At 75.2% G+C, this 43,069-nt stretch carries 35 protein-coding genes and 1 tRNA gene; 18 read left to right on the top strand and 18 right to left on the bottom strand.

Going from position 1 to position 43,069, the window contains the following annotated elements; translation table 11 throughout:
• Positions 1 to 151: 151 nt before the first annotated feature.
• Positions 152 to 224: transfer RNA gene (locus IEY37_RS21245), tRNA-Thr, on the top strand.
• An 82-nt stretch (positions 225 to 306) separates the two neighbouring features.
• Here the strand turns inward: IEY37_RS21245 and IEY37_RS21240 are convergent.
• Positions 307 to 912: a hypothetical protein gene (locus IEY37_RS21240; protein WP_229674745.1), complete on the bottom strand. Its 606-nt coding sequence runs from the start codon at positions 910 to 912 to the stop codon at positions 307 to 309.
• On the opposite strand from IEY37_RS21240, the gene IEY37_RS21235 reads away from it, so the two are divergent.
• Both IEY37_RS21235 and IEY37_RS21230 read left to right on the top strand, forming a co-directional pair.
• A complete protein-coding gene (locus IEY37_RS21235; protein WP_188944935.1) occupies positions 911 to 1,684 on the top strand; it encodes an endonuclease/exonuclease/phosphatase family protein in 774 nt (257 codons plus the stop codon). The genes IEY37_RS21240 and IEY37_RS21235 overlap by 2 nt on opposite strands.
• Positions 1,685 to 1,826: 142 nt before the next feature.
• Positions 1,827 to 2,807 (top strand): aldo/keto reductase, encoded by a 981-nt coding sequence (locus IEY37_RS21230; RefSeq protein ID WP_188944942.1) that lies wholly within the window; start codon positions 1,827 to 1,829, stop codon positions 2,805 to 2,807.
• 399 nt (positions 2,808 to 3,206) lie between these two features.
• Here IEY37_RS21230 and IEY37_RS21225 read toward each other — a convergent pair whose 3' ends face one another.
• Positions 3,207 to 5,696, bottom strand: a complete 2,490-nt coding sequence (locus tag IEY37_RS21225; protein WP_188944934.1) for a bifunctional lysylphosphatidylglycerol flippase/synthetase MprF — start codon at positions 5,694 to 5,696, stop codon at positions 3,207 to 3,209.
• A 550-nt stretch (positions 5,697 to 6,246) separates the two neighbouring features.
• Between IEY37_RS21225 and IEY37_RS21220 the strand changes: the two genes are divergently transcribed.
• Positions 6,247 to 7,710 carry an NAD-dependent succinate-semialdehyde dehydrogenase gene (locus IEY37_RS21220; RefSeq protein WP_188944933.1) on the top strand — a complete coding sequence of 488 codons (1,464 nt, stop codon included), beginning with the start codon at positions 6,247 to 6,249 and terminating at the stop codon, positions 7,708 to 7,710.
• Between the two features lie 112 nt (positions 7,711 to 7,822).
• Here the strand turns inward: IEY37_RS21220 and IEY37_RS21215 are convergent, their stop codons facing one another.
• The 3 genes from IEY37_RS21215 to IEY37_RS21205 form a co-directional block, all read right to left on the bottom strand.
• Positions 7,823 to 8,380 carry an HdeD family acid-resistance protein gene (locus tag IEY37_RS21215; protein ID WP_188944932.1) on the bottom strand — a complete coding sequence of 186 codons (558 nt, stop codon included), beginning with the start codon at positions 8,378 to 8,380 and terminating at the stop codon, positions 7,823 to 7,825.
• A gap of 225 nt (positions 8,381 to 8,605) precedes the next feature.
• On the bottom strand, positions 8,606 to 9,961 hold the full coding sequence (locus IEY37_RS21210; protein ID WP_188944941.1) for a DUF4032 domain-containing protein: 1,356 nt from the start codon (positions 9,959 to 9,961) through the stop codon (positions 8,606 to 8,608).
• Positions 9,962 to 10,121: 160 nt separating this feature from the next.
• Positions 10,122 to 10,829, bottom strand: a complete 708-nt coding sequence (locus tag IEY37_RS21205) for a gamma-glutamyl-gamma-aminobutyrate hydrolase family protein (RefSeq protein WP_188944931.1) — start codon at positions 10,827 to 10,829, stop codon at positions 10,122 to 10,124.
• Positions 10,830 to 10,913: 84 nt separating this feature from the next.
• Here IEY37_RS21205 and IEY37_RS21200 point away from each other — a divergent pair, with 84 nt between their 5' ends.
• The 8 genes from IEY37_RS21200 (at position 10,914) to IEY37_RS21165 (ending at position 18,021) form a co-directional block, all read left to right on the top strand.
• Positions 10,914 to 11,273 carry an HNH endonuclease gene (locus tag IEY37_RS21200; RefSeq protein WP_229674744.1) on the top strand — a complete coding sequence of 120 codons (360 nt, stop codon included), beginning with the start codon at positions 10,914 to 10,916 and terminating at the stop codon, positions 11,271 to 11,273.
• A gap of 135 nt (positions 11,274 to 11,408) precedes the next feature.
• The gene (locus tag IEY37_RS21195) at positions 11,409 to 11,954 is read left to right on the top strand and encodes a MauE/DoxX family redox-associated membrane protein (protein WP_188944929.1); all 546 of its coding nucleotides are present in this window, start codon (positions 11,409 to 11,411) and stop codon (positions 11,952 to 11,954) included.
• The gene (locus tag IEY37_RS21190; protein ID WP_188944928.1) at positions 11,951 to 12,730 is read left to right on the top strand and encodes a TlpA family protein disulfide reductase; all 780 of its coding nucleotides are present in this window, start codon (positions 11,951 to 11,953) and stop codon (positions 12,728 to 12,730) included. The genes IEY37_RS21195 and IEY37_RS21190 overlap by 4 nt, the downstream gene beginning before the upstream one ends.
• Complete coding sequence (locus tag IEY37_RS21185; protein WP_188944927.1) at positions 12,727 to 13,287, top strand: hypothetical protein; 561 nt, start codon at positions 12,727 to 12,729, stop codon at positions 13,285 to 13,287. The genes IEY37_RS21190 and IEY37_RS21185 overlap by 4 nt, the downstream gene beginning before the upstream one ends.
• Positions 13,284 to 14,975, top strand: a complete 1,692-nt coding sequence (locus IEY37_RS21180; RefSeq protein ID WP_188944926.1) for an LGFP repeat-containing protein — start codon at positions 13,284 to 13,286, stop codon at positions 14,973 to 14,975. The genes IEY37_RS21185 and IEY37_RS21180 overlap by 4 nt, the downstream gene beginning before the upstream one ends.
• Before the next feature lie 13 nt (positions 14,976 to 14,988).
• Positions 14,989 to 15,858, top strand: a complete 870-nt coding sequence (locus tag IEY37_RS21175; RefSeq protein WP_188944925.1) for a hypothetical protein — start codon at positions 14,989 to 14,991, stop codon at positions 15,856 to 15,858.
• Between the two features lie 26 nt (positions 15,859 to 15,884).
• A complete protein-coding gene (locus tag IEY37_RS21170) occupies positions 15,885 to 16,643 on the top strand; it encodes an SDR family NAD(P)-dependent oxidoreductase (RefSeq protein WP_229674743.1) in 759 nt (252 codons plus the stop codon).
• Positions 16,644 to 16,824: 181 nt separating this feature from the next.
• Positions 16,825 to 18,021 carry a pepsin/retropepsin-like aspartic protease family protein gene (locus IEY37_RS21165; RefSeq protein ID WP_188944924.1) on the top strand — a complete coding sequence of 399 codons (1,197 nt, stop codon included), beginning with the start codon at positions 16,825 to 16,827 and terminating at the stop codon, positions 18,019 to 18,021.
• Between the two features lie 73 nt (positions 18,022 to 18,094).
• Here the strand turns inward: IEY37_RS21165 and IEY37_RS21160 are convergent, their stop codons facing one another.
• The 4 genes from IEY37_RS21160 to IEY37_RS21145 all read right to left on the bottom strand — a co-directional run bounded on the left by IEY37_RS21160 (position 18,095) and on the right by IEY37_RS21145 (position 23,509).
• On the bottom strand, positions 18,095 to 18,868 hold the full coding sequence (locus IEY37_RS21160) for a 3-oxoacyl-ACP reductase (protein ID WP_188944923.1): 774 nt from the start codon (positions 18,866 to 18,868) through the stop codon (positions 18,095 to 18,097).
• A 104-nt stretch (positions 18,869 to 18,972) separates the two neighbouring features.
• Positions 18,973 to 20,319 (bottom strand): aldehyde dehydrogenase family protein, encoded by a 1,347-nt coding sequence (locus IEY37_RS21155; RefSeq protein WP_373298411.1) that lies wholly within the window; start codon positions 20,317 to 20,319, stop codon positions 18,973 to 18,975.
• 92 nt (positions 20,320 to 20,411) lie between these two features.
• A complete protein-coding gene (locus tag IEY37_RS21150) occupies positions 20,412 to 21,785 on the bottom strand; it encodes a glutamine synthetase family protein (RefSeq protein ID WP_188944922.1) in 1,374 nt (457 codons plus the stop codon).
• Between the two features lie 140 nt (positions 21,786 to 21,925).
• The gene (locus IEY37_RS21145) at positions 21,926 to 23,509 is read right to left on the bottom strand and encodes an amino acid permease (RefSeq protein WP_188944921.1); all 1,584 of its coding nucleotides are present in this window, start codon (positions 23,507 to 23,509) and stop codon (positions 21,926 to 21,928) included.
• A 399-nt stretch (positions 23,510 to 23,908) separates the two neighbouring features.
• Here IEY37_RS21145 and IEY37_RS21140 point away from each other — a divergent pair, with 399 nt between their 5' ends.
• Both IEY37_RS21140 and IEY37_RS21135 read left to right on the top strand, forming a co-directional pair.
• Positions 23,909 to 24,265, top strand: coding sequence for a DUF3263 domain-containing protein (locus IEY37_RS21140; protein ID WP_188944920.1), 357 nt, complete (start codon positions 23,909 to 23,911; stop codon positions 24,263 to 24,265).
• Between the two features lie 103 nt (positions 24,266 to 24,368).
• Entirely contained in the window at positions 24,369 to 25,655 is a 1,287-nt protein-coding gene (locus IEY37_RS21135) for a cytochrome P450 (protein ID WP_188944919.1), read from the top strand.
• A 9-nt stretch (positions 25,656 to 25,664) separates the two neighbouring features.
• Here IEY37_RS21135 and IEY37_RS21130 read toward each other — a convergent pair whose 3' ends face one another.
• From IEY37_RS21130 to IEY37_RS21115, 4 genes are all read right to left on the bottom strand, one after another.
• Positions 25,665 to 26,618, bottom strand: coding sequence for a CDP-alcohol phosphatidyltransferase family protein (locus IEY37_RS21130; protein WP_188944918.1), 954 nt, complete (start codon positions 26,616 to 26,618; stop codon positions 25,665 to 25,667).
• Positions 26,618 to 27,379 (bottom strand): phosphatidylserine decarboxylase, encoded by a 762-nt coding sequence (locus tag IEY37_RS21125; protein WP_188944917.1) that lies wholly within the window; start codon positions 27,377 to 27,379, stop codon positions 26,618 to 26,620. The genes IEY37_RS21130 and IEY37_RS21125 overlap by 1 nt, the downstream gene beginning before the upstream one ends.
• A 649-nt stretch (positions 27,380 to 28,028) precedes the next feature.
• Complete coding sequence (locus IEY37_RS21120) at positions 28,029 to 28,604, bottom strand: TerD family protein (RefSeq protein WP_188944916.1); 576 nt, start codon at positions 28,602 to 28,604, stop codon at positions 28,029 to 28,031.
• A gap of 202 nt (positions 28,605 to 28,806) precedes the next feature.
• The gene (locus tag IEY37_RS21115; protein ID WP_188944915.1) at positions 28,807 to 30,828 is read right to left on the bottom strand and encodes a S53 family peptidase; all 2,022 of its coding nucleotides are present in this window, start codon (positions 30,826 to 30,828) and stop codon (positions 28,807 to 28,809) included.
• A gap of 297 nt (positions 30,829 to 31,125) precedes the next feature.
• Between IEY37_RS21115 and IEY37_RS21110 the strand changes: the two genes are divergently transcribed.
• On the top strand, positions 31,126 to 32,079 hold the full coding sequence (locus IEY37_RS21110) for a cyanophycinase (protein ID WP_229674741.1): 954 nt from the start codon (positions 31,126 to 31,128) through the stop codon (positions 32,077 to 32,079).
• Positions 32,080 to 32,179: 100 nt separating this feature from the next.
• Positions 32,180 to 34,936, top strand: coding sequence for a cyanophycin synthetase (gene cphA, locus IEY37_RS21105; RefSeq protein WP_188944914.1), 2,757 nt, complete (start codon positions 32,180 to 32,182; stop codon positions 34,934 to 34,936).
• A 25-nt stretch (positions 34,937 to 34,961) separates the two neighbouring features.
• Here cphA and IEY37_RS21100 read toward each other — a convergent pair whose 3' ends face one another.
• The 5 genes from IEY37_RS21100 to IEY37_RS21080 are packed head-to-tail and all read right to left on the bottom strand — an operon-like array spanning position 34,962 to position 39,808.
• Positions 34,962 to 35,234, bottom strand: coding sequence for a GlsB/YeaQ/YmgE family stress response membrane protein (locus IEY37_RS21100; protein ID WP_188944913.1), 273 nt, complete (start codon positions 35,232 to 35,234; stop codon positions 34,962 to 34,964).
• Positions 35,231 to 35,653 (bottom strand): DUF6457 domain-containing protein, encoded by a 423-nt coding sequence (locus tag IEY37_RS21095; RefSeq protein ID WP_188944912.1) that lies wholly within the window; start codon positions 35,651 to 35,653, stop codon positions 35,231 to 35,233. Before IEY37_RS21095 ends, IEY37_RS21100 begins: the two co-directional genes overlap by 4 nt.
• Positions 35,654 to 35,704: 51 nt before the next feature.
• Positions 35,705 to 36,958: a molybdopterin molybdotransferase MoeA gene (gene moeA / locus IEY37_RS21090; RefSeq protein WP_229674740.1), complete on the bottom strand. Its 1,254-nt coding sequence runs from the start codon at positions 36,956 to 36,958 to the stop codon at positions 35,705 to 35,707.
• Positions 36,955 to 37,923 carry an NAD(P)H-dependent flavin oxidoreductase gene (locus IEY37_RS21085; protein WP_188944911.1) on the bottom strand — a complete coding sequence of 323 codons (969 nt, stop codon included), beginning with the start codon at positions 37,921 to 37,923 and terminating at the stop codon, positions 36,955 to 36,957. The genes moeA and IEY37_RS21085 overlap by 4 nt, the downstream gene beginning before the upstream one ends.
• A gap of 4 nt (positions 37,924 to 37,927) precedes the next feature.
• Positions 37,928 to 39,808 carry a Mur ligase family protein gene (locus IEY37_RS21080; RefSeq protein WP_188944910.1) on the bottom strand — a complete coding sequence of 627 codons (1,881 nt, stop codon included), beginning with the start codon at positions 39,806 to 39,808 and terminating at the stop codon, positions 37,928 to 37,930.
• A gap of 227 nt (positions 39,809 to 40,035) precedes the next feature.
• Here IEY37_RS21080 and IEY37_RS21075 point away from each other — a divergent pair, with 227 nt between their 5' ends.
• Both IEY37_RS21075 and groL read left to right on the top strand, forming a co-directional pair.
• Positions 40,036 to 41,493, top strand: a complete 1,458-nt coding sequence (locus IEY37_RS21075; protein WP_229674739.1) for a serine/threonine-protein kinase — start codon at positions 40,036 to 40,038, stop codon at positions 41,491 to 41,493.
• 389 nt (positions 41,494 to 41,882) lie between these two features.
• Positions 41,883 to 43,069, top strand: a 1,187-nt coding sequence (gene groL / locus IEY37_RS21070) for a chaperonin GroEL (protein WP_188944909.1), incomplete at its 3' end; no start/stop codon positions are given.

Here is a 43,069-nt window from a genome sequence, read left to right as displayed (position 1 = left end):
CAACCCCGCAGATCACACCGTGTCGCTACACAACCTCAACCAACCTCCCTGGGCAGTACATCTAGCCGGCACGGGCCGCCCCAGGCCGGCACGGGCCGCCCGATCGGGGAGCCCGCCGGCCACTACGCTCGTCGCAGATCCCGCGGGGTCGGCCACCGTGGCGCAATTGGTAGCGCACCCGACTTGTAATCGGGCGGTTGTCGGTTCAAGTCCGACCGGTGGCTCGTTCGGACGGCGGCACGCCGTCCCCGCCGTCCCACTCCGTCTCCGTCGGGCCCCCGGGCCATCCCCTCCGGAAGGGCCCGGTCACCCGGCCGGCGGGCTGATCCCCAACCGGTCGGTCAGCAACAGGAACGACTCCGCGAACGGGCTGTCCGCGGTCGTCCGGCGCAGCCGCTGCCAGTCCAGCTGCTCGCGGACCGCCCGGACCACCGGCAGCAGGGCGCCGAAGTCGCAGTACCGCTCGGTCAACGTCCGCAGCTTGGTCCCGACGATGTGGTCCGCGGGCAGCACCGGGATCCGGATGCCCAGCACCTCGCGGTCCTGCGCCAGCTCCAGCACCGGGGAGTCGACCGGCGCACCGTTGAGCCGGTGCAGCACGTCGACCAGCGCGCCGTCGAGCCAGGCCTTGAACAGCCAGTCCTCCGGCGGCCGCTCGATCGCCATGCCGGCCTCGGCGAGCACGGCCGCCGCCGCCTCGACGTCCTCCTCGGCGACGACGTAGTCGACGTCGTGCTCGGTCTCCGGGGCGCCGTGCACCCACAGCGCGTAGCCGCCGGCCAGTGCGAATGGCAGGCCGGACGCCTTGAGCGCGGAGCCGGCCACCCTCAGCGCGGTGCGCAGGAGGTCGCGCTCGGTCGGGGTCTCGCCGGGCGGAGCGGTCGGTTCGATGGTCGGTACCTTCCTCTGCATGCGGCTGGCGACCTTCAATATCCTGCACGGCCGGTCACCCGCCGACGACCGGGTCGACCTGCACCGGCTGGCCGAAGCGGTCCGCGAGCTGGACGCCGACGTCCTGGCGTTGCAGGAGGTCGACCGGGACCAGCCGCGGTCGCACCTGGCCGACCTCACCGCCGTGGCCGCCGAGGCGATGGGCGCGGTGGCGCACCGCTTCGTCGCCGCGATCTCCGGCACGCCGGGCGCGACCTGGATGGCCGCCACCGGCCGCGAGCAACCGGGCACCGCCGCCTACGGGATCGCGCTGCTGTCCCGGTACCCCGCCGATTCCTGGCAGGTGGTGCGGCTGCCGCGGATCCCGGTGACCGTCCCGGTCTACCTGCGCACCCCGCGCAAGGTCATCCTGGTCAAGGAGGAGCCGCGGTCCGTCGTCGTCGGGCGGCTGCGGACCCCGTTCGGCCCGGTCGTGGTCGCGAACACGCACCTGTCCTTCGTGCCGGGCTGGGGTCGGCTCCAGCTGTCCAGGCTGCGCCGCGACCTGGCGGCGTTCACCGAGCCGGTGGTCCTGATGGGGGACCTGAACATGCCGGCGCCCAGGCCCGCGGCGATCACCGGGTGGACCTCGCTGGGGGCGGCGCCGACCTTCCCGGTCGAGTCGCCCGACCGCCAGCTCGACCACATCCTGCTGCGCGGCAGCCTCGGCGCGGTCACCGGCGTCCGGGCCCCGGCCCTGGCGCTGTCGGACCACCGTGCGCTGGTGGTCGACGTCGCCGGGCCCGCCGGCTGACCGGGGCCGGCGGACCGGTGCGCGCGGCCGCCGGCGCTGCGGGACCGCCGGACCCGTGGTGCGGCGCCGTGGCTATCGTGGCCGCACGTCCGGCGCCGGCCGGCACGGCGCGCGGGCTGCGCGAGCGGAGGGGGCGGTGGCCGTGGAGTACACCAAGGTGGGCAGCACCGGACTGGAGGTGTCGCGGATCTGCCTGGGCTGCATGAGCTTCGGCGAGCCGGACCGCGGCAACCACCCGTGGACGCTGCCGGAGGAGGAGTCCAGGGCGATCATCCGGCAGGCGGTGGACGCCGGGATCACCTTCTTCGACACCGCCAACACCTACTCGGACGGCAGCAGCGAGGAGATCACCGGGCGGGCGCTGCGCGATTTCACCCGCCGCGAGGACGTGGTCATCGCCACCAAGGTCTTCAACAACCGGCGGAGCGGGCCGGACGCCGGCACCGCCGACGGGCTGTCCCGCAAGGCGATCCTGTCCGAGATCGACGGCAGCCTGCGGCGGCTCGGGACCGACTATGTCGACCTCTACCAGATCCACCGCTGGGACCACGGCACGCCGATCGAGGAGACGATGCAGGCGCTGGACGACGTCGTCCGCGCCGGCAAGGTCCGGTACCTGGGCGCCTCGTCGATGTACGCCTGGCAGTTCGCGAAGGCGCAGTACGTCGCGCAGGCCCACGGCTGGACGCCGTTCGTGTCCATGCAGGACCACTACAACCTGCTCTACCGCGAGGAGGAGCGGGAGATGCACCCGCTGTGCGAGGACCTCGGGGTGGGCGTCATCCCGTGGAGCCCGCTGGCCCGCGGGCGGCTGACCCGGGACTGGAAGGCCACCACGGCGCGCAGCGAGACGGACCGGTTCGGTTCGACGCTGTACGACGAGGACGACCGGCAGACCGTCGAGGCGGTGCGGGAGCTGGCCGAGCAGCTCGAGGTCCCGCGGGCGCAGGTGGCACTGGCCTGGATGCTCACCAAGCCGGTGGTCGACGCGCCGATCGTCGGCGCCACCAAGGTCGGCCATCTGGACGACGCCGTGGCGGCGCTGTCCGTGACGCTCTCGCCGGACCAGGTGGCCACCCTGGAGCGGTTCTACCGGCCGCGCCCCATCGTCGGATTCCGGTAGGCGGCCACCGCCGCTGGGACGGGCACAGCCGCTGGGACGGCCCGACGGTAGGCAGCACCGCCGGCCGGACGGCCCCCGCCGGTGGGACGCCAGCGCTGCGCGCCGCGGGTCCCGACGCCGTGGCCGGTGCCGCCGGGTGCAACCGGTCCACCGGGTGCTCCCGTCCCCGCACCGACGCCGGTCGGCACGGGTGGGGTGGTGCCGATCGGCGTCCCCGCCCACCGGACTCCGTGCCGACCGGCAGCGCCCCGGAAGAGGGAGACCGGGACGGGGACGGGGACGCCGCCGCCCCGGTCCCTGCGGGGACCGGGGCGGGTCGGTGCGGGTCGTGCGGGTCGTGCGGGTCGTGCTCGTCGTCGTCCTGGATCCCGCCGGGCGGTCCGGCGGCCGGCCAGCCGATCAGACGGCGGCCAGTTCCTTGGCGCCCTGCGGCGCGCCCGGGGTCGCCGGTGCGGCCGGGGTCGCCGGTGCGGCCGGGGCCGCCGGAGCGGTGGAACCGGCAGCCGCCCCCGGGGCGTGGCTGCGGCGCAGCCCGCGCAGCAGCATCGCGGCCTGCCGGGTGTCCAGGTTCGGCAGGTACGCCCGGCCGATGGCCAGCGAGATGGCCGCCAGGTCCACCGTGCCCGTGTAGACCAGGTAGACCGGCCGGAACTCCGGGTGGAACTTGGCCTTGAAGGCCAGCAGCGAGCGGAACCCGTACGTCGGCTCGAGCAGGCCGGACAGCAGGTCGAGGCTGCGGTCCAGCACCGTCCGGCGGCCCGTGGTCTGGGTCCGGCGGGCCAGCGGCGCGACGGACAGGCTGACCGTCCGGTACCCCTCCGCCTTGAACGCCAGGGCGCTCTCGGCGATCAAGTACTCCATCACCGGGCGGAAGCCGTCCGGGCGCCGGCGCATCAGGTCCAGCGTCCAGCCGACGACCTCGCCGTCCTGGTGCACGGGCAGCCAGGTGGTGACGCCCTGCACCGTGCCGTCCCGGTCGACCGCGAGGTGAGTGCGCATCTCCGGGTCGAGGGCGTGGCCGACGGTGCCGAGCGTGAAGCCCATCTCCGGCAGCGCCTTCTGCGACACCCACTCGGTCGAGATGGCCTCGATCCGGGCGCGCAGCTCGGCGTCGAAGTCGGCGAGCCGGCCCATCTGCATGGTGATGCCCTCGCGGGTCGCCCGGTTGCGGGCGGTCCGCACGTCCTGCCAGGTCTTGCCGACGAACTCCAGCGACGACAGGTCCATGACGGTGTCCTCGCCGATCTGCGTGGACTTCCAGCCCTCGGCCGCGGCGACCAGCGCCGGGGTGGCCGCGAACCACGTCGGGGCCCAGCCGGCCCAGGCGCAGAACTGCCGGAACTGCCGCACGGCGGTCGGGAACTCCGACTCCGGGCCGACCGGGTCGCCGATGGCGATGGCGACGGTGCCCACCACGCAGTAGCTGATGGCGACCTGCCCGTCGCGGGTGGTCCAGGTGGTGAAGGCCGGCCAGGTGCGCATCCAGCCGAGCGAACCGCCGCCGTACCGGCGGAGCAGCGTGCCGACGGTCTCCCGCGGCGCCCGCTCCGGACCGCGGTCCGCGTACAGCCACGGCACCAGCAGCCCGATCAGGGTCAGCGACCAGAGCACGGTGGCGATCCGCATCGAGGTGCGGGCCACCCCGTCGGTCGCCTGCAGCGGGCCGGCGTTGAACGTCATCCGCGCCATGGCCTCGCGGGCCAGGTCGACCAGACCGGCGTGCGGATCCAGGTGGGAGCGGACCGACCAGAGCAGGGCCACCCACACCACGGCGCCGGCCAGCACCGCCAGGGCGACGCGGCGCAGCGAGCGGACGGCGAAACCGTCCGGCGTGCGCCAGCTCCAGGCGTTGCGGTAGCCGAGCAGCAGGGCGAGCACCACCGCGGCGCACAGCGCGTCGCCCAGGTGGACGATGCCGTGCCGGGTGTTCACGACGGAGTTGACCAGGGTGGCGGAGGCCCCGACGGTGGCCAGCCACCACGCCGCGGCCCGGCCGCGGCGCAGCGAGTCGGCCACCAGGAACAGCACGACCAGCTCGCCGAGCAGCAGCGGCAGCGCGTGCATCGGGGCGTGCGTCGGGACGCCGTCACCCAGCACGCCGCCCGGACCGGGATAGACGGCCTCGACCAGGTTCGCCACGGCCGCGGCCATCAGGAACAGCGAGACACCCTGCCGCGCACGGAGGCCGGTCAGCCGCCGGAGGTGCGGCCGGACGTGCGGGCGGCCGGCGAGACGCGGGCCGACGAGGATGCCGGCGGAGAAGGACAGCAGGTGCTCGACGTCCCACAGCAGGCCGGAGCGGAGCACCAGGATCGACAGGTAGAACATGCCGGCGGCGCGGATGCGGGCGCTCCAGACGGGGCTCAGCAGCGCCGTCCCGGCACCGGCCAGTCCGAGCAGGCCGGCGGACATCCCGACGTCGACCCGGTCGGCCAGCGCCGCCGCCCACGGCCAGCTGCGGTTGTCCCACGGCCAGAGGATCAGCGCGGCGCCGACCGTGCCGACCAGCTGGGTCCCCAGCAGCGCGACGGCCGCCCGGACGCCGCCGAGGCGACGCTCGAAGCGGCCCAGCCCCACCAGCAGCAGCAGGGCGACCAGCGGATAGAAGACCGGCCGGGAGAGCACGAACGCGCCGGTGCCGAACGTCCACCACGAGCCGTCCTGGATGCTCGGCACCCCGTAGGCCAGGGACCGCAGCACGCCGGTCCCGGGATCGGCCGCCCGCCACAGCGTGCCGGTGGCGACGCCCGCGCCGAGCAGCAGCCCGACGGTGGTGAGCGTGACGGGGGTGCGGAGGACGGACCGTCCGGCGGAGCCGGCCTGGCGGAGCAGGAACCCTGCGACAGCGCGGCCCCGGTGGGCGGCGGCCGGGAGGGACGGTGCGGACATCGGTACTCCTGGGCACTGGCGTGTGGGTGGTGGACCCGATCGGGAGGCCCGTCCGGGGTGGAGCAGTGCTAGGACGCAGGCAATGCCTGCCGTGATCCGCCTCGAGCACAACTTTTTCCAAGGACTTTCACGACGAGCCCACCGCCACTGCAGAGGGTAGTGCCGACCCGGATGCGCCGCTGGTCGTTCGTCCGGTTCCTACCGGTTGCTCCGTGATTGATCGTGACGGTGCGTGATGCATCGCCCGGGTCGCAGTCGCGTCGGCGACGGGACCGGCTGGCGGTCCGTGACCGATAGCCGAGACTTTCGTCGCTGTCCGTGACGGATGTGCTCACTGTGGCTGCGCGGAGGGCTGGTTCCGCGGCGTGTTCGGGGGATCTTGATCCACGGCGGTCGCGACGGCCCGCGGATCGGGTGTCCGGCCGGTCCGGGCGACCGCTGTCCGCCGCGGTGACCGCCCGGTGGCGGTGGCAGGATCGATGGGGCCGCCGTCGCGCCGGGCCGCCGGGCCCGGTCGCGCCGGACCGGTGTCTGGACGAACGGAGGACGCATGCCTGTGACCGCAGCCCGCATCGACGAGGTGCTCGCGTCGGTGCCGTCGGGACTGTTCATCGGTGGCCGGTGGTCGGCCGGCCGCGGCGACCTCCCGGTCGAGGACCCTGCGACCGGCTCGGTGCTGACCTCCGTCACCGACGCCGGGCCCGAGGACGGGCTCCGGGCGCTGGACGCCGCGGTCGCGGCGCAGCCGGCCTGGGCGGCCACCGAGCCCCGCGCGCGGGCCGAGATGCTGCGCCGCGCCTTCGAGCTGCTCGTCGCGCGGACCGAGGAGTTCGCGTTGCTGATGACCCTGGAGATGGGCAAGCCGCTGGCCGAGGCCCGGGGCGAGGTGGCCTACGGTGCCGAGTTCTTCCGGTGGTTCTCCGAGGAGGCCGTCCGGGTCCGCGGCAGCTGGTCGGTCGCCCCGTCCGGCGGCACCCGGCTGCTGACCATGAAGCAGCCGGTCGGCCCGGTCTACGCCATCACCCCGTGGAACTTCCCGCTGGCCATGGGCACCAGGAAGATCGGTCCCGCGCTGGCGGCCGGCTGCACCGTGGTGATGAAGCCGGCGGCCCAGACGCCGCTGACCATGCTGGCTCTCGCGCAGGTGCTGGCCGAGGCGGGCGTGCCGGACGGGGTGATCAACGTCGTCACCACCACCCGGTCGGGAGAGGTGTCCGCGCCGATCATCGCGGACCCGCGGCTGCGCAAGCTGACCTTCACCGGGTCCACCGCCGTCGGCCGGACGTTGATCGGCCAGTCCGCCCAGCAGGTGCTGCGGACCAGCATGGAACTCGGCGGCAACGCCCCGTTCCTGGTCTTCGCCGACGCCGACCTGGACCGCGCGGTCGACGGCGCGATGCTGGCCAAGATGCGCAACATCGGCGAGGCGTGCACCGCCGCCAACCGCTTCCTGGTGCACGAGTCGCTGGCCCCGGAGTTCTCCCGGCGGTTGGCCGAGCGCATGCAGGCGCTGCACGTCGGCCCCGGCATCGAGGAGGGCGTGCAGGTGGGCCCGCTCGTCGACGCCGGTGCGGTGCGCAAGGTGTCGGAGCTGGTGGACGACGCGGTGCAGTCCGGTGCGCGGGTGGTGACCGGTGGCACGCCGGTCGACGGGTCCGGCCACTTCTACGCACCGACGGTGCTGACCGACGTCCCGCCTACCGCGGACATGTTCGGCGAGGAGATCTTCGGCCCGGTCGCGCCGATCACCACCTTCGCCTCCGACGACGAGGCCGTCCTGCTGGCCAACGACACCGAGTACGGGCTGGTCTCCTACCTGTTCACCAGGGACCTGTCCCGGGCGCTGACCGTGTCCGAGGCCCTGCAGACCGGCATGGTGGGGGTCAACCAGGGCATCGTGTCCAACCCGGCGGCGCCGTTCGGCGGCGTCAAGGCGTCCGGGCTCGGCCGCGAGGGCGGCGCCGAGGGCATCGACGAGTACCTGGAGACCAAGTACGTCGGCATCTCGCTCTGAGTCGCCGGCCGGGCTCCCGGCCGCGTCCGAACAGCCGTCCGGCCGTCCTGGCCGCCGCGATTGCCGCTGTGGCGCCGGGCCGGTCAGGTCGGGGCCGCGCGGCGACCGGCGCCTAGCTGCGGGCGGCCCGGCGCACCGCGAACGCGGCGGTCAGCAGCAGCACGCCGGCGATCAGCGCCCAGACGCCCACCAGCCAGAGCAGGGTCAGGATCCCGGCCACCGGCGCGACCAGCAGGCTGACGCCGAAGACGACGGCCGCGATGCCGAAGACCAGCACCCACACCCAGCCGGACCGGGCGCCGTGGCGTCGCAGGGCCAGCGCCGACAGCACCGCGGCGAGACCGCCGACCACGGCCCAGATGCCGACGATGTAGAGCAGCACCAGCGCGGTCGCGCCCGGCCAGACCAGGGTCAGGATGCCGGCCACCACCGCGACCACGCCCTGGAACGCCCACCCGCCCCACGGCCGGCCGGCGCGCCGCTCGGCCGCGGCGTGGGCGAGTGCGGTGATCCCGTCGACGACGAGGTAGGCGGCCACCAGGGCCAGCACGAACGCCAGCCCGGCGCCCGGAGCGACCAGCACGATGACGCCCAGGACGACGGCGATGACGCCGCGGACGGCGAGCACCCACCAGTAGCGGCCGGCGAGCTGCAGCAGGGGTGTCGTCACGACGTCCTCCGTCAGGGCGGTGCGGGTGCCCGGTCCCCGGTCGCGTCGGCCGGCACCGCGGCGGATCGCGCCGACCGTAGCGCAGCGATCGGCCGTGACGTATCAGGCGGCACGGGGCGGGTCTCCGGACGGGTGTCACCACGCCGGTGACCACAGCGGCGGGCATGCCGCCCGCCGGGCCGCTCCGGCCGACATCGCCACCTCCGGGCCCGGGTGGCGGGCCGGTCAGCCGTCGCCGTAGCGCAGCGCCGCCGCCTCCCAGCGCGCGTCCTCGGCGGCGCCCTCCGCGCCGCCGGCCGAGCCGAGCACGTCCGGCACCCGCTCCACCATCGACTCCGCCTGCAGCGAGCTGAGCAGCCCGTTGCCCATGAGATCCGGGTCCAACAGGGCCTTCTCGTCCGGCCGGTACTGCAGCACGGTGTCCACGTAGGAGTCGACGGCCTTCTCGATCGGCACCTCGTGACCGGCGGCCTCGGACAGGAACCAGCGGTGCTCGAGCACCTCGTGGAAGATCTCCGCCGGCTCCAGCTTCTCGGACAGGTGCGCGGGCACGGCCTCCAGCACGGGCTCGAAGACGTCGCTGACGTAGTGGCGCGCCACGGTGTCCTCGTCCACCTCGGTCTCCGGCAGGACCGCCTGCGACCGGTAGGTCTCGAGGTCGTTGAGCACGCGCCGCGCCTGGTTCTCCTGCATCCGCAGGCCGGTCAGGTCGAACAGCCGGCGCTGGTGGTGGCCGGCCTCGACCACCTGCGTCTGCACCAGCACGTGCGGTTCGCCCTCCTGCTCGTTGACCTGGATCTGCGCGATGTCGTACCCCAGGTCGTTGAGCCGGCGGATCCGCTGCTCGATCCGCCACCACTCGTCCTCGCCCATCCGCAGCGGCGCGGTCAGCTCGCGCCACAGGTTGGCGTACCGGTCGAGCACCGACACCGCGGTGTCCACCGGGTCCACGGTGTCCGACAACAGCCCGGACTCCTGCAGGTCCAGCAGCTCCCCGGCCAGGTTCATCTCGGCGATGTCCAGATCCTGCTGGCGCTGCCCGTCGGACAGCGACGGCCGCAGCTCACCGGTTTCGGCGTCCACCAGGTAGGCGGCGAGGGCACCGGCGTCGCGGCGGAACAAGGTGTTCGACAGCGAGCAGTCCTTCCAGACGAACCCGGCCAGGTGCAGCCGCACCAGGAGCTCGGCCAGGGCGTCCAGCAGCTTGGGCTCGAGGTCGGGGTCCAGCCGCCGGGAGAACAGCGCCCGGTAGGGCAGCGAGAAGCGCAGGTGCTTGGTCACCAGGGCGGCGTCCAGCGGCTCGCCGTCCGGTGACGTCCGGTTGGCCACGACGCCGACCGCCTGGACGACCGGGACGCCCGTCTTGGCCAGGGTGCGCAACAGCTCGTACTCGTGCTGGGCCAGCCCCTCGTCGATCTCCTTGACGGCGTACACGACCCCGCCCATGCGCACGAAACGCACCACGTGACGGGAGATCCCGCGCGGCAGGCTGACGAGCCGCTCCCGCGGCCAGTCCTCGAGCGGGGTCGACCAGGGCAGCGTCAGCAGATCCGTCGGATCGGGTCCGGAGGCGAATTGCATGCGCACCCGGCCAGCGTGGCACACCGCGGCCCGGCGCAGCGGGGACCGCGGCGACCCGGTCGGTACCGGTCAGGCGGCCGGACGTGCACCGGACCGGCGCTCCGGAGCGCACCGGACCGGCGGCCGGGACCTCACCGTGCCGGCGACCCGGCGGGCACCGTCAGACCCGCACCGCCGCGGCGTCGGCCAGCGCCCGGAACAGCCGCATGTCGGTGCCCGTCTCCGGGTGCCACTGCACGGCCACCTCGAAGCGGGACCCGTTGCCCTGCATGGCCTCCAGCACACCGTCGTCGGCCAGGGCGGCGGCGGTGTAGCCGGGGTGCTCGGCCACGGACTGGTGGTGGTGGCACGGCACGTCGAGGTCCTCGCCGAGCAGCGCGGCGACCCGGGTGCCGGCCACCGTCCGGACCGGGACCGACCCGTACCGGCCCGGACCGGGCGAGTGCCGCTCGTGCCCGACCAGGTCGGGGACGTGCTGGTGCAGCCGGCCGCCGGCGCGGACGGCCATCACCTGCATGCCGCGGCAGATGCCCAGGACGGGCAGGCCGGCGTCCTCGGCGGCGTCCAGCAAAGCGAACTCGGACACGTCCCGGTCGTCGCGCCAGCCGGCGGTGGCCGCGTGCGGCAGCTCGCCGTACCGGGTCGGGTTGACGTCCGCGCCGCCGGCGACGACCAGGCCGTCGAGCCGGCGCACCAGGTCCGCGGCGTCGTCGCCGGCATCCAGCGGCGGCAGCAGCACCGGCGAGCCACCGCCGGCCCGCACCGCGTCGACGTAGCGCGCGGGCAGCAGGACGGCGGGCACCCGGTCCCACGCGGCCCAGGACGCGGGCTCGCGGTAGCAGCTGATCCCGATCACCGGTCGGCCCACGGTCCGCCCTCCCTCGTCCGGCCGTCGCCGGGGATGGCGCGGCCGTCGACCAGTTTGCACCGGGCGGATCGGCACGATGGTGGGGTGCAACCGGGTCGGGCGCAGCGGTTGGAGCAGGTGCTGCTCCGCGACGGGGCGTCGTGCCTGTGGTGCGGGCGGCCGTTCGCCGGCCTCGTCGTGCCCACCACCGACCACCTGGTGCCGCAGGTCAAGGGCGGCCCCAGCTGGCTGGAGAACGAGGTGGCCGCCTGCCGGCGGTGCAACGGGCAGCGCGGTCACCGGTCGCCGTCCAGCTGGGCCGCCGAGTGCGCCGCCCGGGGCTGGCCGGTGGACCTGGCCGCGGTCCGCCGACACCTGCTGTCCCTCGACGACGCCATCCGGGCGCGCGGTGGCCAGCGGCGCGCCCGGCACTACGTCGAGCAGCAGCTGCGCCGGTTCGGCTGAAGCGCCCCGCCGTCCGGGTCGCCGGGCACCGACCCGCCGGCGGGGTGGCCGACGCGACGCAGCGCACACCGTCCGACACGCCGGGTGGATCCGGCCGTCCCGCGGTCGGTCGCACAGCCATCTCACAATCGGCCGATGGCTCCGACGACGGGGTGCTTCCTGGCCGCCTGCCTCCTGCTGGCGGGCGCCGGCCTGCTCAAGCTCGCCCGGCCCGCCTCGACCACCCGGGCCCTCGCCGACCTGGCCCTGCCCGGCGATCGGCGGCTGGCCCGCCCCGCGGTCGCCCGCGTCCTGGGCCTCGGCGAACTGGCGGTGGCCTTCTTCGCCGCCTGGCACGGCGGGCGGCTCGGCGCCGGGCTCGTCGCGGCCGCCTTCGTGGCCTTCGCCGCGGTGGTGATCCGGCTCCGGCGGGCCGGCAGCGGCGCCGCCTGCGGATGTCTCGGCCGGGACGACACGCCGGCCTCCGGCCAGCACGCCGCCGTCGACCTGCTCTTCGCCGGGCTCGCCGGGGTCGGTCTGGCGCTGCCGCCGACCGGGCTCGCCGCCGGCGGGGCCGCGCCGGGGGTGCTGGCGGCCGGCGCGGTGCTGGCGGCCCTGGGCTACCTCTTGTTCGCCGCCGTCCCGCCGCTCCAGGCGGCCCGGCGCAAGGTCCTGGACGCAGCGACGGGGGAGGCCCGATGACGGCGGTGGTCCTGACGTTGACCGTGGTGGTGGCGCTGCTGGCGGTGCTGGTGGCCGGGTTGCTGCGCAGCCACGCCACCATCCTCGCCCGGTTGCACGAGCTCGACGGCGGCCCGGCCGGGACGCCGGCCTTCCGGACGGCCCCGGGCATCCCGGCGCCCGAGCGGTCGGCGCCGGTGCTGCTGGACGACCCGGCACCGGTCCGGCGGGCGCCGGACGTCGTCGGCACCACCCCGGACGGCGAGGCGGTCGTCGTGCGCACCTCCGGCGACGCCGGCACCGTGCTGCTGTTCCTGTCCTCCGGCTGCGCCACCTGCCGGGCGTTCTGGGACGAGCTGGCGGCGCCGGCCGGCATCACCCTGCCGCCGGGCGCGCGGCTGCTCGTGGTCACCAAAGGCCCGGAGCAGGAGAGCGTCTCGGCCGTCGCGGAACTGGCGTCGCCCACCGCGGAGGTCGTGCTGTCCACCCGGGCCTGGGCCGACTACGCCGTACCCGGGTCGCCGTACGTCGTCGCCGTCGACGGCCCGACCGGCCGGGTGGTCGGGGAGGGCACCGGGGGCAGCTGGTCGCAGGTGGCGCGGCTGCTGGCGCAGGCCACCGGCGACCTGGCCTATCTGCCGGGTACCACCCGTCGGGCCGGCAAGCCGGCGGCCGACGTGGACCGGGAGGCCCGCGCGGACCGCGAGCTGATGGCCGCCGGCATCTTCCCCGGCGACGACAGCCTGTACCGGGACCCGGCGACGGCGCCGGTCGACGACGCGGTGGTCTACCGGTGACCGCGCCCGGAGCAGCGGTGCGGACGCCGCTGTCCGCGCACGGCATCAGCATCGGCCTGCCCGCCGACTTCGAGGGCCGGATCTCGCTGCGCGGCCGGCCCGGGCGGCCGGGCACCGTGCGGTCGGTCACCGGTCGCGGCGCCGCCGCCGCGGTGACCGAGCCCGTCGCGCCGGAGCCGCTGGCGCCCGGCGAGCGGCACTACCCGGTTTCGCACGTCGCGAACTTCCCGCTGCCGCCGGACCGCGGCGACTTCGGCTGCGGCGCGGTCGACCGGATGACCGGGAGCCACTGCCTGATCGCCCTGGTCGAGTACGGGCCCGAGTGCGTGGGCACCGCGCTCTTCGCTCCGGCCGGCATGCCGACCCCGGCGGTGTCGGCGTTCGGCCCGGACACCCTGCAGCACCGGATCTCCGGCCAGCTCGGCTACCAGCGCTTCTTCACCGTCTCCGGCCGGCCGTTCTGCCTGTACGTGGTGCTCGGGGGAGCGCGGAACGCCGCGGCCCTGGTCGGCCGGGTGCGGTCGGTGCTGGCGGCGACGACGGTGGCAGCGGCATGAGCGTCGCCGAGATCGTGGTGAACACGCTGGCGCGGGGGTGGCGGCGCACCGCGGACCGGCGCAGCTTCCTGGCGTCGGCCGCCGTCGTCGGGTCGGCCCTGGCGACGCACCCATGGCGGTACGCGTCCCGGCCGGTGTCGGCCTACGACAGCGTCTGCGGTGACGGAGCCGCCTGCGCCGACGGCTGGTCGGTGTTCTGCTGCTCGATCGACGGCGCCAACCAGTGCCCGCCGGGGTCCTTCGTGGGCGGCTGGTGGAAGGCCGACCAGTCGGGCTTCTGCTGCGGGTCCGCCCGGTACTACGTGGACTGCAACGCCACCTGCGGCTCGGACTGGAAATGCCACTGCGGGTCCGGCTCGTGCGACCAGCGCCGGGTGGCGTGCAACCAGTTCCGGTACGGGCAGTGCCACCAGGAGATCGACTGCTACGGGCCGGTGGTGTGCCGGGTGGTCACCTGCACCCCGCCCTGGCAGTTCGACCCGTCGTGCACCGCCACCTCGTTGACCGACAACCGGACCGCCACGCACAGCGCGGCCTGCCTGCCGGGTGACTGCCCGTCGCAGATCACCCGGTACTGGTACGACCACGGCGGACCCGGCGGGTCCTTCGGGCCGCAGCGCGCCGCGGAACGGGCCAGCAAGGCCGGCGGCACGGTGGCCGCCTACCGCGACGGCCTGATCTACGTGCTGCGCAACGGCCAGCTGCACACCCTGACCGGCGCCACCTGGGACCGCTACCTGGCGGCGGGTGCCGGCGCCGGGCCGCTGGGCGACCCGTCCTCGACGACCTACCGGGACGGCGTCGCCTCCTGGGTGCACACCACCGGCGGCCTGCTGGTGACGTCGGCGGCCGGCGCGCACGCGGTCATCGGGGACCTGCTCGGGGCGTACACCAGGGCCGGCGGCACCGCCGGGATCGGCGTGCCCGTCGAGGAGCGGCACGTGGTGCGCGGGGTCACCAGCCAGCGCTGCTCGCACGGCATCCTGTACGGCTCCGCGGCCACCGGCGCGCACGCCGTCGCCGGACCCGAGTACCGGCTCTACGCCTCGCGCGGGCTCGCGGGCGGCAAGCTGGGGCTGCCGGTCTCGGACCGCGCGGCCATCCCGGGCGGCGGGGTCCAGGTCAAGTTCCAGCGCGGCCGGATCTACACCCGGACGCCGGGCGGGGCGTCGGCGCCCTCGACGGTGTCGGTCGAGGGCGTGCTGTTCGACGCCTGGGCCCGCAACGGCGGATCCGGTGGCCGCATCGGCTTCCCGCTCGCGACCGAGAGTGCCTGGCGAGGCGGCTCGCTCAGCCAGCCGTTCGAGCACGGCGGCATGTCGTGGTCGGCCACCCACGGCCCGAAGTTCGTCACCGGGCCGCTGTGGGCACGCTGGCAGGGACTGACCGCCAACGGCAGGAACAGCGTCGGGGTGCCGATCGGCGACGTGGAGCACCGGACGGCCGGCAGCACCCGGATCAGTTGCGAGCGCGGCGCCGTGATCGACGGCGGCGGCGCCGGGCCGGTGGTGGTGCACGGTGCCATCTGGGACGCCTACCAGCGCGCCGGCGCCGAGCGCAGCGACCTCGGACTGCCGGTGTCCGACGTCTACGTGCTGAGCAGGGCGGCCGGCGCGCGGCAGCGCTGCGACTTCCAGCACGGCCGGTTGACCTGGGACCCGGCCACCGGCGCCGTCACCCGCGGCTGACGAGGAGCAACCCGTGGACCTCTCCCCGCTCGCGGCCGGCACGGCCGCGCTCGCCCCGGCCGTCGCCGTCGTCGCGGCCGCCCGATCGCTGTGGTCGCCCTGCGGCCTGAGCATGCTGACCTCGATCAACCCGGTGGCCGAGCGGTCCCGCGGCCACCGGTACCCGGTGACGGCCGGCTGGTTCCTGGCCGGCGCGGTGCTCGGCGGGCTCGGCACCGGAACCCTGGCCGCGGGCCTGGCCGCGGTGGTGCGGTGGACCGGGCTGCCGGCCGCCTGGTCGGTCGTGCTCGCGGTGCTGGTCCTGGCGGTCGGCGCGGCCGCCGACCTCGGGCTGCCGGGCCTGCGGCTGCCCACCCTGCCGCGGCAGGTCGACGAGCAGTGGCTGCGGCGGTACCGGCCCTGGGTGTACGCCGGCGGCTTCGGGGTGCAGATCGGCACCGGCCTGGCCACCTACGTGATGACCGCCGCCGTCTACGGGACCGTGCTGCTCGCCGCGCTGACCGGGCAGCCGTGGTGGGCGCTGGCCGTCGGGGCGTTGTTCGGCCTGGTGCGTGGCCTCGCCGTGCTGCTCGGCGCGGCCGCCACCGATCCCGCACGGCTGCGCCGGCTGGTCGCGGCGGTCGAGCGCCGCTCGGGGTCCTCGCTGCGCGCCGCCGCAGCGGCGCAGGTGGTGGCCCTGGCCGGGCTGGCCGCGTGGTGCCTGGCCCCCGGGCAGCGCGGTGCGGGCGCCGCGGTGGCCCTGGCCGCAGTGGTCGCGGTGACCGGGCTGGCGGGGATGGTGCGGCGGCCGAGGCCCGCGGCCGCCCACCTCCCGACCGGCGCGGTGGCGGTGGCCGCCGCGCCCGCGGCACCGGTTCCGGCCGGCGCCGACCTGCGGCCCTGACGTCGGCCGGCGCGGGAGGTGCTCCGGTGAGGTCGTTCGTGGTGACCGGCGGCGCGCGCGGCGTGGGCCGGGCCGTCGCCGACCGGCTGCTGGCCGGCGGCGACGCGGTGGTCGTCGTGGACCTCCACCCGGACCCGGCCGATGGTTCCGGTGTCGGCCGGCGCCGGACCGTCATCGGCAGCGCCGCCGACCCGGCCGTGGCAGCCGAGGCGCTGCGGGTCGCGGAGCAGGCGGCGCCGCTGGCCGGCTGGGTGAACAACGCGGCGGTGTTCCGCGACGTCGACCCGCTGACCGCCGGACCGGCGGCCGTGCTCGAGCTCGTCGAGGCCAACCTGGCCCCCGCGGTCACCGGGTCGATCGCGGCCGTCGCCCACCTCGTCGCGGCCGGCCGGCCCGGCGCGGTCGTCACCGTGTCGTCGCACCAGGCGCAGCGGCCGGTCCGCGGGGCGCTCTGCTACTCGACCGCCAAGGCGGCCGTCGAGGGGCTGACCCGCGCGCTGGCCGTCGAGTACGGGCCGCTCGGGATCCGCTGCAACTCGGTGGCGCTGGGCTCGATCGACACCGAGCGTTACCGCGACCTGCTGGCCGCCCGGGGACCCGAGGGGGCCGGGCGGATCGAGGCGGACATGGCGCGGCTGCACCCGGTCGGCCGGGTCGGCACCCCGGACGAGGTGGCCGAGGCGGTGTCCTTCCTGCTCTCGGACGCCGCGTCGTTCGTCAACGGCGTCGTGCTCCCCGTCGACGGCGGCCGCAGCGTCCGCGGTGCCGACCCCGAGGAGAGCTGACGCGGCGGCCGTCCAGACCGGATCCGACCGACTGTCCCGATCACCCGCGGTGACCGTGCTGGGCTGGTGCGCATCGTTCCGGTGATCCGGTACGAGCGACCCGCGGACCGGCGGTGCCGGCCGCTAGCGTCGCCCGGACGGCCGCACGGACGTCGTTGACCGGGTGACGGGAGCCGACACGGTGACGAGCTCCACCGCAGGGACCACCGGGCCGTCCACCCCACGGTGGCGCCGGCGGCTGATCGGCGCGGCGTTGACCGCCGCCGTGGTGGCCGCGACCTCCGCGTTCTCCGCGTGCGCGGCGGCGCAGGACGTCGCGCAGGACGCGGGGGCGGCCGCCGCCGCGGTCGACCACGCCGCGGGGATCACGGACGCCGCCGCCGCTGCCCCGACGCCGACGGCCACCCCGGTCGCTGCCGCGGCCGGTGGCCGCGGCCCGGTCTCCAGGGGCTCCGCCGGGAGGACGTCGGCCGGGTCGCCGGTCAGCGTGCCGCTGCACGTCCGCACCGTGACGCCGGAGGAGATCCCGGTCGTCGTCGAGATCACCGTCGGCGGCGGCCGGCCGATCCCCGTCATGCTCGACACCGGCTCGTCCGGACTGCTCGTCGACGGCGACGCCGTCGGCCCCGGCACCGTCCGCGGCGGGACTCCGTACACGTCGGAGTACGTGAGCGGCAACCTGGTCGGGACGCTCGGCAGCGCGACGGTCGGCATCGGCGGCGTCCCGACCACCCACCCGATCGCGATCGCCGTGGTGGACCGCGCGAGGTCGACCTTCACCCTGCCGGCGGGTGTCGACGGGATCATGGGCATCGGCACCACGGACACCACCGGCTTCGCCGGACAGGTGCTGTTCGCACCGCAGCTGCAGCTGCCCGCTCCCTACAACGCCGGGTCCACCATCCGCATCGACGCCGACGCGACGGGCACCTGGACCCTCGGGCCGGTGCCGCCCCGGCCCGGCGACGCGGTCGTCCCGATGCCGGCGGCCGCGCCCGCCGGTGCCCACCTGCCGGCCGGGTACCCCCAGGTCGCCCGGGACGTCGACCTCTGCTGGCGGGTCGCCGGCGCGGCTGCGGCCTGCGGGCTGACAGCGGTGGACAGCGGCAGCTGGACGGCGTTGCTCAGCACGGCGGCCTACTCCGGGCTGGCCGCCCCGGGGCACCTGGTCGCCCCGGGCCACCAGGTCACCGTCTCGGCGCCGTCCGGCGCGTCGCTGTGGAGCTGGACCTCGGGCGAGCGGTCGGCGACGAACACCGTCGCCGTCGCCACCCTGGCCGCCGGCGAGCGGTTCAACACCGGCATCGGCCTCTTCGTCGGCCGGACCATCGCCTGGGACTACGCCGGGGCGCAGGTGCGCATCGGCAGCGCCGGCTGACCCGCCCCACCGCGGCGACCACGGCCACCCTGTCCCGGGTGGCCGCCTCCGCGATCGCCGGCCGGCTCCGGGACTACTCCGCCAGCGGCGTGACGTAGGCGCCGGAGATCCCGCCGTCCACCAGGAACTGGGACGCCGTGATGAAGCTGGACTCGTCCGAGGCCAGGAACAGCACGGCGTTGGCGATCTCCTCGGCCTCGGCGAACCGGCCGAGCGGGATGTGCACCAGCCGGCGCGCTGCCCGCTCCGGGTCCTTGGCGAAGAGCTCCTGGAGCAGCGGGGTGTTCACCGGGCCGGGGCACAGCGCGTTGACCCGGACACCCTGGCGGGCGAACTGGACGCCCAGCTCGCGGCTCATCGACAGCACCCCGCCCTTGGAGGCGGTGTAGGAGATCTGCGACGTCGCCGCGCCGATCACCGCCACGAACGACGCGGTGTTGATGATCGACCCGCGCCTCTGCTCGAGCATGTACGGCAGCGCCGCGCGGCAGCACAGGTACACGCTGGTCAGGTTGACCTCCTGCACCCGCCGCCACGCGTCCAGCCCGGTGGTCAGGATGGAGTCGTCGTCGGGCGGCGAGATGCCCGCGTTGTTGAAGGCGACGTCGACGCTGCCGAAGCGGTCCTTGGCCAGCGCGAACAGCGCCTGCACCTGCGCCTCGTCGGTGACGTCGGTGTGCAGGTAGGCGCCGACCACCTCGTCGGCCACCCCCGGGCCGCGCGCGTCGTCCAGGTCGCCGATCACCACCCGGGCGCCCTCGGCGGCGAACCGCCGGGCCGTGGCCAGGCCGATCCCGGAGCACCCCCCGGTGATGACCGCGACCTTGCCGTCGAGCCGTCCTGGCATGCCGTTCCCTTCGTGACGTGCGGAGTGGGAGGTGGTGCGGTGCAACGGTGCCCGCCGCTGGCAGGCTCCGTCGGGCCCGGCCGGGCCGGCCGGGCCGGCCGGTCTCAGCCGGCGAAGAAGACGTTCTTGACCTCGGTGAAGGCGTCCGGCGCGTCCGGGCCGAGTTCCCGGCCGAGCCCGGACTGCTTGAAGCCGCCGAACGGCGTCCAGTAGCGGACCGAGGAGTGGGAGTTCACCGACAGGTTGCCGGACTCGACACCGCGGGCGACCCGCAGCGCCCGGCCGACGTCCCGGGTGAAGATCGAGCCGGAGAGCCCGAAGTCGCTGTCGTTGGCCAGCGCCACGGCGTCGTCCTCGTCGTCGAACGGCAGCACGCCGACCACCGGCCCGAAGACCTCCTCGCGCCACACCGGGTCCGCGGTGCCGCGCGGGATGACCACCGTCGGCGGGAACCAGAAGCCGTCGCCCGGTGTCCCGGGCACCGACCCGACGAACGCCACGTCGGCGCCGGAGACGTACCGGGACACCGTCTCCCGCTGCCCGGCGGAGATGAGCGGCCCCATCTGCGCCCGCTCGTCGGCCGGCGGCAGCACCCGGAAGTCCCGCACGGCGGTCTCCAGCAGCTCGAGGAAGCGGTCGTGCACGCCGCGCTGCACGAGGATCCGGGAGCGGGCACAGCAGTCCTGGCCGGCGTTGTCGAACACCGACCCGGGTGCCGAGGCTGCGGCCAGCTCGAGATCGGCATCGGCGAAGACGATGTTGGCGCTCTTGCCGCCGAGCTCCAGCGTCACCCGCTTCACCTGGTCGGCGGCGCCGGCCATGATCTGCTTGCCGACCGCGGTGGAGCCGGTGAAGCACACCTTGCGGACCAGCGGGTGGGTGACGAACCGCTGCCCGACGACCGACCCCTTGCCGGGCAGGACGGTGAAGACGCCCTCCGGGATGCCGGCCTCGAGCGCCAGCTCACCGATCCGCAGGGCGGTGAGCGGGGTCAGTTCCGCGGGCTTGAGCACCACCGTGTTGCCGGCGGCCAGGGCCGGCGCGAAACCCCAGCCGGCGATCGGCATCGGGAAGTTCCACGGCACGATCACGCCCACCACGCCCAGCGGTTCGTGGAACGTCACGTCGAGCCCGCCGGCCACCGGGATCTGCCGGCCGAACAGCCGTTCCGGTGCCGCGGCGTAGTAGTCGAGCACGTCGCGGACGTTGCCGGCCTCCCACCGCGCGTTGCCGATGGTGTGCCCGGAGTTGGCGACCTCCAGCGCGGCCAGCTCGTCGACGTGCGCGTCGACGACCGCGGCGAACCGGCGGAGCAGCCGGGCGCGGTCCCCGGGCGCGACGGCCCGCCAGGCCGGGAAGGCAGCCGCCGCACCGGTGATCGCCCGGTCGGTGTCCTCGAGCGACGCGGCCGGCACGGTGCCGAACTGCCGACCGGACGACGGGTCGAGCACCGCGGTCTCGCCGCCGCCGCCGGCCAGCCGGCCGACGGAGGCGGGCAGGGCGACCGGGGCCGGCCCGGTCCCGTCCGTGGCGATGGTCACCGCTACAACCTCTCGAATCCGCGCCGCAGCTCCCAGTCGGTCACCGCGGCGTCGAACGCGGCGAGCTCGGTGTCCGCCGCGTGCACGTAGTGGTCGACGACGTCGTCCCCGAACGCCGCGCGGGCGATCCCGGACCCGTCGAACAGGTCCCGGGCCGCCCGCAGCGTCGTCGGCACCGTCGGCTTGCCGGAATCGTAGGCGTTGCCGACCAGCTCGTCCTCCAGGGGCAGCCGCTCCCGGAGACCGTGCAGCCCACCGGCGATCATCCCGGCGATCGCCAGGTACGGGTTGACATCACCGCCGGGCAGCCGGTTCTCCAGCCGCGCCGAGCCGCCGTGGCCGACCAGCCGGATCGAGCAGGTGCGGTTGTCGGTGCCCCAGGCGACGGTGGTCGGGGCGAAGGACCCGGCCGCGAACCGCTTGTAGGAGTTGACGTTCGGCGCGTACAGCAGCGTGAACTCGCGCAGCGTGGCCAGGATCCCGGCGACCCAGTGGTCGTACAGCGCCGTGCGGGAGCCGGTGACCCCGTCCCAGAACACCGTCCCGCCGTCCGTGCCGCGCAGCGACAGGTGGATGTGGCAGGAGTTGCCCTCCCGCTGGTCGTACTTGGCCATGAAGGTCAGCGACCGCCCGTGCGCGTGGGCGATCTCCTTGGCGGTGTTCTTGTAGACGCTGTGGTTGTCGGCGGTCTCGACGACGTCGGCGAACCGGAAGGCGATCTCGTGCTGCCCGTAGTTGCACTCGCCCTTGGCCGACTCCACGGTCAGCCCGGCGGCGTACATGGTGTTGCGGATGTCCCGCAGCAGCGGCTCGACCCGGGTGGTGCCCAGCACCGAGTAGTCGACGTTGTACTGGTTGACGGGGGTGAGGCCGCGGTACGCGGCGTCCCAGGCCTCCTCGTAGGTGTCCTCGAAGACCAGGAACTCCAGCTCGGTGCCGGCGAACGCCCGGTAGCCCAGCTCGTCCAGCCGTGCCACCTGCTGCTGCAGCACCGTCCGCGGCGACTGCCGCACCGGCGACCCGTCGAGCCAGGTCAGGTCGCACTGCACCATCGCCGTGCCGGGCAGGTGCGGCAGCAGCCGGACGGTGTCCAGATCGAGGGCGAACACCATGTCGCCGTAGCCGCGCTCCCACGACGAGATGGCGTAGCCGGGGACGGTGTTCATCTCGACGTCGACGGCCAGCAGGTAGTTGCAGCCCTCGGTGCCGTGGGCCAGCACCTCGTCGAGGAAGAACGGCCCATGCAGCCGCTTGCCCTGCAGCCGACCCTGCATGTCGGTGAAGGCCACGACCACGGTGTCGATCTCGCCCGACCGGATCCGCCCGGCGAGATCGTCCACGGTGAGCATGCGCGGGTTGCGCGGGTGGTCCGGCATGGTGCTCGCCCTTCGCCGGGCCCGCGGTGGCGGGCCGTCCGGTGGTGTCGGTGTGCAGCTGGCTGGTGCGGGCGCCCGGTTCGCGGCCCCCGCGCGGACGTCACGCTAGCCGGACGGCCGCCGTCGCACCCGCGGCGAGGTCAGCCCCGGCCGCCGGCCGCGGGCACGTCCGCGGCGCCGGCACCCGGCGGCAGGTCGATGGTCGTCTTCGGGCCGGTGAACCACTTCTTCACCGATGCGTGCCAGAAGATCCACAGCAGGATCAGCGCCCCGCCGACCAGCAGCGGCGTGTAGTTGACGAACTTCCACTCGAAGTCGCCGGTGAACGGGATCCCGCCGGGGGCCGTCGGGAACAGCGCGATGACCGACGTCACGACGATCTCGACGAGCGCGACGGCGTTGATCCAGCGGTGGTGCCGGCCCAGGTTCCAGTTGCCGACCCGGAAGCGGGAGCCCATCCGCCAGCGCAGGAAGATCGGGATGGCGAAGCAGACGTACAGCCCGACGACGCCGATCGACACGACGGCGTAGAAGGCGACGGGGACCGGGGCGCCGTTGACGTCGACCGCCACCAGCGCCGGCAGGGTGATGATCGCGGCGATCACGGCGACCAGCACGACGCCGTTCGCGGGCACCCGCGAGCGGGACAGGGTCGACCACAGCCGCGCGCCGGGCACGGCGCGGTCCCGGCTGAACGCGAAGAGCATCCGCGAGCAGCTGGTCAGGCACGCGACCGCGCAGAAGAACTGTCCGGCGGTGGAGATCAGCAGCACCGTCCCGGCCCAGCCCGACGACAGCGCCTGGGCGAAGATCACCGCGACCGCGCCGCCGCCGGCGGACACCTTGTCGACGTCCTGGACGGCGAACAGGAACGACAGCAACAGGATCCAGCCGCCGATGGCCGAGTAGAAGATCGACCGCCAGATGCCCTTGGCGGCGGCGTTCGCGGCGCTGCGGGTCTCCTCGGACAGGTGCGCGGAGGCGTCGTACCCGGTGATCGTGTACTGGGTCAGGATGGCCGAGATCGGCAGCACGAACAGCAGGAAGCCGATACCGGTGGAGCCGCCGAAGATCCCACTGTTGTTCAGCACCGTGCCGAACACCTCGCCGACGCCGGCGTGCCGCTTGGGGATCAGGAACAGGATCAGGATGACCGCGGCGGCGCCGGCGACGTGCCACCACACCGAGATGTTGTTCAGCACGGCCAAGAGGTGGCTGGAGAAGATGTTGATCAGCGCGGCGATCGCCAGGATCCCCAGGAACAGCCAGAACGTCCGGGTGAGGCTGTAGCCGGCCTGCCAGTCGGCGCTGAACGAGCTGATCGTCAGGTCCAGGAACGTCGCGCAGCCGTACGCCACCGACGCCACGATGGCGATCAGGCCGATGAGGTTGAGCCAGCCCGTGTAGTAACCGGCCTTGGGGCCGCCGAGCTTGGCGGCCCACCAGTAGATGCCGCCCGACGTCGGGTACGCCGAGACCAGCTCCGACAGCGAGAAGCCGATCAGCAGGATGAACACCGACACGATCGGCCAGCCCCAGGCGATCGCCGCCGGGCCGCCGTTGTTCCAGCCGAGGCCGAACGAGGTGAAGCAGCCGGCCAGGATCGAGATGATCGAGAACGAGATGGCGAAGTTGGAGAAGCCGGACCAGGTCCGGTTGAGTTCCTGCTTGTAGCCCAGGGTGGCGAGGTGGCGTTCGTCGTCACTGAGCAGGTCGCTGGACATGGGCCAGACCTTTCCGAAGCGGCGGACGGGAGCCGGCCCCCGGCGGCACGACACCGGCGCCGCTGTCGGTGTCGCGGCGACGGTGGCGGCGATCAGCGGATGCTAGAGCCTGCCGATCACGGTGGTCCAGAGTCCTGCGGGTACCGATCCGCCCGGCGGTCGGCGGCCGGGTCGACGGATTCCGTCGCCCTGGCGGGCACGGCGGTGTCGGGGGCGGCGCCGGCGCGGGGGACGTCACCGGGCGCGGTCGCCCCACATCCGGCCGCCACCGGCCGACATGCCGGACCGCCGGGCCGGATGAACTGGATCGGCGCCGGGCGCCGTGACACCATGCGGAGCGGAATGACACGGGTGTGATTCGCCGGCGTGCCGCCGTGCGGGTCCGTCGAGGGAGGCGCGATGGACACGGCCGCGCGGCCGGACGACGGGTCGGGCGCCGGCACCGACGGTGCCCCCGGCGCCGGGACCCCGGACGGCGGGGTGGCCGGTGCCCCGGAGGCCGGCGGGGGGCTGTCCCGCCGCGAGCGGGAGATCCTCGCCTTCGAGCGCCGCTGGTGGCAGTACGCCGGCATGAAGGAACAGGCCATCCGCGAGCTGTTCGACCTGTCGGCGACCCGCTACTACCAGGTGCTCAACCAGATCATCGACAACCCGGCCGCCCTGGCCGAGGACCCGCTGCTGGTCCGGCGGCTGCGCCGGTTGCGCTCGTCCCGGCAGCGGGCCCGCTCCGCGCGCCGGCTGGGCTTCGACGTCTGATCCCGGACGGGTCCGCGGCCCCGCCGCACCCGGTGCGGACGGGACCGACGGCGCACAATGACCCGGGACGGCCGGTGGCGGCCGACGCACGGCGGGGGTGGCCATGACGTCGACGGACACGCAGCCGGCGGCGACCTTCGGCCCGGCCGGTCGGGCGCTGGCCGCCGCCCGCTTCGCCGCCGCCCTGTCCCGGCAGCGCACCGCCGTGCGTTGGCACGGCTACCTGCGGCGGGACCCGGTGTCGCTGCTGCAGCTGCGGACCGGCCGGCGCGATCCCTACCCGGTCTACGACCGCATCCGCTCGACGGGTCCGCTGGTCCCGACCGTGCTGGGCAACGTGGCGACCGCCCGGTACGAGCTGTGCTCGGCGGTGCTCCGCGACCGGGCGTTCGGCGTCCAGCCCCTGCAGCCGCTGGTCGGCGTCGGCGAGAGCGACCTGTCGCTGCTGCAGATGAACCCGCCGGACCACACCCGGCTGCGGCGGGCGGTCGCGCCGGCGTTCGGGCCGCGCCGGCTGCCGGCGTTCCGCGAGCGGATCGAGGGCACGGTGCACCGGCTGCTGGACGCGGTGCCCCGCGGCACACCGTTCGACCTGGTGGCCGCCCTGGCGGCACCGCTGCCCATCGCGGTGATCACCGACCTGCTGGGGGTGCCGGACGCCGACGTGGCGGAGTTCAGCGCCATCGGGGCGGCCATCGGCTCGGCGCTGGACGGTGTGCAGTCGCTGCGGCACGGCGCGACCCTGCTGCGCGCCGACGCGGCGCTGGAACGGCTGTTCACCGAGCTGTTCGAGCGGCGCCGGCGCGAGCCGGGCGACGACCTGCTCAGCACCCTGGTCCGGGCCGACCCGGCGACCGTGCACCCGGACGAGCTGCGGCCGCTGTGCACGCTGCTGCTGGTCGCCGGCTTCGAGACCACCGTGAACCTGATCGGCAACGCCGTGCTCGCCCTGCTGCGGCACCCCGCCCAGTGGGCGGCCCTGCGCGACGACCCCGGGCTGGCCGAGGCGGTCGTCGAGGAGACCCTGCGGTACGACCCGCCGGTGCAGCGGACCACCCGGTTCGCCACCCGGGACGCCGAGCTGGGCGGCGCGCCGGTGCGGGCCGGGCAGCTGGTGCTGGTGCTGCTCGGCGGGGCGAACCGGGATCCGGACGTCTTCGCGCGGCCGGCCGAGTTCGACCTGGGGCGCGACACCCAGGTCGAGCACCTGGCGTTCTCGGCGGGCGCGCACTACTGCATCGGTGCCCCGCTCGCCCGGCTGGAGGCGGCCGTGGCACTGCGGGCGCTGGCGGAGCGCTTCCCGGACCTGCAGGCGGCGGGCCGCCCGACCCGGCGCACCGGCAGCACGATCCGCGGGCTGCTGACCTTCCCGGTCCGGCCGGGCGGCTGACCGAAGGGCTCAGCGCAGCCGGCGCCGCCCGCCCTGCCGCGCGCGGCCGGCCGCCCGGGTGCCCGTGACGCCCCGGCGTCGTTCCACCGGCAGGGCGGTCCCGTCCGGCGCCCGCCCGGCGACCCGCTGGCGCCGCGGCATCCGGACGGACAGCCGCACCCGCCGGCCGGTGGACCGTCCGACCCGGCCCGTGCCCGTGGGCCACAGCTCCGGGTGGTCCCGCAGGTGCCGGTACTTGGCCGAGGCGTACGGCAGGTGCAGCAGGTAGACCAGCAGCCCGAGGCTCAGCACGATCTCCGGCTCGATGAACAGGGCGGCGACGCCGACGACCAGCAGCACCAGCAGCGGCACGATCAGGCCCGGCGGCACCCGCACCGACTTCAGCGCGATGCTGGGCAACCGGGACACCGCGAGCAGCCCGATCAGCACCAGCCAGACGGACACCAGCCAGCGGTTCGACACCACGGCGTACGCCCAGCCGGTGTGGAACCGGTTGGTCAGTACCAGCGGCACGGTGGCGAGCAGCCCGGCGGCGGGCGCCGGCACCCCGGTGAAGAAGCCCTTGGCCCACGGTTTGGGGTCGTCGTCGTCCAGCAAGGAGTTGAACCGGGCCAGCCGCAGCGCCACGCACACCGCGAAGACCAGGCAGAACACCCAGCCCAGGGCGAAGCCGTCGCGGAAGACCCAGATGTAGACCACCAGGGCGGGCGCCATGCCGAACGAGACGCAGTCCGAGAGCGAGTCGAGCTCGGCGCCGATCCGGCTGGTCGAGTTCAGCAACCGGGCGGCCGGGCCGTCCAGCGAGTCGAAGATCGACGCGGCCGCGACGGCGCCGACCGCGAACAGCCAGCTCAGCTGGCCGTCGGCGGCACGCAGCGCGAAGTAGACGCTGGAGAGTCCGGAGCAGAGCGCCAGGACCGTGATCGCGTTGGGCAGGAAGCGGACGCCGGGAACGGAGGCCATCAGGGGAGCGGGCCGAGCTGGGCGATCACCGTCTCGCCGCCGATGGTCCGCTGCCCGCGCAGCACCCGGACCGTCGAGCCGGGCGGCAGGTAGGTGTCCACCCGGGAGCCGAAGCGGATCAGGCCGTAGGTCCGGCCGGCCATCACGGGCGAGCCGGCCTGCACGTCGTTCACGATGCGGCGGGCCACCAGGCCCGCGATCTGGGTGACCACGACCGGCTCGCCGTGCGTGGTGTCGATGAGCAGCGAGTTGCGCTCGTTGACCTCACTGGCCTTGTCCAGGTCGGCGGACAGGAACTTGCCCGGCCGGTACGCCACCCGGGTCACCACCCCGTCGATCGGGATGCGCTGGACGTGCACGTCGAACACCGACAGGAAGATCGACACCCGGGTGCGCGGCGTCGGGTCCAGGCCCAGCTCCGGCGGCGGGGCCGCCTCCTCGATGAGCGACACGACGCCGTCGGCGGGCGCCACCACCAGGTCGGTCCCGACGGGGGTGACCCGCAGCGGCGCCCGGAAGAACGCGGCCGTGGCCAGCGACGCCGTCAGGCCGACCCGGCCGACAACGCCGGCCGTGCGGCGCAGACCGACCCGGCGCAGCAGCCACCGGGCGCCGAGAGCAGCCCCGAGCGCCGTGCCGACGACGGGCCGGCCGGCCGGGTGCAGGGGCGGCATGGTGGTGCGGACCAGCTGGAACAGGTGCGCGCCGACACCGGTGCGCGGCGTCGCTGCCGGGTCGACGGGCCCGGGTACGGACGTCATGGCGGGAGGCTCCCTCCGCGGTCGGACCGCGCACGCGGGACGCGGGCGGTACCGGGCGGCGAGGACCGCTGACCCGCTTCGCCCGACTGGCGACCACGGTATCGGAGAGGTCCCGCGACGCCGTGACACCGCCGCGGGTGATGCTCGCCCGGATCGGCCGCATCGGCCGGACCGCCCCCGCCGGAGCTGCCCGCCGGAGCGGTGCGGCGGAGCGGCGCCACGGAGATGCCCCGCGGAGCCGTGCGGCGGACGGTTCAGCGGTGCCGGCGCCGCCGCGGCCCGTCGCACACCCGGGCGGCCACCCTGCGGGGACGGACCGGGCGCGCGCAACCGGCGTCCTGCGGCGGTCGCGGCGCCACCGGCCCAGCGGTGGCCGGGTCCGAGGTCTGGGCCGGCCGGCGGTGCGGCCAGCGGCAGGGCCGGATCACCGCCCGCCCCGCCGGTGCCCGGGCCGGCACGACGCCGGCCGTCCTCGTCGGCACCCGCCCCGCGGGCGCGCACCAGCCGTCGACACGTCCACGTCGGACCCCCCGGTCTCCCGGCGTGCCGGGTCCCCCGGACCCGCACGCCACCCCACCGGGATTGTCGCGGGCCGGGCGTCGCGCTGGCAATGCCCGGCCGCCCACGTCACTGGGCGCCGGGCGGAGCCCTAGATGCGGACCCCGTAGTCCTGCGCGATGCCGGCCAGGCCGGAGGCGTAGCCCTGGCCGATGGCCCGGAACTTCCACTCCCCGCCGTGCCGGTAGAGCTCTCCGAACACCATGGCGGTCTCCGTCGAGGCGTCCTCGGACAGGTCGTACCGCGCCAGCTCGGTGCCGCTGGACCGGTCGAGGACCCGGATGTAGGCGTTGCGCACCTGGCCGAAGGACAGCCGGCGGGTGTCGGCCTCGTAGATCGACACGGCCACGGCCACCTTCTCCACCTCCGGCGGCAGCGCGGCCACGTCGACGGTGATCACCTCGTCGTCCCCGCCGCCCTCTCCGGTCAGGTTGTCGCCGCCGTGCTCGATGGCACCGTCGACCGAGCGCTTCTGGTTGTAGAAGACGAAGTAGCCGTCGTTGACGATGCGGCCGTCGGCACCCAGCCCGATGGCCGTGGCATCCAGGTCGAAGGCGGCCCCGTCCGTGGTGCGGGCGTCCCAGCCCAGGCCGAGCGCGACCTGGGTCAGGCTCGGTGCCGCCTTGGTCAGCGACAGGTTGCCGCCCTTGGTCAGGTTCACGCCCATGGGTCCTCCGTCCGCGACCGGTGCCGGCCGGACGACGCCGTGTCGCCCACCGGTGGCCCCACTATGGCCGACGGGGCGCGCCGGCGCGGGTCGACGGTGAGGTTCCACGACGGTGGTCGACGGTGGTCGACGGTGGTCGACGGTGGTCGACGGTCGGTTCGACGATGGGCGACGTGGGGTTCGACGGTGACCAGCACCGGTCTCAGCTGCGCGGGCGGGCCTGTGCCTCGGCGGCGATCAGTGCGCTGCCGCGCGGGGTGCCCAGGCCGGTGATGGCGTCGTGGCCGCGCGCCGTTCGTTGGGTGTCCCCGGTCTCGAAGGTCCCGACGTAGCCGGCGGCCGGGCTGGCGAAGTGCACGGCGGCGGCGGGTGCCACGTCGCCGAACGCCGCCCTGGTGAGGGAGTACAGCAACGGGTTCGCGAAACCGATGGGCGCCGTCCGGCACTGGCTGGCCACCGCCTGGATACCGGCGACCAGCGGTGCGGCCAGGCTCGTGCCGCCGATGGTGCTGACCGTGAACGTGCCGCCGACCGTCTGCCCGACGTACATCCCGGTGAACGGGTCGGCGACCGCCGCGATGTCCGGCACGACGCGCATCCGGGTGGTGCCGCGGGCCTGGGACAGGGTGTCCGGGACGACCGACGCCTGGTACGCGGGCTGGGTGAAGACGCTGCTGGTGCCGCCGCCCGCGCCGAACAGGAAGCCGCCCGGCAGCCCGGAGGTGTAGCGGGCGCTGCTGCCGGACCAGTCGACGAACGCGGCCGAGGTCTCCCAGCCCCGCTCGGCGACCGTGCGATCGCGCTGGTCGAGCAGCAGGCTGGTGCCGCCGACCGCGGTGACCAGCGGGTCGGAGGCGGGGAAGTCGGGTTGCGGGGACAGGCCGTTCGCGACGTTGTCGCCGGCGTCGCCGGACGAGAAGTAGAGGCCGATGCCCTCGGCGGCGGCCTGCACGAACAGGGCGTGCTGCAGCGCCACCTCGGCGGCGCCGGGCTGCTCGCCGGTGTAGCCGTAGGAGTTGCTGACGATGGTGGCGGCGCGGTTCTGGATGACCCAGTTCAGGGCCTCGTCCATGCCCTCGTTGCAGTTGCGCGCACCGACGTAGCGGATGGTCGCGCCCGGGGCCATGGCGTGCACGGCCTCGACGTCCAGCGTCTGCTCGCCGTTCCAGGTCGCCTCGCCGCCGCACTCCGTCTGCTGGCTGAACGGCCGGGACACCGTCTCGAGGTACTGGCCGGACCGGAACGCGGGCTCGCCGTACCGGGCGGCCCAGCGGTTGGCGTCGGCCAGCATGGTGGGCGAGGCGTACGCGCCGACGATCGCCACGGTGACGCCCTTGCCGGTCTGCCCGCGGGCGACCGGGCCGGCCATGTCGTAGGCGGTCCGGAGCCGGGCCGGGGTGTAGCCGCACAGATAGGTGTTGAACCGGGTGGTGCCGAACGCCGACGGCAAGGTCTGGGTGCGCTGGCCCCAGTACTCCGAACACGTCGTCGGTGCCGGGCGGAGCGCCGCCGGCGCGAGGGTGGCCGCCGTGGTGGTGGCCGTCGGGGCCGTGCCCTTGGCCGTGCCTGTGCCTGTGCCGGCAACAGTGCCGGTGGCCGGAGCCCGTCCCGCACCGGCCGGCCGGTCCACCGGCACGGACAGGTGGGCGGGTGTCCGGGAGGTCGGGGCCTGGCTGAGCCCGCTGACCCCGGCGACCAGCGCGGCGACGGTCGACGGCAGGGTCGCGGCCGACGACGGCGCCCGCAGCACCCGCCCGGCCACCAGGTAGTTCTTCAGCACGGTGCCGAAGGCCTTGTTCATCGCGGTCGCGCTGCCCGAGGCGCTGATCCACCGGTTGCCCGCGGCGACCGCGCCGACCGTGATGCCCGACGCCCGCAGGTAGTCGGTCACCGTCCTGACCGACACGGCGGTCGGGGCGAACCGGGCGTTGAAGGCGGCCGGGGTGAGGTACCGGCCGTAGGCGGCGTTCCGCGGGTCCGAGACCTGGCGCGCGACGAGCTCCGCCCCCGCCGCGTCGCGCAGGTTCAGCACGACGCGGACGGTCACGGTCTGGGTGGCCGCGGGAGCGGTGCCGGTCGCCTGCGTCGTCGCCGCCCATGCCGGGCGGGAACCGGGCAGCGCCACCCGCGGCTCGACAGCGGCCGCGGGCAGGGCCGTGCACAGCGGCGCGAGCAGCGCGACCGCGCACGCGGCGGCACGGAGCCGGAGGGGCAGCTGACGCATGGACGACCTCTCGACGGGGCGCGGGCCGCGCACCGCAGGGGTGCGCCGGCATCGCCCGTCGACGCCGCCCGTCCGTCGAGTGTGCCACGCCGCTATACGCCGAACGGGCGACGCTTCCCAGGTTCACCGGGACGTGAACCGTCGCTGCGTTGACCGTGACCGTCCGTACCGCGGTCTCGCCCGGCGGTGTCGCAGCCGCGGCCCCCGGGCGAGGTCCGCGGTCACCGCGCCGGCCGTCATGGCACCCGGCAGGGGGTTCCGGCCGGGTCGGGGCGCCGCGGCCGATACCGTGGGGCCGTGAGCAGCAGCATGCCGGCGCCCGGCGTCGTCATGCCGATCGGCGGGGCCGAGGACAAGGTCGGCCGGATGACGATCCTCCGGGACGTCGTGCGGCTGGCCGGCGGCCCGTCGGCCCGGATGGTGGTGCTGTCCACGGCATCGTCGCTCGGCGACGAGATCACCCACGCCTACCTGCGGCTGTTCGCCGAGCTGGGCGTGGCGGACGTGGCGGGCATCCGCCCGGAGTCCCGCGCCCAGGCCGCCGACCCGGCGGTGGTGGCCGCGGTGCAGCGGGCGGACGCCGTGTTCATGACCGGGGGCAACCAGACCAAGCTGGCGACGCTGGTGGTGGGCACCCCGCTCGGCGAGGCCCTGGTGGCGGCGCACCGGCGGGGTGCGCTGGTCGCCGGCACCTCCGCCGGCGCGAGCATCTGCTCCGAGCACATGGTCTCGTTCGGCAGCGGCGGGTCCACCCCGAAGTTCCGGGTGGGCCAGGTGTCGCAGGGACTGGGCTTGCTGCGCGGCGTCATCGTCGACCAGCACTTCACCCAGCGGAACCGGTTTGGCCGGCTGCTCGCGCTGGTCGCCGCCAACCCGGACCAGCTCGGCGTCGGCGTCGACGAGGACACCGCCGCGGTGATCACCCCGGACGGCCGGATGACGGTGCGCGGGCGCGGCGTGGTGACCGTCGTCGACGGCTCCCACGTGGTGACGACCGCCTACACGGCCACCGGCACCCAGCCGCTGATGATGAGCGACCTGCGGCTGCACACCCTGCCCCGCGGGGCGGTGTTCGACCTCGCGACCCGCACGCTGGTGTGGGCCCCCGGCCTGCCGGACACCTCGGAGCCGCCCTCGGTGCTGACCCCGGCGGACCTGCCCGACGCCGAGCTGCCCACCCCGCGCCGGATCGCGGTCGAGGGCGCGCACGAGACGACCGCCGAACTGCGTCGCCGGCCCGCATCCCGCTGACCCCGCCCGCCGGCGATGATCGCCAGGGTCCGGCGCACGCGACCGCCGGCGGCGGGGGACAATCGCCCGGCCCGCCCCGCTCCCGACAAGAGGCCCGCCGATGACCGATGTGCCCGCCACCGACGCCGTACCTGCCGCATCCCGGGAGGTCGTCGTCCGCGAGTCCAGGGTGTACCGCGGCCCGAACTACTGGTCCTACGAGCCGGCCGTGCACTTCGTCGTCGACATCGGCGGCCTGGAGGACACGCCCACCGACCGACTGCCCGGCTTCACCGAGATGCTGCTCGCCGCACTGCCCGGGCTGCAGGACCACCAGTGCTCGCGGGGCCGGGACGGCGGCTTCGTGGAGCGGTTGCACGAGGGCACCTGGGCGGGGCACGTCACCGAGCACGTGGCGCTCGAGCTCCAGCGCACGGCGGGGCACGAGATCACCCGCGGCAAGACCCGCTCCACCGGCGAGCGCGGCGTCTACCACGTCATCTTCGGCTACCTGGACGAGACCGTCGGGACGATGGCCGGGCGGTTGGCGGTGCGCCTGGTCAACGCCCTGGTCGCCGAGTCGGACCGGACGCCGCCGCCGGAACCGGATTTCGACTTCCGCGCCGAGCACGAGGCCTTTCTGCGGACGAGCCAGCGGGTCGCCTTCGGGCCGTCCACGCAGGCCATCCTGGACGAGGCCATCGCCCGCGACATCCCGTGGCAGCGGCTGAACTCGGCGTCACTGGTGCAGCTCGGCCACGGCGTGCACCAGCAGCGCATCCGGGCCACGATGACCTCGCAGACCTCGTCGCTGGCGGTGGACATCGCGTCGGACAAGGAGCTGACCAACCGGCTGCTGGCGGCCGCGGGGCTCCCGGTCCCGGCGTCGGACGTGGTGCGGACGGCCGACGACGCCGTCCGGGTGGCCCGCCGCATCGGTTACCCCGTCGTGGTGAAACCGTTGGACGGCAACCACGGTCGCGGTGTGGCGATCAACCTCACGACGCCGGAGGCGGTCCGTGCGGCATTCACCGTCGCCTACGACGAGTCCCGCCGAGGCCACGTGCTGGTGGAGTCGTTCATCACCGGCCGGGACTACCGGGTGCTGGTCGTCGGCGGCAACATGGTGGCCATCGCCGAGCGGGTGCCGGCTCACGTCCTCGGCGACGGCACCAGCACCGTCGCGGAGCTGGTCGAGGCGACCAACGCGGACCCGCGTCGGGGCGTCGGGCACGAGAAGGTGCTCACCCGCATCGCCGTCGACGACGCCGCGGTGGCGCTGGTCCGGGAGCAGGGGTACGCCATGACCGACGTGCCGCCGCGCGGCGAGATGGTGAAACTGGCGCTCACCGGCAACATGTCGACCGGCGGCATCTCGATCGACCGCACCTTCGAGGCGCACCCGGACAACGTCGACATCGCCGAGGAAGCGGCCAGGGTCGTCGGGCTGGACATCGCCGGCATCGACTTCCTCTGCCCGGACATCACCCAGCCGGTGCGCGAGACCGGCGGCGGGATCTGCGAGGTCAACGCGGCCCCCGGCTTCCGGATGCACTCGCACCCGACCGTCGGCGAACCGCAGTACGTCGCGAAACCCGTGGTGGACCTCCTGTTCCCGCCGGGGACGCCGGCGCGGATCCCGATCGTCGCGGTGACCGGGACGAACGGCAAGACGACGACCACCCGGATGATCGGGCACATCTTCAAGGGCATGGGCCGCAAGGTCGGCATGACCTCCACCGACGGCGTCGTGATCGACGACCGGCTGGTCATCCGCGCCGACGCGTCCGGCCCCAAGTCGGCCCGGATGGTGCTGCAGAACCCCCGGGTGGACTTCGCCGTCTTCGAGGTCGCCCGCGGCGGGATCCTGCGGGAGGGGTTGGGGTACAGCCGCAACGACGTCGCCGTGGTGCTCAACGTCGCCCCGGACCACCTGGGCCTGCGCGGCATCGACACCGTCGAGCAGCTGGCCAGGGTCAAGCAGGTGATCGTGGAAGCGGTGCCGCGCAACGGTGCCGCCGTGCTCAACGCCGACGACCCGCTGGTGGCGGGCATGCGCCGGGTCTGCGCCGGCGAGGTCGTGTGGTTCTCGCTGGACCCGGACAACCGGATGATCTCCGACCACTGCCGGCGGGGCGGCAAGGCGGTGGTGCTGGAACGCGGCGAGCTGGGCGAGCTGGTGGTGCTGGTGCACGGCCGCCGCCGGATGCCGCTGGCCTATACCCACCTGCTGCCGGCCACCTTCAACGGCAAGGCCCGGTTCAACGTGCAGAACGCCATGGCCGCGGCCGGCGCGGCGTACTGCGCCGGCGCCCACCTGCACGACATCCGGGCCGGCCTGCGATCTTTCACGCCGAGCTACTACCAGGCGCCGGGTCGGATGAACCTGACCGAGGTGCACGGGGTCAAGGTGGTCGTGGACTACTGCCACAACGCGCCGGCGATGGTGGCGCTCGGCGACTTCGTCGACCGCTACTTCGACGACGTGGGCCCGATCGAGCGGCCGCAGCGGATCGGCGTCATCGCCACCGCCGGCGACCGGCGCGACCAGGACATGCGGGACCTGGGCCGGGAGGCGGCCCGCCACTTCGACGTCATGGTGGTGCGGGAGGACCTGCGGCTGCGCGGCCGGCAGCCGGGGGAGACGGCCGCGCTGATCGTCGAGGGCGCCCGGGAGGCGCAGCAGGCCGGGCGCCGGCTCAAGGAGATCGACGTCGTGCTGGACGAGATCGACGCCACCCGGTCGGCCGTCGAGCGGGCCAACTCCGGTGACCTGGTGGTGCTCTGCGTCGACCGGGCCCGCGCGGTCTGGGACGAGCTGCAGCGCCTGGGCACGGTGGCCCAGGCCGGCGCCGCCGCCGACTTCGAGGAGCCGTAGCGGATGCGCGGCCGCCCCGGCCGGATCAGCGATCGCGCCGCGACCGCTGCGGCCGGGTGACCAGCGAGACGACGACCAGCAGCGCCAGCGAGCCCAGCACGGCGACGCCGAAGCTGGGCCAGTCCCACCCGAACGTCCACGGCCGGTGTGCGGCGAGCCGGTAGACGAAGCCGCCCAGGACGGCGCCCAGGATGCCGGTGACCACCGTGGTCAGGCACCCGCGCCGGCCGTCGCGGACGACGAGGTTGGCGACCCACCCGGCCAGCGCGCCGAAGACGATCCAGCCGATCCAGCTCACCGCGGGTCGCCGTCCTCCACGGCGCCGGCGCGGCCGGCGGTCCGGCCCGAGGGCAGCGGCCCGCCGCCGATCTCCGGGGCAGCGGTGTCGGTCTCGGCCGGCCGGTCCGGGCCGCCGTGCACGGTCGGGATCCCTGCGGCGGCGCCTGCGGTGCTTGCTGCGTCGGCGCCGTCGGTGCGTTGCTCGGCCCGCGCCCTGGCCAGGTCGGACACCGCGGCCAGTGCGGTCGACGGGGCGGCCCCGCGGCCCACCGCGACGCCCACCAGATAGGTGGTCAGCGGGCCGGCCACCCGGGTCACCCCGTGGGCGACGTCCCGCGTCAGGTCGAGCAACTCGTCGCGCAGCGCCGCGGGGATCTGCCCGGGCGGCAGGCTCAGCGCCGTCGCCGCGTCCTGCACCCAGTCGTCGAGCGTGCTCACCCGGCGAGCGTATCGACCCCGGCGGCCCGGCGCCGCCGGCGGCCGCGACGGTCAGCCCAGCAGCCACACCTCGACGTCGTCGCCGGCCTCGAGCCGGGTGACCGCCGGCGGGACGACGATCATCGCGTCGGCCCCGGCCAGCCAGCCCAGCAGGTGCGACCCCGGCCCGCCCCAGGGCGCCACCGTCCCGGTCACCGCGTCCAGCTGACCGCGCCGGAACTGGCGCTTGCCGGGCGGCGAGTCCAGGCCCGTGGACAGCGGCACCCGGACCACCGGCCGGGTCACGTCCGGGTGCCCCAGCGCGGCGCGGACGGCCGGGCGCAGGAACACCTCGAACGAGACGTAGGAGCTCACCGGGTTCCCGGGCAGGGTGACGACCGGCACCCGCCGCCCGCCCGGCGCGGCCAGCGTGCCGGCGCCCTGCGGCATCCCGGGCTGCATCGCGACCTTCGCGAACTCCACACCGGCGCCGGTCAGCGCGTCCTTGACCACCTCGTAGGCCCCGGCGGAGACCCCGCCCGAGGTGACGACCAGGTCGACCGGCCCGTCGTCGCCGGCCGGCCCGTCGCCGTGCGGGAGGTCCAGCGCGCGGTCCAGCGCGGCGCGGAACCGGTCCACGTCGTCGGTCACGAAGTGGGCGACCGTGGCCACACCGCCGGCCTCGGTGACCGCGGCGGCCAGCATGGCCGCGTTGGACTCGTAGATCTGCCCCGGTCCCAGGGGCCGGCCGGGCTCGACCAGTTCCGTCCCGGTGGACAGCAGCAGCACCCGCAACGGCCGCCGCACCGCGAGCTCGGCGTTGCCCAGCGCGGCCGCGACGCCGATCTGGGCCGCCCGGACCACCGTCCCGGCCCGCAGCACCACCGTCCCGGCGGTGACGTCCTCGCCGACCCGCCGCACGTGCACCCCGGGCGCGGGTGCCGCGTCGATCCGGACCCGGTCGACGCCCGCGTCGGTGCGCTCGACCGGGACCACGGTGTCCGCCCCGTCCGGCACGGGGGCGCCCGTCATGATCCGTGCCGCGGTGCCGGCGCGCAGTGGTGCGGTGTCCGTGCGGCCGGCCGGGATGTCCTGCGACACCGGCAGTGTCGCGGGCAGCGCCGCGAGATCCGCGGCACGGACGGCGTACCCGTCCATGGCCGAGTTGGCGAACGGCGGCAGGTCGATGGCGGCGACGAGATCCTCGGCCAGCACCCGGTCCAGGCAGCGGGCGAGCGGCAGCCGGACGGCCGGCGCCGGCGCGAGCAGCGCGGCCACCGCCGCGGCGTGCTCCTCGACGCTGCGCAGGCCCGACGGGCCCGTCACAGCCCGGCCGCCCGGCGCAGCAGCGCGTCGGCGCGGGCCAGCTCGGCGACCAGCTCCGCGGCGGTGCGCGGCCGCTCGACCAGACCGACGGCCTGGCCCGCCCAGACCGGTGCGAACGCCACGTCGCCGTCCGCCCTGGCCTTGGCCACCTGGTCGGCCAGCGCGGTCAGCGCCGGCGGCCGCGCCTCGAGCTCCTGCTCCCGGCCGGCCCAGGTCCGGGTGACCGCGTTGGTCAGCGCCCGCCCGCCGAACTCGGCCGGCCAGCCGGCGCCCTGCGCCAGGTCGAACACCCGGGTGTAGACGGTGTCCTCGAGGCCGGCCGCCAGCAGCGCCTCCCGAGCGGGCGCGGCCGTGGCGGCCTCCCGGCAGGTGGCGAAGGCCGTGCCCACCCAGGCCCCGGCGGCACCGGCGGCGACGACCGCTGCCACCCCGCGCGCGGTCCCGATGCCGCCCGCCGCCACCACCGGCGTGTCGACGTCGTCGAGCACGGCCTGCAGCAGCGGCAGGGTGGCGACCTGGTTGCGCCCGTGGCCGCCGGCCTCCGCGCCGCGGACGACCAGCAGGTCGACACCGATGGCGTCGGCGTCCCTGGCGTCGTCGAGCGTGCCGACCTGGGTGGCGACGGTGATGCCGGCATCGTGCAGCCCGGCGACCCAGTCGCTGAGCTCGCCGCCGTAGCTGACCGACACCAGGACCGGCCGCGCCGGCGCGAGCACCGCCAGCACCGCGTCGACGTCGGTGACCGCCCAGCCGAGCAGGCCGACGCCGAACGGGCGGCCGGCCGAGGCCACGACGTCCAGCTCGCGGGCGATCCAGTCCGGGTCGGTGCCGGGACCGGCGCCGACCATGCCCAGGGCGCCGGCCGCGCTCACCGCCCGGGCCAGGGCGCCGCCGGCGACGCCGCCCATGGGTGCGGAGATCACCGGGACGTCGATCTGGGCGTGCTCGGTCAACCAGGTCTGCATGTGCTCATCCTCCCGCCGCGGGAGCGGAGTCCGGCGGCGGGACGGGGACGGGTGGGACGACCGGGGCATCCGGTGCGTCCGGGAGCGCGCCGGCGGCCCGGCGGCGGGCGACCTCGGCGGCCGAGAGTTCCCGGCCGCCGCGGGCGGTGAGCTCCCGGGCCATCTCGGCGCGCTGCTCCAGCGCGCAGACCGCGACGGCCGACCCCGGCGGCAGGTCGTCGTCCAGCAGCACCCGCAGCGCGGTCAGCTCGTCGGCGTTCTCGCCGACGTCCAGCACGCCGGCCTCCGCCGCGCCGGCCCGCCAGAGCGCCTCCATCTCGCCCGGGCGGCGGCCCCGCAGGTACTTGTGGCGCGCGGCGACGACCAGCCGGTCGGCGGCCCGGGCGGCAAGAGCCCCCATGGCGTGCACCGCGTCGTCCGTCCGGTCCCCGGCCGTGCCGAGCACGGCGGCCAGCATGCCGCCGGGTCGGCGCAGCGCCGTGGCGACCTCGAGCAGCGACGCCAGCGACGCCTCGTTGTGCGCCAGGTCCAGGACGACCGCCGTGCCGCCGACCGCGTCGGGCTCGCTGTCGGTCCCGCTCCCGGCCGGCACGACATAGGCGTTGAGCCGGCCCGCGTTGTGGTCGGCGTCCGCGGCGAAGCTGGCCAGGCCGGCGCGGACGGCGTCGACCGGGACGTCGATCGCCAGCGCCGCCGCGACCGCGGCCAGGGTGTTCGACACGTTCACCCGCGAGGTGCCGGCCAGGGTCAGCTGGACCTGGTCGACCGGCAGGATCCGGAGCGGGTCCAGCCCGGTGCGCAGCACGACGATGTCGCCGTCCTCGACGGTCACCGCCCGCCCGCCGGCGGCCAGCGCCTCCGCCAGGTGCAGGTTGGCCGGGTCGGTGGAGTACAGCCACGGCCGCGCCCGCACCGCGGCGCGCATGCCGAGCACCAGGTCGTCGTCCGCGTTCAGCACCGCCCATCCCGTCGGCAGCGTCGACCGCGGGACGACGGCCTTGACCTCGGCGAGCTGCTCGAGGGTGTGCACGCCGAGCAGCCCGAGGTGGTCGGCGCTGATGTTGGTCACCACGGAGACGTCGTTGTGCGCGGTCCCCATGCCGCGCAGCAGGATGCCGCCGCGGGCGGTCTCCGTGACGGCCACCTGGACGCGGGGCTCGGCGAGCACGCGGGCGGCGCCGCCGGGCCCCGACCAGTCGCCGGTCTCCACCTCGACCCCGTCGATGACGATGCCGTCGGTGGACGACCAGCCGGGCACCCGGCCGCCGGTGCGGACCAGGTGGGCGATCAGCCGGGTGGTCGTGGTCTTGCCGTTGGTGCCGGTGACCGCGACGACCGGGATCCGCGGCCGCAGCGGCCGCACCGGCTCCCCGGGGTCGTGACCGGCGAGCCGGTCGGGGACGGCGCCGACGACCTCCGCCGCGGCGGCGCGCCGGGCGGTCAGCCCCGCCCAGGCCCGGGCCACCGCCGCGCCGAAGGCCTCCGCGGTGCCGCGGCGGCGGAACGGGTACGCGACGACGACCGTGTCGCCGTCCCCGGTGCGGGCGACGGCGGGGACCCGGCGGCCGATCGCCGCGGCCGCCCGGCGCACCAGCGCCGCGGCCAGCTCGGCCGCGGCGGCGGCCCGGGCCGGGGAGCCCGGCAGCCCGACGCTCGCGCCGCGCACCCGCAGGTCGCGCAGCCAGCCGAGCACCACCGCGGAGTCCGCCTGCAGGGCCGCGGAGGCGTCCAGGGTGAGTTTCACGGCAGGCCGGTCGAAGTACAGGTTGGGGCCCGTCAGCAGGCGCAGCTCGACCGGCTCCTCGTCGACCGGAGCGGGCACGGGACCGGGGCCGGACCCGGCCGGGTCGTCGGTGTCCGGAGACGTCGGCGGGACGGGACCCATGACGGGTCACCCTACGGGCGGGACCAGCGGCCCGGAGGCCCGGCGGGGTGCCGGCTCGGGAGCGGGCGCGGACCGCCGGACCACCGGCGACGCCGCGGCCCCCCGCCGGCCGTTCGGCCCTGTGGCTGCGGGCCGGGAACAGCGAGGGAGCGGCGCCGCACGGCCGGCGGCGGGTCGCCGGAGCGGGACGGCCGGCCGCGCGGTGCGCCCGCTCTACCCTGACGGGCGTGCCGGCCGACCGCCCCGTTCCCGACGCGGACCTGCGCGGACTGCGGCTGGGCAGGTACGACGTCGTCGACGTGCTGGGCCGCGGCGGCATGAGCGTGGTGTACCGGGCGACCGACAGCACCCTGGAACGGCCGGTGGCGCTCAAGGTGATGAGCGACGAGCTGTCCCGGGACGACGAGTTCCGCGCCCGCTTCGCCGAGGAGGCCCGCGCGGCGTCCGCCATCGACCACGTCAACGTCGTGCCGCTGTACGACTTCGGCGACGTCGACGGCCGGCTGTACATCGCCATGCGGCTGGTCGACGGCACCGACCTGGCCCGGGAGCTGGCTGGCGGGCCGCTGCCGGGACGACGGGCGCTCGCGCTGCTCGGCCAGGTCGGTGCCGCCCTCGACGTCCTGCACGAGCGCGGCCTGGTGCACCTGGACGTCAAGCCGGCGAACGTGCTGATCACCCGCAACGAGCGGCTGGGCACCGAGCACGTCTACCTGGCGGACTTCGGGCTGACCCGCCGCGGCGCGGGCGGGCACCGGACGGCCGCCGGCGACTTCCTCGGCTCGCCGACGTACGCCTCGCCGGAGCACCTGCGGGGCGAGGACATCGGGCCCGCCGCCGACGAGTACTCGCTGGCCTGCATGCTGTTCGCCGCGCTGGCCGGCCGACCGCCGTTCGTCGGCGACGTGCGGCAGGTGATCACCGGGCAGCTGTCCGGCCGGGTGCCGTCGCTGGCCGCGCTGTCCGGGCTGCCCTCCGCGGTGGACCGGGTGATCGCCCGCGGGATGGCCGGCGTGCCGCAGGCCCGCTACCCGTCCAGCGCGGACCTGCTGGCCGCGGCCCGCCGGGCGCTGTCCAGCTGGGACGACGAGCCCGCGGCGGACCGGTCCGCCGGGTCGCGGACGGCGGTGTCGACGGCCGGTGCTGCAGCGACGCCGATCTCCCGACCGGCCATGTCCCCGGCGTCCCCGGCGTCCCTTCGACCGGTCGAGGCCCCGTCGTCCCCGCCGCCCCGGGCGCCGTCGTCCGCCGGCGTCGCGCCGCCGCTCGACCAGGCACCGCCGGGCGGCGGTCCAGCGGTGTCCTGGTCGCCGATGTCGCGCGGGCCCGGCGTGCCCGGCATGCCCGGCCCGGCGGTCCGCCCGCCGGATCGGGGACCGGATCCGCACGGCGCGCCACCCGGCAACCGGCAGCCCGGCTCGTCGTCGCGCAGGCAGCCCGCTCCCGCCGAGGACCGGCGACCCGCTCGTTCCGGTGACCGGCCCGTCCCGCCTGGCGGACGGAAGGCCGCGGGCGGCCCCGGCACGTCGCCGGGCGGCTGGGCCGGCGGCCCGGGACCGGCCGCCGGACCGGCGCCCGGTCCAGCCCCGACCCGCGGTGGGCCGCCGTCCTGGGTCTGGTGGGCGCTGGCAGCGGCGCTGCTGGCCGTCGTGGTCGTCGTGCTGGTGGTCGTCGCCGGCCGCTGAGCGCACCGGACCTGCGCGCGGACCGATGGGCGGGCGATCGCCGCGCCGTCCGGGAGCCGGCCGGCTGCGGGCGGCCGCAGCGCCGGACCGGGATCCGGTCGCCGGTCGTGCGGACGGCGCGTGACCAGCGGGGACGTGGCGGCGGGCGGGCACCGTCGTCGCCCACCGGTGTTCCTTGCACTCGGCACCGGCGAGTGCTAAACCTTAATTGGCACTCGGGTAGACTGAGTGCCAGGTCGATCGGTGAGGACCAGCGACCCCGGCGCCCGGCGCCGGAGCGCGCGGTCCGTCCGTCGCGGGCGCCCGTCGGCCGTTCCACCTGCCGCTCTCACTGCGCACCGGCCCACCAGGGCCGGTCGGCGTAGGCGAAACTGGAGGACCAACACCCTATGGCCAAGCTGATCGCTTTCAACGAGGAAGCGCGTCGCGGCCTCGAGCGTGGGATGAACACCCTCGCCGACGCCGTCAAGGTGACGCTGGGGCCGCGCGGCCGCAACGTCGTCCTGGAGAAGAAGTGGGGCGCTCCCACCATCACCAACGATGGTGTGTCGATCGCCAAGGAGATCGAGCTCGACGACCCGTACGAGAAGATCGGGGCCGAGCTCGTCAAGGAAGTTGCCAAGAAGACCGACGACGTCGCCGGTGACGGCACCACCACGGCCACCGTGCTGGCCCAGGCGCTGGTCCGCGAGGGCCTGCGCAACGTGGCCGCCGGCGCCAACCCGCTGGGCCTGAAGCGCGGCATCGAGAAGGCCGTCGAGGCGATCTCGACGCAGCTGCTCGACGACGCCGTGGAGATCGAGACCAAGGAGCAGATCGCCGCCACCGCGTCGATCTCCGCCGCGGACTCCTCCATCGGCGAGCTCATCGCCGAGGCGATGGACAAGGTCGGCAAGGAAGGCGTCATCACCGTCGAGGAGAGCAACACCTTCGGGCTGGAGCTGGAGCTCACCGAGGGCATGCGCTTCGACAAGGGCTACACGTCGCTGTACTTCGCGACCGACCCGGAGCGCCAGGAGGCCGTCCTGGACGACGCCTACGTGCTGCTCTACGGCTCCAAGATCTCCGCGGTCAAGGACCTGCTGCCGATCCTCGAGAAGATCATGCAGTCGGGCAAGCCGCTGCTGATCATCGCCGAGGACGTCGAGGGCGAGGCGCTGGCGACCCTGGTCGTCAACAAGATCCGCGGCACCTTCAAGTCCGTCGCCGTCAAGGCCCCGGGCTTCGGTGACCGCCGCAAGGCCATGCTGCAGGACATCGCGATCCTGACCGGCGGCCAGGTCATCTCCGAGGACGTCGGGCTCAAGCTGGAGAACACCGACATCTCGCTGCTGGGCACCGCCCACAAGGTCATCGTCACCAAGGACGAGACGACCATCGTGGACGGCGGCGGCGACGCCGAGCAGATCGCCGGCCGGGTCGCCCAGATCCGCGCCGAGATCGAGAAGTCCGACTCGGACTACGACCGCGAGAAGCTGCAGGAGCGGCTGGCCAAGCTGGCCGGCGGCGTCGCGGTGATCAAGGCCGGTGCGGCCACCGAGGTGGAGCTCAAGGAGCGCAAGCACCGCATCGAGGA

The sequence above is a fragment of the Nakamurella endophytica genome (assembly GCF_014646215.1).
GTDB classification, from domain to species: Bacteria; Actinomycetota; Actinomycetes; order Mycobacteriales; family Nakamurellaceae; genus Nakamurella; species Nakamurella endophytica.
The sequence above is the reverse complement of the archived record's forward strand: the minus strand, read 5'-3'. Positions and strand labels throughout refer to the sequence as shown.

Bases quoted from the DNA above. Each gene is read 5' to 3' on its own strand.
- IEY37_RS21235 (WP_188944935.1), top strand. From the start codon at position 911: ATGCGGCTGGCGACCTTCAATATCCTGCACGGCCGGTCACCCGCCGAC.
- IEY37_RS21240 (WP_229674745.1), bottom strand. From the start codon at position 912: ATGCAGAGGAAGGTACCGACCATCGAACCGACCGCTCCGCCCGGCGAG.
- IEY37_RS21225 (WP_188944934.1), bottom strand. From the start codon at position 5,696: ATGTCCGCACCGTCCCTCCCGGCCGCCGCCCACCGGGGCCGCGCTGTC.
- IEY37_RS21220 (WP_188944933.1), top strand. From the start codon at position 6,247: ATGCCTGTGACCGCAGCCCGCATCGACGAGGTGCTCGCGTCGGTGCCG.
- IEY37_RS21210 (WP_188944941.1), bottom strand. From the start codon at position 9,961: ATGCAATTCGCCTCCGGACCCGATCCGACGGATCTGCTGACGCTGCCC.
- IEY37_RS21195 (WP_188944929.1), top strand. From the start codon at position 11,409: ATGGCTCCGACGACGGGGTGCTTCCTGGCCGCCTGCCTCCTGCTGGCG.
- IEY37_RS21190 (WP_188944928.1), top strand. From the start codon at position 11,951: ATGACGGCGGTGGTCCTGACGTTGACCGTGGTGGTGGCGCTGCTGGCG.
- IEY37_RS21180 (WP_188944926.1), top strand. From the start codon at position 13,284: ATGAGCGTCGCCGAGATCGTGGTGAACACGCTGGCGCGGGGGTGGCGG.
- IEY37_RS21160 (WP_188944923.1), bottom strand. From the start codon at position 18,868: ATGCCAGGACGGCTCGACGGCAAGGTCGCGGTCATCACCGGGGGGTGC.
- IEY37_RS21150 (WP_188944922.1), bottom strand. From the start codon at position 21,785: ATGCCGGACCACCCGCGCAACCCGCGCATGCTCACCGTGGACGATCTC.
- IEY37_RS21145 (WP_188944921.1), bottom strand. From the start codon at position 23,509: ATGTCCAGCGACCTGCTCAGTGACGACGAACGCCACCTCGCCACCCTG.
- IEY37_RS21140 (WP_188944920.1), top strand. From the start codon at position 23,909: ATGGACACGGCCGCGCGGCCGGACGACGGGTCGGGCGCCGGCACCGAC.
- IEY37_RS21135 (WP_188944919.1), top strand. From the start codon at position 24,369: ATGACGTCGACGGACACGCAGCCGGCGGCGACCTTCGGCCCGGCCGGT.
- IEY37_RS21130 (WP_188944918.1), bottom strand. From the start codon at position 26,618: ATGGCCTCCGTTCCCGGCGTCCGCTTCCTGCCCAACGCGATCACGGTC.
- IEY37_RS21125 (WP_188944917.1), bottom strand. From the start codon at position 27,379: ATGACGTCCGTACCCGGGCCCGTCGACCCGGCAGCGACGCCGCGCACC.
- IEY37_RS21120 (WP_188944916.1), bottom strand. From the start codon at position 28,604: ATGGGCGTGAACCTGACCAAGGGCGGCAACCTGTCGCTGACCAAGGCG.
- IEY37_RS21115 (WP_188944915.1), bottom strand. From the start codon at position 30,828: ATGCGTCAGCTGCCCCTCCGGCTCCGTGCCGCCGCGTGCGCGGTCGCG.
- cphA (WP_188944914.1), top strand. From the start codon at position 32,180: ATGACCGATGTGCCCGCCACCGACGCCGTACCTGCCGCATCCCGGGAG.
- IEY37_RS21085 (WP_188944911.1), bottom strand. From the start codon at position 37,923: ATGCAGACCTGGTTGACCGAGCACGCCCAGATCGACGTCCCGGTGATC.
- IEY37_RS21080 (WP_188944910.1), bottom strand. From the start codon at position 39,808: ATGGGTCCCGTCCCGCCGACGTCTCCGGACACCGACGACCCGGCCGGG.